The organism is Paenibacillus sp. J31P13, from assembly GCF_056269295.1.
This window is the reverse complement of the sequence record NZ_JBWDNR010000015.1, coordinates 1-57,671: the sequence shown is the minus strand read 5'-3', so window position 1 is coordinate 57,671 and position 57,671 is coordinate 1. Positions and strand designations below refer to the sequence as shown.

The 57,671-nt window shown below is 43.7% G+C and carries 49 protein-coding genes (1 of these 49 running past the window's edge); 11 read left to right on the top strand and 38 right to left on the bottom strand.

The annotated features are described in order from the left end of the window. The 15 genes from AC0YOD_RS27025 to AC0YOD_RS26955 all read right to left on the bottom strand — a co-directional run. Positions 1–3,492 carry the 5' end (the start) of a cadherin-like beta sandwich domain-containing protein gene (locus tag AC0YOD_RS27025; RefSeq protein ID WP_475802449.1) on the bottom strand. It extends 5,142 nt beyond the left edge of the window, so 3,492 of the gene's 8,634 nt are visible here — the first part of the coding sequence; the start codon lies at positions 3,490–3,492; its stop codon lies beyond the left edge, outside the window. A 160-nt stretch (positions 3,493–3,652) separates the two neighbouring features. Next, positions 3,653–4,282, bottom strand: a complete 630-nt coding sequence (locus AC0YOD_RS27020; RefSeq protein ID WP_475802448.1) for a hypothetical protein — start codon at positions 4,280–4,282, stop codon at positions 3,653–3,655. Positions 4,283–4,452: 170 nt separating this feature from the next. Then, complete coding sequence (locus tag AC0YOD_RS27015) at positions 4,453–4,983, bottom strand: type 1 glutamine amidotransferase domain-containing protein (RefSeq protein ID WP_475802447.1); 531 nt, start codon at positions 4,981–4,983, stop codon at positions 4,453–4,455. An 80-nt stretch (positions 4,984–5,063) separates the two neighbouring features. After that, on the bottom strand, positions 5,064–6,065 hold the full coding sequence (locus AC0YOD_RS27010) for a DUF4179 domain-containing protein (protein WP_475802446.1): 1,002 nt from the start codon (positions 6,063–6,065) through the stop codon (positions 5,064–5,066). Between the two features lie 11 nt (positions 6,066–6,076). Continuing rightward, on the bottom strand, positions 6,077–6,616 hold the full coding sequence (locus AC0YOD_RS27005) for a sigma-70 family RNA polymerase sigma factor (protein ID WP_475802445.1): 540 nt from the start codon (positions 6,614–6,616) through the stop codon (positions 6,077–6,079). A 136-nt stretch (positions 6,617–6,752) separates the two neighbouring features. Further along, positions 6,753–11,702, bottom strand: coding sequence for a DUF5724 domain-containing protein (locus AC0YOD_RS27000; protein ID WP_475802444.1), 4,950 nt, complete (start codon positions 11,700–11,702; stop codon positions 6,753–6,755). A gap of 23 nt (positions 11,703–11,725) precedes the next feature. Beyond that, entirely contained in the window at positions 11,726–12,148 is a 423-nt protein-coding gene (locus AC0YOD_RS26995; RefSeq protein WP_475802443.1) for a hypothetical protein, read from the bottom strand. Between the two features lie 35 nt (positions 12,149–12,183). Then, on the bottom strand, positions 12,184–13,047 hold the full coding sequence (locus tag AC0YOD_RS26990) for an STM4011 family radical SAM protein (RefSeq protein ID WP_475802442.1): 864 nt from the start codon (positions 13,045–13,047) through the stop codon (positions 12,184–12,186). Continuing rightward, the gene (locus AC0YOD_RS26985) at positions 13,044–14,402 is read right to left on the bottom strand and encodes an STM4012 family radical SAM protein (protein ID WP_475802441.1); all 1,359 of its coding nucleotides are present in this window, start codon (positions 14,400–14,402) and stop codon (positions 13,044–13,046) included. The genes AC0YOD_RS26990 and AC0YOD_RS26985 overlap by 4 nt, the downstream gene beginning before the upstream one ends. A gap of 13 nt (positions 14,403–14,415) precedes the next feature. Further along, positions 14,416–15,201, bottom strand: coding sequence for an STM4013/SEN3800 family hydrolase (locus AC0YOD_RS26980; RefSeq protein ID WP_475802440.1), 786 nt, complete (start codon positions 15,199–15,201; stop codon positions 14,416–14,418). Then, a complete protein-coding gene (locus AC0YOD_RS26975; protein ID WP_475802439.1) occupies positions 15,189–16,439 on the bottom strand; it encodes an STM4014 family protein in 1,251 nt (416 codons plus the stop codon). The genes AC0YOD_RS26980 and AC0YOD_RS26975 overlap by 13 nt, the downstream gene beginning before the upstream one ends. After that, positions 16,439–17,278, bottom strand: coding sequence for an STM4015 family protein (locus tag AC0YOD_RS26970; RefSeq protein ID WP_475802495.1), 840 nt, complete (start codon positions 17,276–17,278; stop codon positions 16,439–16,441). Before AC0YOD_RS26970 ends, AC0YOD_RS26975 begins: the two co-directional genes overlap by 1 nt. A gap of 486 nt (positions 17,279–17,764) precedes the next feature. After that, positions 17,765–19,591, bottom strand: coding sequence for an ABC transporter ATP-binding protein (locus AC0YOD_RS26965; protein ID WP_475802438.1), 1,827 nt, complete (start codon positions 19,589–19,591; stop codon positions 17,765–17,767). Then, positions 19,584–20,396 carry a MerR family transcriptional regulator gene (locus AC0YOD_RS26960; RefSeq protein WP_475802437.1) on the bottom strand — a complete coding sequence of 271 codons (813 nt, stop codon included), beginning with the start codon at positions 20,394–20,396 and terminating at the stop codon, positions 19,584–19,586. Before AC0YOD_RS26960 ends, AC0YOD_RS26965 begins: the two co-directional genes overlap by 8 nt. A gap of 190 nt (positions 20,397–20,586) precedes the next feature. Further along, a complete protein-coding gene (locus tag AC0YOD_RS26955; protein WP_475802436.1) occupies positions 20,587–20,871 on the bottom strand; it encodes a hypothetical protein in 285 nt (94 codons plus the stop codon). Positions 20,872–21,545: 674 nt separating this feature from the next. Between AC0YOD_RS26955 and AC0YOD_RS26950 the strand changes: the two genes are divergently transcribed. After that, on the top strand, positions 21,546–21,839 hold the full coding sequence (locus tag AC0YOD_RS26950) for a hypothetical protein (protein WP_475802435.1): 294 nt from the start codon (positions 21,546–21,548) through the stop codon (positions 21,837–21,839). 62 nt (positions 21,840–21,901) lie between these two features. On the opposite strand, the gene AC0YOD_RS26945 is transcribed toward AC0YOD_RS26950, so the two are convergent. Together AC0YOD_RS26945 and AC0YOD_RS26940 are read right to left on the bottom strand one after the other, a co-directional pair. Further along, positions 21,902–22,786 carry an alpha/beta fold hydrolase gene (locus AC0YOD_RS26945; protein WP_475802434.1) on the bottom strand — a complete coding sequence of 295 codons (885 nt, stop codon included), beginning with the start codon at positions 22,784–22,786 and terminating at the stop codon, positions 21,902–21,904. Between the two features lie 28 nt (positions 22,787–22,814). Further along, complete coding sequence (locus AC0YOD_RS26940; RefSeq protein WP_475802433.1) at positions 22,815–23,279, bottom strand: hypothetical protein; 465 nt, start codon at positions 23,277–23,279, stop codon at positions 22,815–22,817. A gap of 132 nt (positions 23,280–23,411) precedes the next feature. Between AC0YOD_RS26940 and AC0YOD_RS26935 the strand changes: the two genes are divergently transcribed. Continuing rightward, a complete protein-coding gene (locus tag AC0YOD_RS26935; protein ID WP_475802432.1) occupies positions 23,412–23,795 on the top strand; it encodes a hypothetical protein in 384 nt (127 codons plus the stop codon). Between the two features lie 180 nt (positions 23,796–23,975). Here AC0YOD_RS26935 and AC0YOD_RS26930 read toward each other — a convergent pair whose 3' ends face one another. The 5 genes from AC0YOD_RS26930 to AC0YOD_RS26910 form a co-directional block, all read right to left on the bottom strand. After that, the gene (locus tag AC0YOD_RS26930; RefSeq protein ID WP_475802431.1) at positions 23,976–26,168 is read right to left on the bottom strand and encodes an alpha-galactosidase; all 2,193 of its coding nucleotides are present in this window, start codon (positions 26,166–26,168) and stop codon (positions 23,976–23,978) included. Positions 26,169–26,270: 102 nt separating this feature from the next. Continuing rightward, positions 26,271–27,308, bottom strand: coding sequence for a LacI family DNA-binding transcriptional regulator (locus tag AC0YOD_RS26925; protein ID WP_475802430.1), 1,038 nt, complete (start codon positions 27,306–27,308; stop codon positions 26,271–26,273). A gap of 115 nt (positions 27,309–27,423) precedes the next feature. Beyond that, positions 27,424–29,919, bottom strand: coding sequence for an EAL domain-containing protein (locus tag AC0YOD_RS26920; protein ID WP_475802429.1), 2,496 nt, complete (start codon positions 29,917–29,919; stop codon positions 27,424–27,426). A gap of 356 nt (positions 29,920–30,275) precedes the next feature. After that, complete coding sequence (locus tag AC0YOD_RS26915) at positions 30,276–30,809, bottom strand: hypothetical protein (RefSeq protein ID WP_475802428.1); 534 nt, start codon at positions 30,807–30,809, stop codon at positions 30,276–30,278. 160 nt (positions 30,810–30,969) lie between these two features. Beyond that, positions 30,970–32,022 carry a CobW family GTP-binding protein gene (locus AC0YOD_RS26910; protein WP_475802427.1) on the bottom strand — a complete coding sequence of 351 codons (1,053 nt, stop codon included), beginning with the start codon at positions 32,020–32,022 and terminating at the stop codon, positions 30,970–30,972. Between the two features lie 211 nt (positions 32,023–32,233). On the opposite strand from AC0YOD_RS26910, the gene AC0YOD_RS26905 reads away from it, so the two are divergent. Then, positions 32,234–33,937: a methyl-accepting chemotaxis protein gene (locus AC0YOD_RS26905; RefSeq protein WP_475802426.1), complete on the top strand. Its 1,704-nt coding sequence runs from the start codon at positions 32,234–32,236 to the stop codon at positions 33,935–33,937. Between the two features lie 108 nt (positions 33,938–34,045). Here the strand turns inward: AC0YOD_RS26905 and AC0YOD_RS26900 are convergent, their stop codons facing one another. The 5 genes from AC0YOD_RS26900 to AC0YOD_RS26880 form a co-directional block, all read right to left on the bottom strand. Beyond that, positions 34,046–34,933 carry a carbohydrate ABC transporter permease gene (locus AC0YOD_RS26900; RefSeq protein ID WP_475802425.1) on the bottom strand — a complete coding sequence of 296 codons (888 nt, stop codon included), beginning with the start codon at positions 34,931–34,933 and terminating at the stop codon, positions 34,046–34,048. Between the two features lie 11 nt (positions 34,934–34,944). Continuing rightward, positions 34,945–35,817 (bottom strand): carbohydrate ABC transporter permease, encoded by an 873-nt coding sequence (locus tag AC0YOD_RS26895; protein WP_475802424.1) that lies wholly within the window; start codon positions 35,815–35,817, stop codon positions 34,945–34,947. 250 nt (positions 35,818–36,067) lie between these two features. Continuing rightward, positions 36,068–37,396 (bottom strand): extracellular solute-binding protein, encoded by a 1,329-nt coding sequence (locus tag AC0YOD_RS26890; RefSeq protein ID WP_475802423.1) that lies wholly within the window; start codon positions 37,394–37,396, stop codon positions 36,068–36,070. Between the two features lie 97 nt (positions 37,397–37,493). Beyond that, entirely contained in the window at positions 37,494–39,032 is a 1,539-nt protein-coding gene (locus AC0YOD_RS26885; RefSeq protein WP_475802422.1) for a response regulator, read from the bottom strand. After that, entirely contained in the window at positions 39,029–40,804 is a 1,776-nt protein-coding gene (locus AC0YOD_RS26880; RefSeq protein WP_475802421.1) for a cache domain-containing sensor histidine kinase, read from the bottom strand. The genes AC0YOD_RS26885 and AC0YOD_RS26880 overlap by 4 nt, the downstream gene beginning before the upstream one ends. A 160-nt stretch (positions 40,805–40,964) precedes the next feature. On the opposite strand from AC0YOD_RS26880, the gene AC0YOD_RS26875 reads away from it, so the two are divergent. Genes AC0YOD_RS26875 through AC0YOD_RS26860 form a run of 4 tightly spaced genes read left to right on the top strand, consistent with a single transcriptional unit; the run spans position 40,965 to position 44,893 of the window. Continuing rightward, complete coding sequence (locus AC0YOD_RS26875; protein WP_475802420.1) at positions 40,965–41,624, top strand: helix-turn-helix transcriptional regulator; 660 nt, start codon at positions 40,965–40,967, stop codon at positions 41,622–41,624. Further along, positions 41,621–42,754 (top strand): alanine racemase, encoded by a 1,134-nt coding sequence (locus AC0YOD_RS26870; protein WP_475802419.1) that lies wholly within the window; start codon positions 41,621–41,623, stop codon positions 42,752–42,754. The genes AC0YOD_RS26875 and AC0YOD_RS26870 overlap by 4 nt, the downstream gene beginning before the upstream one ends. A gap of 27 nt (positions 42,755–42,781) precedes the next feature. Continuing rightward, the gene (locus tag AC0YOD_RS26865) at positions 42,782–44,386 is read left to right on the top strand and encodes an N-acyl-D-amino-acid deacylase family protein (RefSeq protein WP_475802418.1); all 1,605 of its coding nucleotides are present in this window, start codon (positions 42,782–42,784) and stop codon (positions 44,384–44,386) included. 42 nt (positions 44,387–44,428) lie between these two features. Then, complete coding sequence (locus tag AC0YOD_RS26860) at positions 44,429–44,893, top strand: RidA family protein (protein ID WP_475802417.1); 465 nt, start codon at positions 44,429–44,431, stop codon at positions 44,891–44,893. Between the two features lie 105 nt (positions 44,894–44,998). Here AC0YOD_RS26860 and AC0YOD_RS26855 read toward each other — a convergent pair whose 3' ends face one another. From AC0YOD_RS26855 to AC0YOD_RS26845, 3 genes are all read right to left on the bottom strand, one after another. Beyond that, positions 44,999–45,148: a YjcZ family sporulation protein gene (locus tag AC0YOD_RS26855; RefSeq protein ID WP_475802416.1), complete on the bottom strand. Its 150-nt coding sequence runs from the start codon at positions 45,146–45,148 to the stop codon at positions 44,999–45,001. Between the two features lie 253 nt (positions 45,149–45,401). Beyond that, on the bottom strand, positions 45,402–45,533 hold the full coding sequence (locus tag AC0YOD_RS26850) for a sporulation protein YjcZ (RefSeq protein ID WP_475802415.1): 132 nt from the start codon (positions 45,531–45,533) through the stop codon (positions 45,402–45,404). A 113-nt stretch (positions 45,534–45,646) separates the two neighbouring features. Then, the gene (locus tag AC0YOD_RS26845) at positions 45,647–45,820 is read right to left on the bottom strand and encodes a hypothetical protein (protein WP_475802414.1); all 174 of its coding nucleotides are present in this window, start codon (positions 45,818–45,820) and stop codon (positions 45,647–45,649) included. Between the two features lie 471 nt (positions 45,821–46,291). On the opposite strand from AC0YOD_RS26845, the gene AC0YOD_RS26840 reads away from it, so the two are divergent. Further along, positions 46,292–46,510: a hypothetical protein gene (locus tag AC0YOD_RS26840; RefSeq protein ID WP_475802413.1), complete on the top strand. Its 219-nt coding sequence runs from the start codon at positions 46,292–46,294 to the stop codon at positions 46,508–46,510. A 125-nt stretch (positions 46,511–46,635) separates the two neighbouring features. On the opposite strand, the gene AC0YOD_RS26835 is transcribed toward AC0YOD_RS26840, so the two are convergent. Together AC0YOD_RS26835 and AC0YOD_RS26830 are read right to left on the bottom strand one after the other, a co-directional pair. Continuing rightward, positions 46,636–47,391 (bottom strand): (S)-benzoin forming benzil reductase, encoded by a 756-nt coding sequence (locus tag AC0YOD_RS26835; protein ID WP_475802412.1) that lies wholly within the window; start codon positions 47,389–47,391, stop codon positions 46,636–46,638. A 226-nt stretch (positions 47,392–47,617) separates the two neighbouring features. Next, positions 47,618–47,866, bottom strand: coding sequence for a YolD-like family protein (locus AC0YOD_RS26830; protein WP_475802411.1), 249 nt, complete (start codon positions 47,864–47,866; stop codon positions 47,618–47,620). A 133-nt stretch (positions 47,867–47,999) separates the two neighbouring features. Between AC0YOD_RS26830 and AC0YOD_RS26825 the strand changes: the two genes are divergently transcribed. The 3 genes from AC0YOD_RS26825 to AC0YOD_RS26815 all read left to right on the top strand — a co-directional run bounded on the left by AC0YOD_RS26825 (position 48,000) and on the right by AC0YOD_RS26815 (position 49,607). Beyond that, on the top strand, positions 48,000–48,299 hold the full coding sequence (locus AC0YOD_RS26825; protein WP_475802410.1) for a hypothetical protein: 300 nt from the start codon (positions 48,000–48,002) through the stop codon (positions 48,297–48,299). Between the two features lie 91 nt (positions 48,300–48,390). After that, a complete protein-coding gene (locus tag AC0YOD_RS26820) occupies positions 48,391–49,335 on the top strand; it encodes an NAD(P)-dependent alcohol dehydrogenase (RefSeq protein WP_475802409.1) in 945 nt (314 codons plus the stop codon). A 74-nt stretch (positions 49,336–49,409) separates the two neighbouring features. Then, positions 49,410–49,607 (top strand): hypothetical protein, encoded by a 198-nt coding sequence (locus tag AC0YOD_RS26815; RefSeq protein ID WP_475802408.1) that lies wholly within the window; start codon positions 49,410–49,412, stop codon positions 49,605–49,607. Between the two features lie 424 nt (positions 49,608–50,031). Here AC0YOD_RS26815 and AC0YOD_RS26810 read toward each other — a convergent pair whose 3' ends face one another. The 6 genes from AC0YOD_RS26810 to AC0YOD_RS26785 all read right to left on the bottom strand — a co-directional run. Continuing rightward, the gene (locus AC0YOD_RS26810; protein WP_475802407.1) at positions 50,032–50,352 is read right to left on the bottom strand and encodes a hypothetical protein; all 321 of its coding nucleotides are present in this window, start codon (positions 50,350–50,352) and stop codon (positions 50,032–50,034) included. Between the two features lie 215 nt (positions 50,353–50,567). Further along, entirely contained in the window at positions 50,568–51,878 is a 1,311-nt protein-coding gene (locus AC0YOD_RS26805; RefSeq protein WP_475802406.1) for a protoglobin domain-containing protein, read from the bottom strand. A gap of 322 nt (positions 51,879–52,200) precedes the next feature. Continuing rightward, on the bottom strand, positions 52,201–53,223 hold the full coding sequence (locus AC0YOD_RS26800) for a MerR family transcriptional regulator (RefSeq protein WP_475802405.1): 1,023 nt from the start codon (positions 53,221–53,223) through the stop codon (positions 52,201–52,203). Between the two features lie 176 nt (positions 53,224–53,399). Then, positions 53,400–53,786, bottom strand: a complete 387-nt coding sequence (locus AC0YOD_RS26795) for an iron chaperone (RefSeq protein WP_475802404.1) — start codon at positions 53,784–53,786, stop codon at positions 53,400–53,402. A gap of 59 nt (positions 53,787–53,845) precedes the next feature. Beyond that, positions 53,846–54,496 (bottom strand): Vat family streptogramin A O-acetyltransferase, encoded by a 651-nt coding sequence (locus tag AC0YOD_RS26790; protein ID WP_475802403.1) that lies wholly within the window; start codon positions 54,494–54,496, stop codon positions 53,846–53,848. Between the two features lie 174 nt (positions 54,497–54,670). Next, positions 54,671–57,671, bottom strand: a 3,001-nt coding sequence (locus AC0YOD_RS26785) for an InlB B-repeat-containing protein (protein ID WP_475802402.1), incomplete at its 5' end; no start/stop codon positions are given.

Here is a 57,671-nt window from a genome sequence, read left to right as displayed (position 1 = left end):
AGCATTAGGCGCCGACTCCTGCAAGACACCGCTAAATTGTCCTAGAGAGAAGCGTCCAAGCTTATTGGAATCTACACCAATCGTACGCTGATGAAGGGTATCCTTGCTGAGTGTCAAGGAATATCCCCCGTCTCCGCCAAGCAGCGGATTCGTCAAGGCTGTATACATGGAAACTGGAAATGGATTCGAAAATAAGGATGTGTAGCCCAAGCTTTGTATAGAGCGTGAGCTGCTTTTACGGATCTGACTTTTCATTTTTTCAATTTCTCTCGTCATATCCTTACTGGCGCCTAGACTAAAATTAAAGCTATTGCTTGGGAAGATATATTTCGCTGAACCGCCGAACCAGCCTGAACCAACGGAAGCAAATATTTGACGGCTGTTCACGCCAACATCAATACCGCCAAACTTTTTACCTCCAATGACTGAAATCGATTTTGGTATTTGTACTCTTGCGCTTACGTAACCGGCAAATCCTGATTTGGAAAAATATTGGGCATAAAGCTGACCGACTACGATGTCAATCAAATTAAAGTTTGCATCTAGTCGGAAGCCCGGACTCGTGTATTCCTTAAAGCCCGCCGCATTCCATAGCAGCAGAAAATCCAGCTTTGCAACAGGCACCCAGTAAACGGCTAACTCGCCTGATGCATCAAAATGATATTTGGACAGAGCAACGCGCAGATCATTCCCGTTAACCATGTTATAGCCTTTAATTTCGGGAGCGATCACATCGGAAGCGCCGCCGAATGCCTTCACTGTAAAAGGCACCTCTTGCTGGCTCGCTAGATTTTCAAAGCCACCGCCTAAACGCGTTATTTGAGCACCTGTTGAGCCAAGCTTGATTTTGCGGTGTACCCCAAAGCTAAGCGCATCAAGCTTCCCATACTTGAAGGCAATATCGGCTTCAAAGCCTACGTTTTGCTTACGCAAATCAAATGAACCGCCCGCGCCGTACATCGGAATTCGTGTATCCAACCGGAAGCGCAGCTCCGCGCCTTCCAGCGGTCCTGCTTCAAATGCACCCTCTACCTTGAAGGCACCAGAAAAATCAAATCGGTCGCGTTTGAATTCAAGCGCTTCTATTTCCGACTCACCCTTAAACTTGCCTGAGCCCGCTTTGAAATCCACCTTAATTTCGCCGCCTAAGCGCACGCCTTTATTAATGAATGTAATGGTCTTCACTTCAACTGGCAGATTGAGACTTAAATAATCGTACTGCTTCATATTACCATTCAGCTCAATGACAAAATCCGCAGAATCAAATTGGAATTCACCTAGAAAAAGAGTATACATTAGCCCAGCTTTCTCAACATAAAGCCGCCCAATTCCTGAAACTAGCGTATCTTCGCCCCGCTGATCGACTACTAGGGAAGTGCCCTGAAATTTAATATAATCATTCAGAACTACGACTTGATTCATATTATTTAACCGATAGACACCAAGCTCCGAAGGTTTTTCTGTAAAAGGACCTCGCAGTGTCATTTGGTCGATATCCGCATTATCCGGATCTGTTCCTTTGATCACGATCTCATTATAATCACGCGGCTCATAAACACCTGTTGAAGTGATCATCAACGCATTTTCAATGAAAAAGTCATTATAAAAATCATGATTAAGATCCAAATTATAAGTACCTTCCGGCAAGTCAGCCGTCCATGTCAGCTCAAGCTCCCGATCATTACGAATAGTTGCCTTTAGCGGAAATTTCTCTCCCGTTTGACTGTTTAGCGTGTAATGAATGCCTTCGATCGGCTTACGCCATAAACCAGTGATCCCTTCACCAACCACAACCATCCGTTTCTTATCTTTAACATGAAGAACAGATGGTGAGGCGCGATCATAACGGACATCGGGTACAACCATCGCTGGATCCTCATAAAACTTAAACGCTGTGATTGCGCTGTAGCCTGTCCCGACTGTGTTCGTTGCATAAATCCGAGCCTCATAATCAACCTGCCATTTCAAACCGTTAAGATCGATAGTTGCTGCACCAGCAGCTGCAGTCGTCACCGGTTTCTTCATCCACTCGGTCTGTCCCGCTACACGATACTCGATGCCAACCTCTGTCAAAGCCTTGCCAACCACATCACTAGTAAACCTTACTAAATCATTTGCGGTATTCTCTTTATCCATGAGAAGTAAAGGCGTACTCGTTATACGTACAACCGGCAATTTAGGCAATGGATTTCCGAACGTGAAGGTTTCATTGGACAATCCTCCCCACTCATGTGAGCCTCCAAAGAGTACAAAATTATTCCCATCATAAGCCATGCTCATATAGCTGCCTGAACCAGGTCCGCCTACCATACCGCCGCCCGGTCCTTTACTCGCACCAATCAATACGGACCAAGCACTTCCATCCCAAGCAAAGGCGCCTTTTCTACCGTTATTATCTGCCGGATTAGCAATCGGACGTTTCTTGCTCGGTACAATAGAGCTATTCGAGGGATTCACCCAATCGAACTCTCCTCCATAGAACACAACACGGCGTCCATCGAATGCCATAGCCTGTCCCCAGCGTCCCCAATCCTGCGGCTCAACTGTCGGATTGTTGTCACTCCATGTTGAGCCATCCCACGACCATAGCTTGTTGGAGTTGATTTGATAAGGAGAGCCATTACGCTGCTCTTCCCCAATATTACCGCCGTAAAGCACCGCATGCGTGCCATCAAAACTCATCGCACCTGAATGCGTGGCTGGCGGACTATTTTCCGGCGCTTTCTCCGTCCACTCCGTGCCATTAAACGTCCATGTATCGGCTAGTCGTGTCTTCATGGAACCCGACAATGTGTAGCCGCCAAACAGCACTAAATTTTCACCATCAAATGCCATTTGAGCTCCAGCCCTTGCCGGAGGTGAAGTGATAGAAATTTTCTGCCACTGCTGTTCTTCCCCATGCCAAGCCCAGGTATCGTTCAGAACGCCAGACGCGTCTTCACCGCCAAACAAAATAACCCGATCTGTACCTGGATAATAGGCGATTGCCGCTCCTTTACGGCTTGTCAGCTGACTTGGAACACTTGAGTCCTGAAGCTTCTGCCACTGCTTGGCTTCTCCATCCCACAGCCAGTTGTCACGCAGCAAGCTAGAAGCTCCTTGACCGCCAAACATGATTATCTTGCCGTTTTTCTCATCGTACGCCATAGCTGCTCCGAGTCGAGCGGAAGGCGTAATGAGCGTTTCGACTTTACCCCACTCATAATCCTCAAGCTTATCTGTTGCCGTTCGGTTAGCAGCCGCTGCTTGTTCAACCGCGGTTTCCGATTCAACAATTGGAGCACTTACCGTACTATCTAATTCTTGCGATTCATTGTTATGGTTATTATTCGAGGAAACCGACTCATCGGATTGACCTGCAGAGTGATTATCGGAAATATCAATTTCCTCAGCAAACACCTTAAGTCTTCCTGACTCAATCGGATAGATCTGTACGAGCAGTGCAGCAGTAAGGATTAAGCTGATTACTCTAATGAAGCCTTTGTGTCTCATAAACTTCCCCCTGGATTCGTTGTTCTTTTCCATAATTACACTGTTCATTAGTATAATGGATGGCTCTGTACACGTTCTGTACAAAAAAAAGAACCCTTAGGAAAAGTTCCTAAGCGCTCATTGGAGAAATCATATAAGAGAATACATTTATTTTGTTCCTTTAGTCCTGCTTTCGCTCACGATATTCTTGTAAAGCGCTTTGAAAGCGATAGAGCGGGGTAGAAAGGACTTTAATTTTTCTTCGAATAATCGCCTTCTTCTTATTGTCATAATCAGCATTAATAAGCTGATCTATATTATTATCCAGCTTCTCACGCAGCATAAGAATAAAGCCTTTTGTCTGATGGGTATGAGCTAACTCCTGCAAATCATACGCCAGCTCTTCACCAAGATGCTCAATGCTCAGTGTATCCATCTCCAAAGGATGTTGAATTTCCATAGTCACAGGTGTAAAATCCTCGCGATATTCCTGTCCCGGAATCTGCTCCCAAAAATCATTCCACTGATTTAATTGACCGATCTCATATAGAAAATATTTTTGAAACCCGCATAGCCACGCTGTGCAGCCGGTGTTCCGTTTTTGACAACCCACTCCATCCTTTAAAAAAGAACAATCATGGCAGCATGAACCGCTGTTTGCAATACAAACCTTACAGATATGCATCATACCAAGCTCATTAAAGGCTTGAACGCCTTGCGCTATAACGGCTAGCCTGCTGATTGTGATTGGACTTTGTGCAGTAGAGTTCAAGTCTTTGGAGATATTTTCTTTATTTATAAATGGGGGCATCGCTATCCGCCCTCCTCTTTCATCCACAATTATTTAAAAGTTATTCGTACCAGTATAGCACAGAACAAAAGCAGTAACCTATGAAACCAAACAGGCGCAAAAAAGGAAGTCTCTATGGTCGATTAGAACCTAAGAGACTTCCTCTTCACTCTTCCTATAAGTGAAATACCCTACCAGGCATTTACGCCGAGCTTATCTATGGTTTCCCGAATAAAGGCTGGCTCGTCCTCAGGTGTTCGCGATGTCACCAAATTACGATCGACGACAACCTCTCTATCTACAAATTTCCCGCCTGCCGCTTCTATCTCCCCAGAGATTCCAGGATAAGACGTTAGCGTACGTCCTTTAAGCAATCCTGCAGCAGCTAATATTTGAGGACCATGGCAAATTGCAGCGATTGTTGTGCCAGCTCCATCAGCCTCTTGAACAAAACGCTGAACATCAGCATTATCCATAAGGTGAGACGGTGATTTGCCTCCGGGAATAATAATAGCGGCATAATCCTTCGCATTCGCTTCTTTAATGCCCAAATGAGATTTATATGTGATTGTACCTTGCTTACCCTTTAGTTCTTCATTGCTATTCAAACTAATAATAACGGCCTCATGTCCGTTTTTCACCATTTCATCGTAGGGATTTTTCATCTCTGAATCTTCAAAGTCGTTTGCCAGCAGAAAAGCTACCTTCTTTGCTTCTGTCATATCATCCACTCCCTTCGCATTTCAAGCCTATGCTATATTACCCTAATTTGCCGTTTTCAAACCAAAGCAAAACCGCTCTATCACTGAACTGGATTAATCAGAATGGATAGCTCAGGTACAGTTCCCGGATCAATGGCATGCGGGTTAGCTGATGTCTCAAATGGGACTAAGTAGTATTTTTCTAATTGTAAATCAAGGGGCGGATATCGGTTATAGGATTGTTCCGGATCTATCGTTGCAGAGCCTGGTAGGATTTCAACGCCGGATTCATTTACAATTTTAAAAGCAATATGGTTTGCTTGTTCGGGCCAGTCATAATATAGAATGGTTGAAAGTGGCGTCACAATCATTTTCTCTAAATGAATAGATTGTCCATTTCCAAGCTGTACCTCTTTATTGAAAGGGATCGTTTCACTTGTTGCCGCAAGTTGTTCCGTTGGTACCTTAATATCAAAAACCCAAGGATTATCCATCGGTATTTCGAAGTCTAAGTGATCATATGCAATGTGAAATGCAACGATTTCACCGTAAGGCAATTCTTTGATTTCAGAATCATTGTAGATCGTATACATCGAATCATTTATTTTAATCGATTGCCCGCCTGTACTTGAGATTATATGCTGACCATTCATCGATACTTTAGGTAACGGATGCATTTTATAATTAAAATCAATCCCCTTCGCCGGCTCAAAAGTGGAGCTGATCAGCAATCGACCGCCATCAATCATGACTTCATTCAACGTTAATTTACCGTACTCATTTTCAGCAGTAGCGCCAATTACCGTTTTATATGCTGCAAAATCCACTTGTTTATTATTTCCGATACCCATATAGTCTTCGACTAAGCTTCCAACAAAAGGAATATTCGCTAAAGATACTGCCCCCGAGCTAAATGAAATGCCTATTGCAAGAATAATGGCTGCCGCTAATCCTGCAATCTTCCTCTTATCCTTTTTCTTATTTCCCCCTAACTTCTTTAGCATGCGACTTTCCCATTTCTTTTTTTGCAAGCTTGTAAGCTGTTGATCTTCATACTGATTTAAATCAAGATTGATATCATTTAGTTCTTTATAAATCGTCATCTCTTCACTCCTTATCCTTCATTATTCTTTACTAAATAATTTCTTAGCTTCTTGCGGCCTCTGGAAAGCTTGTTATGTACCCAAGACTCTTTTGCATTAAACTTTTGTGCAATTTCACTTGAAGGCGTTCCCTCTAAGTAGTATTTTTCGAAAATTTCCCGTTCACTCGCTGATAGCTGCCCAAGCAGTTCATCCACATCGCTTGTTTCTGATGGCTGATAGGCCTTTAACGATAAATCATCGATTTCTGATACTGAAAATTGGTTATTTTGCATGAGAATTTGTCTTCTTTTATAATCAATCGCTTTATACTTGGCTATGGCTGCAAGCCATTGTTTAAATGAGTTTTTAACCGGATTGAAGGAATGAATATGATTCCATATCGATAACAGCACATCATCGAGGCATTCCTCATAATCCTGCTTTTGGTCATTTAAGTGACGTTTAATAATAGCCGTAAGCAAGCCCCCATACTGATTAATAATGAAAGAAATAGCTTTTTCGTTTCTGTTCTGTATGTGATGTACAACATTGTCCTCTGTTATTTTCAATTGCTCACCCTCCTTCCTTTGATTATGTGTACCTGCTATGTAATACGAAATGAATGCCGCATATCTATCACATTAGAAAAAAAAGAAGGAGCTCATCCGAGCCCCTTCTTGAAAAATGATCACGCTGCAAAGCGTATCAACCTCTCAGCTGCGCTAAAATTTGCGGATCTTTCAGCTTGGAATCCTGCGCCAGCATGATGATTTTGGATAAAATCTCCGCTGTTCTCGGATCCTCATCCATAAATGGAAGGAATAATCTGCCGCGATGCTGTGAATGAACAGCAATGATGGCAAGCGCACCCTGTGCTTGCTTATGCACGATGCCGCTTCCAAGGTGAACGCTGTACTCGCCAAGCTTGCCTGCGATCAGCGCATGCTTGCCTTCAAGGCGCACATTATCGATTTTCAACAAACGAAGTGATTCGCGTACGATAGCGGTTCGCGTATCAATTGTCGTCAAGCTTGCTTCTGGATCAACGCCTCCGACATGAGCGATGCTGACAACCAGATCGACATCCCGCATGACCTCGGAGAAAATGAGTCTTGGAACCTCCCCAATATCGAGTCCCTTATATGTTTTGCGATCATAGAATCGAACGGTTTCAAGCGTTGGGCTCTCTATCTCGGCTGGCGAGAACCAATCTGCAAGCGCATATATGCTCGCGATGATATTTTCCTTATAAAATACTTTCTGCAGCCCTTCTTCATAGCTAACTGTCCATTTACGTCCTTTGAGCAAGCTGACAGTTTTACGCGGCTGCACCTGATGACCCGCATAACGATGTGTGTATGTTCCATTAGCAAGCTCATCTGCATTCGGCAAATACAGCTCTCGGAATATTTGCTTGAACGGCTGTTTAATCCCTCTATCAAATAAATCCTTCTGAAAGCTGCTCCACTTTCCGCTCTCGTAGAGATGGAACGGATGCGCAATGAGAAGCATATCACTTTCTTTCACCTGATAACGCTCACCGTTCGCGTCTACGAGAAAACCATTTTCGAAATAACCGAACTCGTCATTTACCTTAAATACCAGCTTACCAGCTAACGGAGCGAGAACGGGACTGCTCATTAACTTGCTTACCTCATCAAGTGTGAAGCCGCTGCCTGCCTCCATGGAGCGTTCCAGCTCTGCCCGCGCTCTTCGATATTGATCCGTTAGCTGTGATTTCGTATTTTTCAGCATTGCCATATATTCATGCTTCTTAAAGGCAGCGGGGACGGACTTTAATTCCTTACCTTGCTTCTCCAGTCGAATATCCGTTTTCCCCTCGTCATCGATAACAAGCTGCGCTGTCAGCTTCCCATCCAGTTCAAAGGGCTCGAAGTAATGGAGAAGCTCGCTCAGCTTCTTCCCTTCCATATCCCACGTTAGCCGAATGACATCCGCATAACCTCCGTTGCGAGCCAAATTATCTAACGCGATCGCAGCTGCTGTCGCTTCGCTTGCCCGCCGCTGTGCGCCAAATGTCTTGCTCTCCTTCAGAAACTGCTGAATGAACGTGTAGCGCTCCAGCAGATCATGACTCTGTTCATCGCTGGTACGAAGAGGCAGTAGGCTATACGCCAGTAAATGGTCTTTATTTCTCTTTAATGCTGCGGAGGTTTGGAGCTCCTGAGCATCCAGCCGCCCTATAACCGCATCTGCAAATAATTGAGATCGTCTATGATTGGCACCCGCTGAAATATATTTTGCACACTGATAAAGCTTCTGAAATCTCTCTTCGCCAAGCTCAGCGTACGCTTGCCTAAACCACTCAATATCAAATGCACCGTCATTAAAGTCTTGTGGCGTAATCGGTGAGTAGTGGGCAACAATCGTCTCCTTCTCCGCTGAGAAAGATTCATTAATATGAGCGTGAAAATACCAAGCTGCGCTACGTAGTCCGCTCCAGCCCAAATACTGAGATACAAGGTCAACCCACTGCGGCGCATACATAGCAGCCTCCAGCAATCTTAGATCCGTTATTTCCCTTGCTTGCAGCGCTTCGCGAAGCTTAGCCTCATTCTCGTCTTTACCAGGATGACAGATCTTCAGCAGATGACTAAATGTCTCCTTCTTCGTAGAATCTCTGCCGTATCCATAAATATATCCTCTAACAAAAGATTCTTTATCCAGTCCAGCCAATATGGCAAGAAAATGGTCAATGCCCTCTATATGCTGGATGCTGGTCGCTAGACCTGTAACCTCCGTTGCCAATTCGCCGCGATTAAGCTCGATATCCAAAATACGCAGTACGACCTTCTCTCTCAGCGGGAGTAAAAACGGAAATTGCTCGATCAGCTTTTCTTGAGAATTTGTTAGGCTTCTTATATGAAAGTCGCTTCTCTGCCTGACAAAGAGCTCCTCAAGCAGTACATTATCGTCTATTATATTTAAACTGCGAGCCCTCGCAAATTCTGATAATGGGGGCATATGATTCTTGTACTTATGCATGTCATAAAGTTTATAACTGATTCGGAAATACGAACCAAAGGAAACGTCATCATAGACGTTGGATTCTAATTCATTTTGCCAATAGCCTGTAAACAAATCTAATAGCTTGCTCTCCTCTTGGACGCGATCTCCTGGAAAGCACTCTATCAGCAAGGCTAATATATGTTCTGCTATTTGGAATTTATCTTCTTTGGGGCATTGTTTCACAAATGCATGTACAAGCGTATTGATTTGCGAGCTGTAAGGAACATTCTCATCCTTTTCACAAACCTCCCGTAAGGTTTCCATCGGATATAGTTGATCCAGAAGCTCCTTTCGCCAGCCCTCTGCCGGCTCATAGGAAGAACTCTCCCAGCTTGAAAGCAAACCGTAATAATAGCGATAAATCCTATCGGCATTCATATAGAAGCTAAGCTGCACAAGCTCGGCCGACCCAAAACCGCTCTTCTCCAAATAGGCGGACCAAACTTCTGCGAGCGGATATCGCTCAATCGGAGATAGTCCATCCTCCTCATCATATTCCCATTTCAAATGGGAAAGTCTTGCTCCAATGAGCAGGGATTGCTTCGCACCTGAGTAATCCGTGATCTCATATTCATGCTCACGATGAAGATGAATGAAATCGGTCAGTCCATTAAGAAAAGCATGAATCTCATCGACGGTAAGTGAAAACCGGTTTCGAGCTCCTTGCAGCGCAAATAAGGGTAACTGCTCCCGCTCCGTCAGCTCTGAGCTGCGCAAAGCCGGATCAAATAATCCAAAACCGTTGGCTTTGCTATAAGAACTCTCTTGCCTAAGCTTAGCAATAAGCAATCTTTCTTTGTCGGTCGGCTCCGCAAGGGAATCTACCACGTCCATCATTGATTGAGACAGCTGAGCATGGGCGGACTCTTCCTTCATTTCCGTTAATAGCTCTAAAGCAGCGAGGCGCTGCAGTTCATTGCGGCTGCGCAGAAGCAGTCCAAGTACAGTCTCAAGCCCCATCGACGGCTGCTTAAGGAGCAGCCCAATTGCACCTTGCCGGAGTGACCCCGTTTTCAGTTTCAGCAAAGCGGCTACCGCTTCTATTTCACTTTTGTTCAGCTCTAAGCCCGCCGCTTTCTCTAAGGCCCGCTCCCGATTGCTCATGCTTTTATCCGATAAACCGGCAATTAGAAAAGCTCTCTGCTCCTTATTTGAGAGATCGTTTATGAAATAGTTCAGCAACTCTCCTCTAATATCCGGACTGAAAGACTCGCTGCTTACAATAAGCTCTGCAATCCAATCTTTATCCATATCGTAAGCAGTTAAATAGAGCAGCTTCCTGACGATCATCTCCGAGGAATAAACAACCGATATCCAGTCATATACACTGGATTTGATGGTTAGTTCCTTCTGCGGCATCGCATTGAGCATATGCTTGAATTGCTCAAAGTGCTGTCTTCTTATCTTTTTATCTTCAAGGAACGGACTTCGATCCAATTGAATGTGGTACTTATCATCCCCATGTATGCTTCGCCAAGTATGAGTGTAATGATACGTATAGTTCGTAATCAGCCAATACTGCAGCTCTTTATTTGGCTCATTGAGCCAGCCTTGAGCAATTTGGAAACGAATCTCATCATTTTGGCTTTGAGCCAGCATGAACTGTGCAACCAATTTGCGATAATCCACACCTGTACCCATTAGCTTGTTAATTTCGGTATAAAGCTGACCCTCTTCATGCACAGCGGTCGCCCATAAGCCTATATAAAGCTCATTCACATTCTCACTCTTTAGCGCTTGTAGACGATCATCCTCATTAGCGAGATAACGTTCAACTAATCGAATACATTGCTTGGCTACACGAGTATGAGCAGCTTCCAGACCCAAACCCGTCCATACATCAAGCGCTCTTACAACGGAGCTGTAGCGAATTAAATCATGCTCATTAATGACCCGCAGCATATATTGCATAGCACCAATCGTGCCCTCATCCATGGCCTCAACAATGCTCTGCCTTAACCCTTCTTGCAAGCGTGCAGCAACTAACAGCTCTCCCATCATCCGATAAGCCTCTTCACTATGACTCATGAAAATGCCTAAGATCATCTCGCGAGAAAGAAAGGCTGTATTGTTGTCGCCATAAATGATCTCTCTTAACGCATTCATGACTGCTTCATTGGAATCGTCAATGGCATACGCAATCAAAACAGGAATAGCTGGCGTTTGGTGATAGTACTCATACTGAGACAAGTAATTGGGATTGGTCAAATAAGCCAACAAGGAGAACCCATTAGCCTCCAAATGGAATAGGGAGATCATTTTTTTATATACTCGTTCCAAATGAAGATTTAGCTCCTTCGTTCGGAATGGACGCCGGACATAACCATAACTGTATGGATACTCCGTTTCATGCTGCGCAATATATTGAAACAAATGGGAATAGGAATCATCAAGGGCTTCAATAATGAATGCAAGAGGCTCCAAGAGTGATTGTTCTCTCTCCGATGCTTCTGATTGAAGCAGACTATTCATTTCCTCCGTATGCTCGCTGTCGTTGTAGCCCTTTTCCACCATTTCAACAAACAGAACAGCTAAGCGATGCTGCGGCTCATTAACCTTAAGCTTAAGCTCCTCCACGGTTTCCTTCATCTTCTGAAAATAAAGCTTTTGCTCTGCTTTATTCATCCTCATCGCCTCCTATGCCCTTTCTACCACAAACGCCCTGCCAGCAGCGTAAAACGAATGAAAGCAATGCCATCGCCTTCTTGAATGGAAAGCTTATCATCCAGCTTCTCTGCTTCTTGATCATTGATAAACACCTTATAAAGTCCGTCCTCGAATGCAAGCACAGCTGCATCAATCGCTTCCTCTACATTCGCCTTTTTCTCATTGTAGAGCGTGCCAAAGCTGACTTTCCCGTTCTCTCCTTGCTGCTCCAGCTCACTTTGTGTTAAGAACGGCACGAGAGGATAATCGGTCTGCCGATCATTAAATCTACGGACATTCTCATTAACCATATTTGCGATTAATGCTCTGAGCGTCGGCGGCGCTTCCGAAAACGTCCACTCCAATTTGTCTAAGTGGCTTTTCTTCTTCCCTATGCTTTTTACCGTTATGTACACTTTGATCACAGACGTGCCTCCCGCTTCCTGCTTATTAGAGAAGATTACGAGCGGTAGCCCGCAGGTACGCGCTCCAAAAGCCCATTCCCGTATATGTTATTCATCGACAGCTTTGGCATATGAATATAGCCAATATAACAGCCGCACTTCTTCATTTTGCATGGGCGTTCGGCTGATAGCCCCTCCAAGCCGTCTCGATAGAGATGACCGATGATTCTCCGATCGCTATAGCAGCGCTTGACGACTCCCGACCCTTGCACATAAAAGACATTTGAGCCTGCGTCGCAAGGCAATCCAAAGCTATCATAATCAGGGACATTGAGCTGAAAATAGGGATCAATCGCCGTTAAACGTTCAATTTCTTCAGAGGTATAATAATTTTTCTGATCCTTAAAAGCATTAATCCATACATAAACCTCATCCGGCAGCTTGCTCCGTATTTGCTCAATGGCAACAAACGCGCTTCTAATGCCCACTGTTCCTACACTAAATGGAATGCGCCGCTCATACAGCTTCATGCACTGGCTGACAAACTGCTCCTGAGTCGTTTGTCCAGGATGATAAGTAGCCCAGAAAGCCGCCTTATCACGGTTAAGCTCCTTCGTCCAATCCAGCTTAACCGATAAATTCGTTTGGACTGCTACCTTCTGGACATGAGGAAGCTGTGACAGCTCGATCATCGCATCCCGGTACCATCGATGTATAAGCGCTTCACCGTAGGGATTAAAAAAGATCGAAAGCTGATGCCCTGCCGCCTCCCCTTCTCGAACCCAATTCATGAACACGCCAAGCTGTTCCTTATCCCTTTCCAGCGTTTCTCGGCTATCCTTATTTTTGCTGAACGGACAATAAGGACAATCATAATTGCAGGAGGATAAAAGACCGCGATAATAGAGAACCGCCCTCATGTAAGCCTATAGCCTTCCATTAACGCCCTTACGTCGCCTGAGATAAACTCATCGCCTATCGCATCCGAATAAGCCATACCACGCACCGTTAGTCGAATTACACCAGCTTCAAGCTGGGCTAATTGGAGCTCAATAAGCTCCTTTAGTTCTGGATGCTCAGCCATTGCTTCCGTTCCAAAGCGCTCCATGTAGGCGGATAAGGCAAGCCCTTCACTGTGCAGAATAGCTTTCAATACAAATCTGCGCTTCTGCTCGAACGCATTCAATAGGAATCCATAATCCGCCTTATCATAGTGCGCAGCTGATACATAGTCCTCAATTATGCTTTTGGTGGCTGCAATGCTTACCCCATATCGCGAAGCATAGTGTGCATCACGCGTATAGGAGCGCGCGCCGCAGCCGAGACCCGCCATCCCTTCCTCTTGGCAGCTGAAGGGCAGCACACTTTTGTGGGAGAAGGAGACATCCTTCGCAAAACGTCTCATAGAGAACTGCTTATAGCCCGCCTCTGCTAAGCGCTGGCGTGCCATATGGTAAAGCTCAAGTCGGATATCCTCCCCAGCATTACGCATCTGCTCTGGCTTCAAAATCGTATTTTCCCTTGTATACAGCGGATAAATGAATATTTCACCGGTATTGTAGCTTATTGCCTTCTCAAGCGAATAGAGCCACGTTGCAGCCGTTTGACCCGGGAGCCCATATATTAAATCTATATTCACAAGCGGAAAGGAATAGCTCATGAGCTTATGTAGAGCGTCCTCTGCCATATGCGGTCTTTGAGGCCGATAAATGGCAGCCGCCTCGTCATCAATGAAGCTTTGAACGCCCATGCTCACACGGTCTACCAGTCGATCCTTAAGCACACGCATACGATCCTCGGTCACTGTTTCAGGAGAGGTTTCAACCGAAATGGAGGCTTGCAGCGGATCTAACCCCATAATCTCTTCAGCAATATGGAATAGACGATTCAGTTGATCGCTTTGGAGAAGCGTTGGCGTTCCCCCGCCAATTGCAAACCTTGAAAAGGTTCGGCCTTCAAACCATGGAGCCCATTGCTCCGCTTGACGCTGAAGCGCATCGACATACTGCTCATGAACGTCCACCCGCCGATCAGGCAGCGTAAATAAATTGCAGAAGCCGCAGCGCGCTCCGCAAAAAGGGATATGCATATAGAGAAAATGATAGTCCGTTTTATCTCGTTCCCAAAGCTCCTTCAGCGAAAGAGGCGGATGAAGCTCACGGTAAGCGGTCTTATGCGGATAGGAATATAGATAGGAACGGTATGGTGCCCCAGTCCAGCGTATTTCCTGTTCCCGCAGCTCGGGCTGCGATTGAAATGATGATGTATTAAACATGCTGCTCCCCTCCTTATTCCAAAATAAATTCACGATACGGCACATTCCAAACAACCTCATGAGCCAAGCGATGACCCTCATAGCCATCCTCGCCATAAGCGGTGCCATGATCCGAAAATGCAAGGCATAATGTCTTTCCTCTACTGCGCATCGCTTCAAATAGAACACCTAGCTGACTATCCACATAACGAAGCGCTGCACGTTGTGTTTCTACGGAATCCTTCCTTGCTCCGGGAATGAAATAATGATTAGGTCCATGCATAGCGGATATATTCATGAATAAAAAAAGCCTCTCGTTTGGATCAGCTTTCTCCAAAAGCTTAAGCGCATGCGCCACTTGATGCTCCGTTGAGCGCGGATTGGTCACGCCAAAGGTCATACGCCAATAGCTTTCTTGAAAATAGGCGGGAAGCACCTTAGCCAGCTTATTCTTTTTTGTAAAAAAAATAACGCCTCCGATGCAGATCGTCCGGTAACCCGCCTCCTGCAACCCGGATACGAGATCCGGAGCGTCAAATAACCATGTATGAGGATGTGTTTTTAGCCCCGTATCTTTCGTATGAAACAGCCTTACATGAGATGCCTTGTCGGTATCGGCAGGCGTGGGTAGAAATCCGCCAAAGAAGGCATGATGTGCCGCATAAGTAAAGCTGCCGGGCGTATGCCGCTTCTCCCAGCCGCCGGTGCCGCATAGGTTCGGACAGTTCTCTTCCTCCAGCTTGGCAACATCGTATCGAAGCGTATCCAGTGTAATCATTAAAATATCATGGGTGCCCACGATTTTGTTCATGTCGAACATATGTCAATTCCCCCCTCTATCAGACCGCGCATCTGCCACTCATAGGTGCTGTGTCCTTTATACAGGGCTCCATATAGCAGATCTCCAAAGGGATTCATATCGATGGCATAGGTTTTGCCGCTTCCCTTCTGAACGAGTACATCTACACCCGCAACGGAGCAGCCAGGAAACGCCCGAAGCGCAGCTTCAGCAGTTTCTTTCACAGCCCGTTCTACCTCTTCCGTTAGAATCTCCTTCACGTCCATCCTGCGCTCATTGCGCAGATGAAGATTCGTAATCGGTGAGCTGCTTAGCCGAATAACAGTGTGAGCTGCCTCTCCATTCACAACAAGCTGACGGACATCAAAGGACTTGGTCCCACAGCTTTCCTTCTCAATCCAACGTTCGATATGCGCGCCTTCTCGGCAAATAAAATCAACCAGCATGCGTATGATGTTATGCTCTCGATACCTTCGCATGCGTCCAGCATTATAGAAAATAATTTCTCCATTTCGTTCTTCGTATCCAATCGTTGTGATGCCAAGCTCTTCGCCAGTGCGAGGATTATACTGGTAAGCCATAACGCCCGCAGCTCCAGAGCCGCAGGCTAGCTTAATAAATAATCGATTCATTCCGCTTGCTATCATCGCAGCCTTCAAGGATTCGTAATTATAAATGGAGCCGGCTGTTGCCGGCAAGCCAGGCACTGAAACACCCTGCTTCTCTAGCAGCGACCAGCATTTTCTCTTATCGAACATGCTGGCAATATGCTGAGGCGGGTTGACCCATCGCACAGGTACTCCCGAAGTTATCACTTCATTATGTATGCTTGCAAGAAATCTGCAATACCCTAGGTACCACTGTCTCGGATATAAGATTCGTCCATGCTCTAGCGGCAGCAGCCTTGCTTCCTCTGCCGAGATCGAGCAGCTTTCAGGCAATCCATGTCCAGACCAGAAGCTATTATCGCCGTCCCTGTCGGATGCACCCCAAGCTATTAATTCCCGTTCCACTGCAGCATCTTCACCAGGCGCATCAAGGCGAATGACAAGAGGCTGGTGGCCACCATAGAGCTCCAACTGATCTTGTATTCGCCATGTATGCTTTAGCAGCCCTTCATAAGTGAGCAGCGTTGCCGGCGCAAGTCCTAGCTCCCTTCTTGCAGCCTGCAATCCAGCCGATCTTTTATTACCCGGATTGCCGATTAAAAGGAAAGGCGTACACGCCTCAGTACGGCCCTCCTCTGAGAAATAGCGCATTACTCCGTAAGGAACGGATAGCGCCAGTCATCCTCATCCGCTTCCTGCTGATCCGTGACATCAACGGAAATACCCGACTGTGTCCACCGTTTCACCATTTCGTCAGACATATAATGATAGCTTAGATTAAGATGCTTAAGCCGTTTAATTCCATCGCTGGCAAGAAGCGCTTCTGCTCCATTATCGGAAAGAGTACCATAAGACAAATCTAATATTTCCAATTGATCTAGGATAGGTGCACCCGCAACAGCTTCAGCAATTTCATCCTGAATTTCGCTATCCTTTAACCCCAAATATTTGAGCTTAGGGAAAAGTCCCGTTTGCAGCAGTGGTTTAATATCCTCCAAGCCACCATCAAATCCGTAATCCTCAACGCCAAGATAAAGCTCCAGCTTCTGAAGCTCAGGCAGCTTAGCGCTCGCAATTTCCTGAAGCACAGAAGTGGGAAGCCCTCCGCAAATGATGACAAGCTCTTGAAGCTTCTCATGCTCGAGCGGCTGCAGGCTTAAGTCTTGACTGCCTTTAATCGATAGGGATTGAAGGTTTGGAAAAGCAGCCAATAGAGGCGAGAGATTCGTCTGATTAATCCAGGAAACCTCACATTCCTCAAAGCTCATATCACCAATAAAAAGTTTAGTCAGGTTTGGAAAAGCATCTTTATGCTGAATTAGTGTGTCTAGGAAGCTATCCGGGGAATTTTCATAAGCCTGACCCCATTCGCCAATCGTTAAGATTGTCAATCGCTTAGCATCCTCGCTTGCCGCTAATTTTTCAATTAAATTTGAAAGTCTTACGCCTTCTTCATATTCGTCATAGCCTACAGATAAGCGAATCTCAATCACGCATATCCCTCCAATTGTTTCCACATGAATTTAGGGTAACATGTCATTTTTAAGTGCGTCAATGGTCCCATAGTCACAGACCTTCAACATAAAGAATAAGACATACTTCTTTACCCTATACCCACGGTCCCTTCATTTTGAAGCAATCATCATGGATCGTTAAATCGAGTTCATCATTTAGAAGTTTCATATTCCGAAATTGGGATTGACTTATTAATCTCGTTCCCGGATTAGCGATTCTGCTGCTTGTTCATGTGGGATGCTGGTCTATTACTGGCGCAATCTATTCGATTACAACAGTAACCCCTGTCTCTTTCCATCAGCCCAAGTTAAAGTTCATGTTAATCATAGGAACATGCTTACTGATTTTATTCATCATTATTTCTGCAACCACCGGTAACTGAAAATTTTTATTATTTTCCATCCCGCCTATAGCCATGTCGTCAATGACTACACTACTGGCTGGAAATACGAATACCAAATCTAATTAAACTGCTGCTGAACGAGCTTACCGTATAACGAATGACTCTCCAGCAGCTCCGCGTGCGTGCCCTCGCCGGATATTTCACCTTTCTCAAGCACAATAATCTTGTCTGCACCGCGTATTGTGGAAAGCCGATGAGCGATAACGAGCGTCGTTCTCGCCTTCATCAACCCTTGCAATGCCTCCTGCACAAGATGCTCCGAATCACTATCGAGATGGGCAGTCGCTTCATCTAAGAGCAGAATGTCCGGGTCTCGCAAAATAGCCCGAGCAATCGCCAGCCGCTGCCTCTGCCCGCCCGATAGCTTAACGCCTCTTTCCCCAACCTCTGTCTCATAGCCGCTTGGCAATGAATCAATAAATGCGGTCATATTCGCTTGCTCTACCGCTTCTTTCATTTTGTCCTCGTCGACAAACGCTAGGCCATAAGCCAAGTTATGACGAATCGTACCCGCCATCATCGGACTATCCTGCGACACATAGGCTATTCTTCTGCGCCAGTCCTCAAGCCGCATGTCCGAGATGGATTGTTCACCATACGTAATCGAACCGGCAGTAGGATTATAGAAGCGTTCTAGCATGGAAAATAACGTTGTTTTACCCGTTCCGCTCGGTCCTACAAATGCAGTCACTTGACCCGGCTCCACGCAGAAACTGAGATTATGCAGCAGCACTCTGTCCTCTGAATAACCGAAGCTCACCTCATTAAAAGCAATGTTGGGACGAATTTCAGTTTTCAAAGGAACGAGCGAAACGTTAGAATCTATCGACGCTTGCTCCTCTTCTTCACTCAACAGCTCCAGAATCCGTTCTGAAGCCCCCATAGCCTTCTGGAATTGCGTGAAGAAGGATGCCATTTGCGTAAAAGGCATAACGATTTGAAACATATACAATATGATAGCAACTAAATCTCCACCGCTTAGCGAGCCTTGCGAAACTCTTACACCGCCATACCCAATCAATAAGACGAGAATGAGCAGCATAATACTCATCATTAACGGCGTTACGATGGATACAATTTTCGCTTCTTGAAGCCCATATTTAAACAACCGAGAGATGCGCAGACCTCCCTGACGCTGCTCTACCGGCTCAGCAAGCGAAGCTTTAACGAGTCTTATATCCGATAATACGCGTCCGAGATCACCTTGAAAAAATGCCGTTTCATCCTGCATGGATTTAGATACCTTAAACATTTTCGACCCTAAGGGCCATAAGATAAGCAACGCTACCGGTACCGCTACCAGCATGAGAAGCGTCATTTTCCAATCGATAAAAAGTAATAATGAAACCCCGCCGATAATGGAAATGATCCCGCCAATAAATGAAATAACATGACCGATAATAAATTCCTTGATCACATTCGTATCATTGGTGACGCGGCTCATCGTTTCACCCGAATGATTGCGATCAAAGAACGGAACCGGCAGCTTCAGCACACGCTCCCACACCTCACGGCGCAGCCCGGCAATGACGTATTGACCAACATAAGACATCGTATATACGGTAAACCCCGACATAACCGTCTGAACCAAAAACACAGCACCAAGCATGATAATCGTCATAGTCTGCAGGCTCGCCATAGAGAGCTCATCAACAAGATTTCGAGTTAATAATGGAATAAGGAGCGAAAATATGGTTTCTCCTATTCCCAGAATCATAGCGGCTGCTATCAAATAGGTTGATGGCTTATGCTTTGCAATAAGCTTGAAAAATTGCGATACGCCAATGGATGATTCTACTTTTGCGGACACTGCTTCCGGTTCCTTTTGTGTTGTAACATGATCTGGTTCTATCAGCTGCTCGGGTTCATCAATCCCCTTACTCATCATATATTCCCTCCTTTAATGTTTTCAAAGCTTCTAAATGATCAAATACCTGAACCATAAAGGCATCCTCACCCTTCGTAAACGCAGTTGGGAATAGTACAGGATCCATGGCAGCCTCGGGATCATTAAGCGATTCTATTTGCGCAAGCTCATCCTCGCTTAGCGCGCTGATTGTTGGACCAATTAATGCTTCCAGAAAGACTACCAGCTCGCGTCCACATGCTAACACATCCTCATCAAGAGGCTGTTTTCCTTGCTTGTAATGATCCTTTAATTGAATAATCATCACCGTCATTTGACGCTCCATCTGCAGTCTGTTCTCTGCAGGCAGCCCTTCCATAAACATGGCATCAATGATCGAGGAAGGTATTTTATCTAAAAGCCATTGCTTCTGTTTTTCCTCATGCTGAATGTTATGAATAAATAGGAGTAGCAGGTCGCTGTCCACCTTGCCTGCACCCTCCACAATATTTTGCATACGTCCGATTGTTTCCAGCACATGCTCCAAATGCTGCTGCTTCTGGCGCAGCATTTCATATTGCTTAGCGAGTGACTGCTGAAAATCATCCTCAGGCTGCTGCAAATAATCTGAAATCTGATCAAGCGAGAAATCTAAATATTTAAGCGTTAATATTTTTTGAAGTCCAATCAAATCCTTTTCCGTATAAAAGCGATGCCCATGACTGTTTCGACTGGAGGGTTTCAGCAAGCCTTTGCGATCATAGTAGCGCAAGGCTCGCTCCGTAACGGCAGTTAGCTTAGCGAATGCCCCTATGCTGTACAATGGTTCATTGTTATTTTCCATCCCACTCACTCTCCTTGATGCAAAGTATACGGCTTGACGTAACGTCAAGCGCAAGAACTATTTTGTGAAAATATATTAAATGAACATCGCCCATCAATAGCTGGTATCTAGCTCTATCTCAGATGGCGGCTAGTTCTATAGAAGAAAATAGCTAGTTCAGTCGAAGATGCTAGCTGGTTACAGTAGCTGTTCACTTGTTGGGTCGCAGACATTTACTTGCTTCTTCATTTACTAGCTTCGTTTCATTAGCTGTACGATCGCAGTCATTTACTAGCTTCTTTTCAATTGCTGAACGTTTGCAGTCATTTACTAGCTTCTTTTCAATTGCTGTACGTTTGCGGTCATTTACTTGCTTCATTTCAATAGCTGAACGTTTGCAGTCATTTACTAGCTTCATTTCAATAGCTGAACGTTTGCAGTCATTTACTTGCTTCATTTCAATAGCTGTACGTTTGCAGTCATTTACTTGCTTCATTTCAATAGCTAATACGCTCGCAGTCATTTACTTGCTTCATTTCAATAGCTGTACGTTTGCAGTCATTTACTTGCTTCATTTCAATAGCTAATACGCTCGCAGTCATTTACTTGCTTCATTTCAATTGCTAGTTCGATCACAGTTATCTACTAGCTTCATATTCTGAAACTAATTCAAAAAGACAACTGGAATTTGGTTTGTTAACTTTATTTTTTGAAATTAATGGACTGATTAGCTTATCCATCTGCCCACAGCTGCATGTTTAGTTTTAAGTAATGACACTAATCCCCCTGCTAATCATTAATATTGGGTTTTAAATTCAATATATGAAACTAAATAGTTCAAACCGTATAAAACCACCATTTGATGAAGTTCAGCATTTCATACAGCACTTCATACAACATTTCATCCAGCACTTCATCCAGCACTCCATACAGCATTCCATGCATTTATATGAATCTAACTAAAACGGTAGTCTCACCTGTTTAAGGATTAAGGCGATCCTGAAAATCGCTTATTCGTCCCACACTTCGTCAAACACCGACAAAAATCACCGTTTCATTTAAAAAAAGCGCATTTTTTATCATATTACAGTTGTAAATATTGGGTTAATCTGTATAATGAATTTGTGAACAAATGGTTACATAGATGCGCAAACTGAGGAGAGAATGTAAATGAATAACTATCAACAACCGCCAGTAAATCCTGGAGTTCCGGGTTATGGCTACAATTCACAGCAAGAGGTTTCCCCTGTTATTACAATAAAAGAGTGGATGTTGACCATGCTCATCATGTGCATTCCACTAGTAAATATTATTATGATGTTTGTTTGGGCTTTTGGTGAGGGTAATCCTTCTAAGAAAAACTATTTTAAAGCTTCGCTCATTTGGGCTGCAATCATTACCGTTATTTATATCATTGTTTTCGTTATTATCATTGCAGCAGCCGCTGTTTCATCGGACTACTAATATTTTCCAAAAAAAGGATAGAGACTCAGAAATATTCTGAGTCTCTATCCTTTTCTTTATATCTAATCGAATTGAACCTCTTCCTCTTTCCGAAGAAATTGAACGGTTAACTCATTCACAATCTCAGCATTCTCTAGCGTAAGCGAATGGCTTGCTCCGGCGATTAGATGATTCTCTACATTCTGTATCCAGCTCTCTGCCTTCGTCATAACTTTTTTTGAAGGGTAAATAACCTCCTTGTCACCAACAAGAAGCAGAGTAGAAATCTGAAAGCCTTTGAACTCCTTTTCGGAAAATACAGAGGGCATTATCCTCAGCTGAGGCTTCGCATTTTGATAACCCGAAATAACTTGCTCTCGAAAAACAGGCGGCAATCGCTCACCTTTTCCAGAAAACCATCGAAAAGCTTTGTCGATCCACTTCTCTGTGCGAAACAATAATGCAGGATAGATCTTAAAGAAAAATATACAGCTTATTTTGTGGAAGCTTCCGGCAGGCGCATATAACAGGAGTTTGGATACCCGATCCGGATGTGCAAGTGCAAAATTCAAGGAAAGAAATCCGCCCATAGAGTGACCAGCCATATCAACCTTATCCAGCTTTAACCCGTTCAAAATCTCAACTATCCACTGTTCTGCTTCACGTCTATTTTTTATTGCAAAATCTGGCTTGCTTCTCCCAAAATCCCCTATAACATCAATAGCATACACGCAGCGTTCCATCGTCATCGCCTTCATATTGGGATACCACATCGTACTGCTCATCGTCATCCCATGAAAGAGCAATAAAGGCTTTTTATTCGTATCACCAAAACGGAGCACATACGTTTCGCCAAATGTTGTCGGGACATGGAAGGAAGAAAAGTCCATATCAAAAAGAGCTAAGCTTCTTTCGTACCCCTGATCATACTCTTTTTCTGCTGCTTCGTTCTTAAATATCGATCGCACAAAATAACCACCCATTCAAACGGATTTTCTACCCTTCGTTATTCAATCGTCTTTCATGTGCATCAGCATCAGAGAACGCAGGTTTAATTAATTTATTTTTCAACATGTATCTATCAATAGAAGCTAATAACAGACCAATTACAATAAAGGTGAGAATGGAGGTTTCTATTTGAAGCCCATATCCCTCTATAAATCGATCCTCATAATCAAAAGTAAAGGTTCCACAAAACCAGCCAACAGCAGCGTAACCGATCCCCTTTGCATAAAAATGATTGTTTAATAATTTCTCCACAAGGATGGCTAGCAGGAAAAAGGAAATATAATAAAACGGGAATGCGAGAAAGCTGCCGAATGCTATAAAAAAATAACTAACATCTATATATTCTGAGGTTGTAATTTTACTGCCTTCCAAACGCTCTACAATCCATAATCCAAAGCCTGTGAAAATCGAAAAAAATAGAGCAAGAAAGAAGTGTCTGCTTGTTGTATTCAAAGGTTGATCTCCTCGTCTATCCATAATGATTCCAAATCTATAATCATTTTTAAGGTTACTGATAAACGAAATTCGCTTGCAACATTAAATGGATTATTTCCGTTATATTTACAGCATGGAGGTGCATAATCAATGAAGCGAAAATATATCATTCTATTAAGTATTTTAGCATTCTGCAGCATTTATATTTTGTTTTCCTTTTGGATCGCTCGTGATGTACCAATCATTCTCCAAACCGGGATGCAAAACAATGCAGAATATCAAGCTCTTATGACTTCAAACGTTTATGAACGAATCAATCCAATTGGCAGGCATATGACATCCTCCTCCTATTCATACAACCCTCAATTTCATACCGTTAAAAAGCCTCTTCTGATACACTTTTTTGGCATAGCGAAGGTATGGGTAACTCAAAAATACGATTCAGAGGACATTGGGTTCGTGGAGCCTGTTAGGATGACATTAAAATTAAAAAATGGAAAATGGTATGCCTCTTCCGTATACATAAGACCTTAAGGCGATTCCGCTTACGGGATCCATTTTTCTATTTTAGGACATATTACCATTTAATACAATTAATTAAAAATAATCATTTCAATATGCCATACGCTGATTTACGCGAAAATTATGGTCATAAAAAAAGAGCAGCACTAAGTGTAATTTCACTTTGTACTGCTCCTTTATTGATCAATATCCCTATTCTACTGCACGGAAACGATAGACCTTGCTGGCAAAGTCACTATTGAATTGCGGAGTCGCAAGACCTGCATAAAGAAGCTCATCACCGCCGAAAACAGTCCCATCTTCATCCAGCTTATAATCACGGTTCGGATCAAGCCCTTTCAAGCGGAATCGGTTAAGCCTTGGATTCGGCTCCTGCAGAACGGATACAAATACGGCAAAAGCTTCGCTTTGGTCTTTGGAAACGAACATCCAAGCTGTCTCATTTCCTTCAAATGGACTAAGCAGACGATAGAAATCACCAAATTGCACAAGATGCCGCACATCTTTGTAGAGTGCTATTTGCAATTTAACCTCATCCTTCTCCTCATCCGTAAACCTGGTAAGATCCAGCTCATAGCCAAAGTTGCCTGACAATGCGACATTTCCTCTCGTAGCTAGGGAAGTCACACGTCCAACCTGATGGTTAGGAACAGCCGATACGTGAGCCCCCATAGAGCTGACCGGATACACAATGCTGGTTCCATATTGAATTTTGAGACGGGATATAGCATCACTGTTATCGCTCGTCCAGGTTTGCGGCATATAGTGAAGCATACCGGCATCGAAGCGACCGCCGCCACCCGAGCAGCTTTCAAACAAAATGTGCGGGAAGGACGAAGTGATCTCTTCCAAAACCGCATATAATCCTAGCATATAGCGATGAGCTGTTTCTCTCTGACGATCTGGCGGCAGCAGCGCTGAACCAATCTCCGTCATATTCCGGTTCATATCCCATTTCACATACGTAATTGGCGCACTCGACAAAATATCAGAAATCGTCTTTACGATATATTGCTGTACATCCTTGCGTGACAAATCGAGAATAAGCTGTTGCCTTGCTTGCGTTCTTCTGCGTCCATCGACATGCAAGCACCAATCCGGATGCGCACGATATAGATCGCTGTCTGGCGAGATCATTTCCGGCTCAAACCATAAGCCGAACTGCATATCCAATCGCTTAACCCGGCTTACTAAATCCTCTAAGCCGTTAGGCAGCTTATTGCGGTCAACAAACCAATCGCCAAGCGAGCAGTTATCACTGTCACGCTTGCCGAACCAGCCGTCATCGAGCACAAATAGCTCGATACCAAGCTCTTGTCCGGTACGCGCAATCGCTTCTATTTTATCTGCATTGAAATTGAAATAAGTGGCTTCCCAGTTATTGACTAGAATAGGCCGAACTTGAACTCGGAACGTTCCGCGCGTCAAGCGGGAACGGTATAGATCATGGAAGCTGCGCGACATGCCGCCGAGCCCGTGCTCGGAATGCACCATTACCGCTTCCGGTGTCTGAAATTGCTCTCCCGGCTCAAGCTTCCAATTAAAGTCAAATGGATTAATCCCCATAAATAATCGCGCTGAGTGGTATTGGTCTACCTCCACCCCCGCAGTAAAGTTTCCGCTATACACGAGATTAACCCCATATACGTCCCCATGATCCTCAGTTGCGCCCTCAGAAAGCAAAGCTACAAATGGATTTTGCATATGGCTGCTGGAGCCTCTGCGGCTCTCTATAGCTTGCATTCCCGGCTCTAGCTTACGCTTATGCACCTGACGCTCACGTCCCCATGTACCTGAGAGCTGAAGCATTTCAAAACGATCATGGGCAAAATCAAGACTAAGGCTGAGCGCGCGTTGCAATTGAAGCGTTTCGCTGCCGTTATTTACTATTCGTACAGAACGTGTCATGGCATTAAATGCTTTAAATACTGTATAGGTCAAAACAACCTGAAGACCTGTCAGCTCATCCTTAAGCGTCAATTCCAGCGTCTGCGCTTCCTCGTCACTCTCTACATAAGTAGACGGTAACCCGGCAAGCGCTGGTTTTCCGTTAATGATCGTATGGGATTCGTAACGTAAATCTGAAATCCTTGTGCCATTCGGCAGCATTACCCCATAAGCAGGCGTACGAAAATCTGAGTTCCCATAGGCAGGATACTCCTGCGGAAGCGTGTCGAGGGATAGGTTGAGCTGATCCATCTCTGTACTTGGCGAGAAAGACACTCGCCCCGCTAGCTCAAGCAACCTTGTAAGCTGTACGCCGCGGACTTTTTTGCCCCAGTATAAGTGCGCAACATAACCTGTCGGGGTAATATGGATAACATAGCTCGTATCACGAGATTGAAGGTGAAAGATAGAACGCTGCTGATCATATTGAATTGTCATTTGAATACCTCCTAAAAGTTTTGTGAAGCAAAACTAGCTTCGTAAGCGCAATCCCATAGTTTAGCGGAGAGGCATTGCTCGCTTCGTCCTATTTTCTAACTGCTAGAACAGCAGTGCATTGCCGCAGCTTTCTCGTACAACCAATGTTGTATTAATTGTCATGTGCACAGCCGCTTCTCTGCCCTCGATCCTCTCAAGCAGCAGTTGAACCGCTGTTCTGCCCATAAGCTCGGTATGAACCCGTACCGTTGTAAGCGGCGGATTCAGGAAGGCAGATATCTCAATATCATTAAAGCCTACAATAGCCATATCCTGCGGAACTCTAATCCCTTGCTCATGAAGTGCCCTTAGAGCGCCAACAGCCATGGAATCACTTGCTATAAAGCATGCGGTAGGCCTTTTCTCCAGCTTTAGCAGTTCCTTCATTGATTCATAACCGCCATTGGATGACCAGTCTGTCTCAAAGACAAGCTTCTCATCGAATTGACCATACTGACTTAATATTTGCTCAAAATAAGCACGACGAAGCTCTACGATTCCAACTTCCTCATGCAGCCTGTTAAGACGATGTATATGATCGCCGCCGCCTATAAAGGCAATAGCATCATGGCCAAGTGATTTCAAATGTTTAATAACAGCTTCTGTCGCCTGTTCAAAATGAAGCTTGACCGTATCATATTCATTCAGCTCATTGGTGTGGTTGACGAATACAAGCCGATTCCCTTGTCCATACAATTCTTTAACATCTTGCTCATCGATGGAGCCAACCACAATGATCCCATCCAGCTCATTCATAGGCTGAAATTCTGCATCGGATCTTCCTCTAAGCACCTTTGTAATCGTAATGCCAAGCTCTTCGCATCTTGTTTCAATCCCTCGCCTAATAGAGGAGAAATAGGGATCATGATGCTCATCCTCTAACGATGACCATAGAAGCAAACCAATTTGCTGTCTAGAAAGCTCCTCTTCTTTTTTCAATCTTCTCACTCTTGAGGGTTTGTATTGCAGTTGCTCGGCTATGCTGAAAATACGTCTTCGCGTTTCCTCGCTAACGGCTAAAGTACCATCATTATTTAATACTCTCGATACGGTAGCAGCCGAAACGCCCGCTTCTTTCGCAATATCTTTTATAGTCGCCATGACACACTCCGTATTTAGTTAATAAATTTACTGAATTATATATACATTCTATCAGACCTAAATAAACAGTTCAACTCAAAAAAAAACGCCTTCCCACTATGAGGAAGACGAATGATCATTTGATTTCATTTTTATTATGCTCCAAAAAAATCTGTACGAATTTAGGCGCTGGCACTGGCGGACTATAAATGTAGCCCTGCACGGCGTCACAGTTGTGCTCGTTAATAATACGAAGCTCATCTTCTGTCTCGACGCCTTCCGTTACTACATTTAAATTCAAATTATGCGCAATAACAATAACGGACTTAAAGATCATTTGCTTCTTAAAATCATGAACAATATCATTGATAAAGGACTTATCCAGTTTCAGTGTATGGAGTGGAATATTTTGCAGATAGCTCAGTGAAGAGAAGCCTGTTCCAAAATCATCAAGCGAAAGCTTGACGCCAAGCTGCTTCAACTCATGCAATATTTTGAGTGTATGGCCTGGGTTGTCCATAAAGATCGATTCTGTTATTTCAAGTTCAATTTGTTCTGGCCGAATACCAGCATCCGAGATGATCCTTTCAATCGTATGTACAATTTGCTTTTGCTGGAATTGAATCATCGACATATTAACACTCACAGAGAGATTTTTTAACCCGATGCGCTCCCATTCGCCAATTTGTTGACATGCCTTTTGCAGCACCCACTCACCTAGCGGAATAATAAAGCCTGTCTTCTCTGCGATAGGAATGAAATCGAGTGGAGACACCATCCCGAACTCTGGGTGCTTCCAGCGAATTAAAGCTTCTGCTCCATAAACGCGACCAGTCGATAAATCAATTTTCGGTTGATAATATAACAGGAATTGATCCAAGTCCAGTGCCTTGAACATACTATTCTCAAGGATGAGTTCCCTCTTTGGCACATCATTCATGGATGAAGAGTAGATTTTACACGTATTGCGCTCTTTCTTCGCTACATACATCGCAATGTCCGCTTCTTTCACCAGCTGATCGCCGGTGTTTCGCGTTATTTCATAATGAATGCTCATTCCCATGCTTGCTGTAATATAAAAAGTTCGCTCCTTCAGCATGATGGGATCTGAAATAACGGTTAATATATCCTCCGCAAGAGCCATCGCTTGATGAATATTCGTAACCTCTTCCAGCAGCGCAATAAATTCATCACCGCCGAAACGAAATACTTTGCCCTGATTGCCAGTTACTCCTTCAATTCGCTCTGCCACTTGCTGCAGCAACTGATCGCCTACTGCATAATCCATCGTATCATTAATCGTTTTAAATCTGTCCAAATCAATAAAGAGCAACGCATAATGCCCTTCAGGACGTACTGTATCCTTAGCTTTTCCTTCTATATAGCGGTGGTAGGCATAGCGGTTTGGCAATCCGGTCAAAATGTCATGAGTTGCCTGATGCTCGATTACCCGCTCCGCTTCTTGGCGCTGATGAATCATATTATTAAAATGATTCGCCATAAATTCAAATTCATCATTGGTTCGAATGCTAAGCTTATAATTGCTATTGCCAAGTGCGATTGCCGAGATGGCATGTACCATCTTTTGAATATTAATCAGTATAATTTTACGAATAAGAAGTATCATTGTAATGGTCATAAACATAAGCGCAATGAGTGTAATAATAATGGATTCTCGCAAGCTGTCAAAATAATTAGACAGCATATTTTTCTTAGGAATAACCGTTTCAACATGCCAAATAACGTCCTTGATCACGATCGGATGGAACATGCGGAGTACGGTCCCTTTACCATCTAGATCAGGTGTGTATATAAATTTCGGCTTATTGCCTTTCACGAAGCCAAGTCCTTCGACATCTGACCATGCTCGGTAAGGCTGCATCAAAAGCGTCGAATCCTTGCCATTGGCTAAGTAAATGTTTTGGGATGTAATGATATTGGAGTAGCCGCCTAATGGACGGACAGCCTCGATTTCTTTTTGCACACTTTCGAGAGAAATATCTACGCCAATTACACCTAGAAAGCCATTTGTTTTATCGACAATAGGCATCACTAATGATGTCATCATTATCGGATTGTCATCTACTAGGTAAGTATAAGGCTCTAAAACAGTAAAAGCCTTCGATCGTTTCGGAATGCTATAAAAGCTTCCACGCTCCGCATTATCGTAATCTTCCAAGGGCAACACTCTAATTGTATCTTCTTCACGAAGCACATATGGAATAAATCTTCCCGTAGCATCGTCGTATATATGGTGATTTTGATAAAGGGCATCTTGCCCATCAAAAGCATTAGGCTCCCAAATCGTAAAAATACCAAGAAGCTCAGCGTGTTCACTTAACGCCTCTTGCAGCAGTTCAACAATCACTTCTCGATCCTCATTATGATCTCTACGCATCTGTTGAATGGTTGCTTCAAGCGTGTCCACTACTGATATGGCTTTATTCATTTTTTGGGTTAACGAATAGGTATAGTCTCTCGCTTGCTTTCCTGCAAGCATCTCACTTTCCCGCAGGTTTGCATGATAGAGTTTTATTAGATGTGTGGAAACCAAAATACTAAACGAGAGAATAACAAGCATCCCTAAGGAAAGTATTAATTTTTGAGCAATGCTTAATCTTATCCTACTCATCTCATCCATCCGCCCCTTGTTGTCGGAGAAAGCATAAAAACGACGTAAATTGTCAAAATATGATATCAATCTAGTATACTTGACATTTTACTACTAACACAATGCAAAAATAGGGCAAAAACACTATATAATTCGACAAATAACTACTTTTATTTTCTCAGTTCCTACCATTCAAGAGTCTCTTGTCCCTGTTCCTTTCGCTCTCTCGCCAAGTATCAAAAATAACCGAAATTCTTCTGGGTAAAATGTCGTATAACTATCGCTTAAATAAGATGTAAACGTAAAAGAAGAAAACAAAAAAGACCGCCATGGTCGCTTAACCTTGAATGGCGGTCTACCTGCTAGTCCTATACTTTCTATACCTGATTTTGCTTTTCCTTTTGTTTATCCTCATTGTCTTCAATGGCACGGTCATGATCATCTAACCGATGCGGACGTCTTCCCTTGCCTCCGTGCAGCTTATGCAATTCATCACGCAGTTGCTGTGCCGTTTTACCTTCTGTTTTAAGACCATGCTCTGCTGCAATCTTGCGAAGCTGCTCTAGCCGTTTCGCTTGATGCTCGGCTTTGAAGGCTTCCCATTTATCTTTATTGGCAACCTTCGCAGCCTCTAATTCCGTCTTCAGCTGCGCAGCGGATTTACCATCGGTTTTAATTCCGAAGTAAGCTGCCATTTCCTTCAGCCTCTCCAAGCGATAAGCTTCAAACTCTTTGCGGGTCATTTTCCCCTTGTGGTGCATATGCGGGCTATCCATATCAGAAGGGTTAGCGTACAGATTGGCAACTTGTTCTGATCCTGATAAGGATGCGACCGATTCCGCCGCCCAGACTGGAGCAACCGAGAACAATACGGCTAGCGCTAAAGCTGGAACAAACCATTTTCTAATCATTTGCTGTCACACCTTTCTATTCCATCGTGATGCCGAGGCTGCAGCAAGCCTCATCTGGATTATTTTACCCAAGCATCCCGGTGAATAGACATCTCTCAGCGAAATTCGACAATTTGCAGACAGACTTTATAGGGGCTGTCTTCGAAATGTCTATTGTAGATTAATTCCCTTGTTCTAGTAGCTCTAGCTCCTGAAGCAGCCAATCTTTCGAGAAATGCTCACCAATAAAAACAGCTACGTCATGAACCTGACCCTGCGGCTCTATTCTCATAAAATCTGATTCTTTAAACGCATATTGAAAGAGAAACCGGCTTGGTGTATCCGTAAAGGTCACAATTCCTTTTGCACGGTAAATGTTAGCTGGCAGCCTTTGCAGCAATGTTTCAAATGCTTCGCTGCTTACTGGATTACGCCAATAATGCGTCACAACCATCACATGATCATGAGAATGATGATGGCCCCCATGCTCGTGATGCCCCTCTCCCTCATCGGTATGGCTGCAGCCAGCAACGGAGCATGTCTCACCCTCCTCATGAGTATGAGAGGCGATGTCTTCTCCAGATTTCTCTGCGATTTTGGACTGGGAGAGAGACTCCGAATTTGCATCGAGCCAGCTCCAGTCGTCAATTGCACAGCGGACAGTTGCAATAATATCTGCATGAGCATTAAGATCTCTCAACTGCTGCTGCGCCTCCACAAGCTGTTCCGGCTCAAGCTTGTCTACCTTATTCAATAGCAAAATCGTTGCACAACGAATTTGCTCGCCCATCAGCTTAAATGTACGACCTTTTCCGTCGCGGCTGCGAGCGAGAAGCTCAGGTCCATCGACTACAGTAATGACGCTGCTCAGATCAATCTCCTTATACATAGCAGCCTCTGTTACACCGTCCAGCGTTTCCATTGGATTCGCAGCTCCTGTTGATTCAATAAAGATCACATCAGGCTGATGGTCGTTAATCAGCATGCTTATTTCCATACCCAAATCTCCACGCATCGTGCAGCAAATACAACCGCTGAGCATTTCCGCCATCGGTACTTCCTCGCCAACCAGCTGACCATCCAAGTTGATATCCCCCAGCTCGTTCATAATAACCGCCGGCTTCTTTCCCTGTGCCTTGTAATAGTCAAGCATTCTGCTTAGCAATGTCGTCTTGCCGCTTCCGAGAAAACCGGACAGCAGGTGTACTGGTATATTTTTTCTCTCATTCGTCATCATGATATCTCCCATATGCCATATTTTGAGCGGATCAGGTTCTTAATTAATAGCTATTATTATATCGTAATTATTACGTTTATTCATCCCTTTATAGAGTCTTCAAAATTAAAAATTTAATAATAGTTTATAATCCCTTAAGCTTTAGTTCATTTTCCTGTAGGAAATATTTGCTACGATCAGTATATACAAAAATAGGGAGGCTTACTTAATGAAGCATTTGAAAATTTCTCAAAAGATAAACGTAATCGTAGCCGCCGCTCTATTATTCATTATTGCCGTAGGAGCAGGAGGCAACCTCTCCGTACGACAAATGGCTAGCATATCCAGCGACATGTACGATGATAGTCTGCTGCCGCTCTCTTGGATTAAACAAGTCTCTGCTAATGACTACAAACATAACGCTTTATTCCTAGAGCTCATGTTCAATGAAGACTCTGCTCGAACAGAAGGTCTTATCGAGCAAATACATACGAATTCAGACTCATCCAGTGCGCTGCTTGAGCAATACCGATCAACTCCACACACAGATAGTGAGATTAATCTATTGAAGGAATACGATAAGCTGGTACAACAATACGAAGAGCAAGAGCAGCAAATCGTAGATTTAATGATGAACGGTCACGTAACAGAAGCCTACTCCCTCTATACAGAGCAGACAGCTGTGCTGCGTACCAGCATGACTGAAATCCTCACCAAGCTGGCCACGTCTGCGGAGGAAACCGCCTCTGCCATGAATAAAGAAAGTGAGACTCGCGCTGAAAGCAGTGACAACATCACATTAATGAGCACGATCGCTGCTCTTCTGCTGCTCATTCCCATTGCTATTATCATTACCAAGTGGATTACGAAGCCCGTTAAATCACTTCAACAATTGATGAAGCAGGCAGAGGATGGGGACGTTACAGTTAAGGGCACGTATTCCTCCAGAGATGAAATTGGGCAATTAACGAACTCCTTCAACACGATGATAAGCGGCATCCACGCCCTTCTTCAACAGGTTAATGACAGCGCCCAGATATTAACCGCCTCATCGGAAGAACTCACTGCAAGCGTTCATCAAACATCCGGTGCCGCAGAGCAGATATCCGGCGAGGCACAAGCATTAGCCGCAGGCTTCGAGCAGCAGAGTGACACGATTACCGACTTAAGCACGGCTACTGATCATATGGTAAGCCATCTCACTCATGTGGAATTAATCGGAAAAGAAATGAAGCAGCTCGCTGACGATACGGAGCTTGCCAACCATAATGGCGCAAAGGCAGTTGAGCATATTCATGATCAAATGATAGAGATCAAGTCTACGGTGGAGGAGACGGAGGCTGACATAACAGCGCTGCACGAAGCTTCAACAACGATAGGTTCCATCATAACGGCCATTAATGAAATAGCCAGACAAACGAACTTGCTCTCCCTAAATGCTTCTATTGAAGCTGCGAGAGCTGGTGAAGCAGGTCGCGGCTTCACCGTAGTAGCTGGAGAAATTCGCAAACTGGCGGATGATTCAGCCGTATCTTCGCGCCAAATCGCAGACCTTGTCACACATATGCAAGCCAAAACCGAGGAAGCCGTTCAATCCATGCGTAAGGGCGCTGAGCGAGTAGCCATTGGAATGGAGCGAAGCCTCAATGCCTCTGCTTCCTTCATCCAAATGGAAGCTTCCATTTCCAAAACCGTACATAAAGTAAATGAAACAGAAGCAGCCATCACGCAGGCAGCAGGTGAATCCCGCTCTATTTCTTCTTCTATGCAGTTGGTTAACCGCATTACGAGTGAGGGCGGAGGGCGTATTCAGGAAATGTCAGCGGCTTCACAGGAGCAAGCTGCTGTAATGGAAGATGTACTCCATTCCGCGAGCAGCTTATCTGATTTGGCCGATGATCTTCATAAAGCGATGTCTCGTTTCACACTGTAAAATATTTATTTTAGTGAGACCTGCTTGAGGTTCAATTGACATGCGTTTAAATATACAAAAAAAACGGTATCGCACCTCTAAAGAGGCCGATACCGTTTTTTTTATTTCCTAACCCTTTACAGCCCCTGCTGTCATCCCTTTCATGATCTGCTCTTGGAATATCAGATACACGATAATGGTGGGTACAACAGCGAGCGCCATAGCCGCCATCGTAAGCTTATAATCTGTCGAATACCCGGTAGCAAATACCGATAAACTAAGCGGTAAGGTCTTCAGATGGGGATCACTTATAAAGACAAGCGCAAAGGAGAAATCATTCCAATATCTCAAGAAGGCGAGGATACCGACTGTCGCCAGCGCCGGAAGGGATAACGGTAGCATCATGCGAAGGAATATCCCCCAGTAGCCTGAGCCGTCTATCATCGCTGCCTCTTCAATTTCTTTTGGAAAGTTGCTCATATAAGCCACACACACGAATATGGCGATCGGCAGTTCAAATGCCGTATATGGCAGGATTAAAGCTGCGTAGGTGTTCAAAATATCAATTTTGTTCATTAAGATGAACAAAGGAACAAGTGTACTATGGATAGGAATAAGCATGCCCAGCATAAAAGTTCCCATCACGAGCAGCTTTCCTCTGAACTTAAAACGAGCGATGACATAAGCGCATAATGCGCCCATAATAAGTGTGATAACAAGTGCAGTTAGCGTAACGATAGCCGAGTTCATAAAGGCAACACCCATATCCGCTACTTCCCAGGCACGGGAGTAGTTGCCCCAATTCCAAATGGCCGGCAGCCCGAACGGACGTGAGAAAAATTCATCATTGGTTTTAAATGCGCTAATAAACAACCAAATGAGCGGATAGAGAGTTACTAGTGCATATACAGTCAGACCTACGGAAAGTAAGCTGCCTTTCATCTTGCGCAGCCCTGCTCCAAAACCTTTGGAGGAGGCTGAGTGAGCAGCGCTAATAGATGGCGTAGTCATAAACATGATCCCCTCCGTTATTTTTTGGATCTCATCAGGTACTGGCTTCCCGCTACGAGAATCAAGCTAATGATAATAATCATAGTAGATACTGCGCTTCCGTAACCAAAACGATAGATCGAGAACGTATTGTTGTACATATAAGAGGCAAGCAGCTCTGTTGAGTTCGCTGGTCCCCCGCCTGTCATAACATAAATGAGATCAAACGCTTTAAGACTTCCAGATATGCAAAGCACTACCGCGACCTTGATCGTATCCCAAATCATCGGAATTTTGATAGAAAACAGCTTGCGTGAAGCAGTTGCCCCGTCAATCTGAGCCGCGTCATCGATTTCACTAGGGATATTTTGCAAAGCGGCAATAAACATAATGAGATAAGGTCCCACGTTCAGCCAAATGATCGGTACCATGATTGCATACATCGAGATAGAGGGATCAGAAAGCCACTGCTGCTTCCAGCTGCTTAAACCAAGACTGTCCAGCAGAAAGTTCAGCACCCCGATTTGCGGATGATAAATGTAGCCCCAGATAATACCGACTACGACGGATGAAAGAACCATCGGCATAAAGATCGATGCACGGATAAACTTTTGGAACAAGCCGTTCTTAAGCAAAACTAAGGATAGCAACAGCGCAATCGGCACCTGACCGAAAACGGAAGCGGCAACGATGAGCAGATTGTTTTTAAATGAATGCCAAAACAGTCTGTCTTGCAAAACTTCCTTATAATTGTCTAAACCGATGAAACGCATCTCTCCGATGCCCTTCCAATCAAAAAAGCCATAATAGGCTGACCAAATAATCGGTACGATAACAAAAAAGACGAATAACGCGAGTGCCGGAAGAAGTCCGATAGCGATAAAGCCTCTGATGCGTAAAGATGATGACATGTTCGTCTCCTCCTAAAAGGTTTGCGTAGCAAACCTACTTCGTAAGCAACAGCTAAGGTTTGCGTAGCAAACCTACTTCGTAAGCAACAGCTAAGGTTTGCGTAGCAAATCTACTTCGTAAGCAACAGCTAAGGTTTGCAAGTAAGCATAAGCTAAGGGATTGGTTATTTCCTTTATGGCTCGGTTTGAGAACCGTTGGTGCTTTAAGGAAATAACCATTACCCTTTCATATCATTGATAGAGAAGCTTATTATTTACCTAGTGCTTTGGATTGTGCATCTTGGATTTTCTTCGCTACATCCTCTGGTTTGCCGCCCATCAATAGCTCTTGAAGTCCATTATTCACAGCATCAGCGCCTGCAGATGTAAGTTTGCCATCGTATACGGGAGTCATCTTCACTTTGTTCACCAGATCATATACTTCGCTAAAGATTGGAGATACTTTGCTCTTGTCCAGCTCTGCTTTGTAGCTTACAAGCTGATTGCTCTCTAGCGTGCGCTTCTGAGCTTCTGGTCCGGACATTGCATAAATAAGTTCGAATGCTGCATCTTTCTTAGCACCAGTAGCATCCTTGCCAAGACCCATACCTACACCAACTACACCTGATAGAGAGTTTGGATCGCCTTTACCGCCAGGGATCGAAGGAAGAACCGTAGCACCCATAGCTTTCAAAGCTTCTTCAGAAGCATTCGATGCAAGATTGGACAATGCCCAGCCGCCATCGATCATCATCGCTGCTTTACCTTGTGCAAACATTTGCTCCATTTGTGTGTTGTCAATTGCATTGAAGCCTTCTTGGAAAGCACCTGATTCGCCAAGCTGCTGCATGTAAGTAAGAGCCTGTACAAATTCTGGATCTGTGAAGGATGCGCCATCTTGGCTTGCTGCCTTCAGGAACCATTCTGTACCCGTTACACGATCAGCCAGTGAGCTGAAAATACTGGATTGAGCCAGCCAAGCCGCTTTGTTGCCTAGTGCGATTGGTGTAATTTTATTAGCTTTCAGTACGCTGATTGCATTCAAAAGCTCATCCCATGTTTTTGGAACAGTTAGATTATTTTGCTCAAGAATCGTTTTGTTATAGTACAGAATCGATGTCGGAGACAAGCCCATCGGTGCGCTGTATATTTTGCCGTCTACAGTGAAAGCATCGAAGGAGTTTGGCATGAAGCCTTCTTTCCATTCTGGGTGGCTGTCAATCAGCTCGTTAACAGGTTGGATGAGTCCGCCTGCAGAGAACTCCTGCGTCATCGAACCATTTGAAAGGATGAATACATCCGGCATTTCATTCGCAGCTGCAACCGTTTTCAAACGAGTTTTGTAACCGTCTGGCGGAATCGCTTGAATGTCTAGTGTGATATTCGGGTGATCCGTTCCAAATTGCTCAATGATCGAACGCATCGTTTGTGCTCGCAGATCATCGCCGGTAAAGTTATGCCACAGGCTTAGCTTCACTTTTTCTGTTCCTGCATTTTTACCGCCCTCGTTTGTTTTTTCATTGTTTTTGTTTCCGCCACATGCTGCCAAAATCGTGATCATAAGAGTAACCATAATTGCTATTGATAGAGTCTTCTTCATGTCATGTTTCCTCCTTGATATTTGTCTTATCTCCGAGTATAGGGAAACAACGTCTACATGTGCAGGGGACAGAACTCAGGAGTAGGGTAGATAAACTTCAGCTTCTCGATCGGTACTCTGAGGGGGTAAATCCTGTACTGCGCTTGAATAATTGACTAAAATATTTCATATCCGCATACCCTACGCGCCCTGCTACCTCGCTTACTTTAATCGGTGATTCATCCAGCAGCCGCTTGGCGCGATCCATTCTAGTTCGGGTCACGAACTCGATATACGTTTGCCCTGTTTCTCTTTTAAATACCTCGCTGAAATGATTCGGATTCAAGTGTACATGCTTCGCAACCTGCTGCAATGTCAGCTCCTTATCCAAGTGATCATGAATATAGGCAATTGACCGTTTGATGTAAGGTATGCCTTCTTGTTCAACCGATTCACGGTACATTTGCATAAGCTCATTAAGCTGTTTAAAAAGAGATTCTACTCCGATAGCAGTATTCGACGAGGAAGACATACTGCTCGCGAGCTTCGCTCCCGATAGCAATGAAGCATCCCCATAAGCTGTAATGACTCGCTCGACCCAGCGATAAGCCGAGATTTGTACAGAGTGAAGAAACCGCCTCAGCGACTCTGGCGTCGTGTTGGAATCCATGAGCTGAAGTCCAATCATTTTATCAACCCATTGATAGAGTCCCGCCTCCACACCACTTTGAAATAAAGCAGTAAGCTGGGCTTCTTCCTCTCCTGAGCAAACCGTACGACCTCCCTGCCTGTCTTTAATTTGATCATAAGTAAGCAGTCCTTCGTCTGCTGTCATCCCCTTGAACAAGAATGTGTAGGATGCTTCCGTGTAGGATGCTTTTAGCTTGCTCCAATCGGGGACGACCGAGCCTGCTGCCCCAAACAGCTTGCACTTTAGCTTACGTCCAATTCGGTCAAGCACTCTTCCGAGCTCTGAAATATCACCGTTCATTGGCTCATGTCTGAGCAGGACGACTAGACTATCATTTCGAAGCAGCGCTTCCCCTTCAATCATCTCGCTTATCATATTGTGAACCGCAAACAATAATAAATAGCCTTGGTTACCTGTGTCTCCCCAGCCGTCAGCCGAGATGATAACAGCTTGAAGTGCAGATGCTTCATTCATTCGCAATAACGGCAGCAGCTTCGCAGCCTTATCTACCGATCGGCTGTCAAGCTCCGTTCCTTCTAAGAGTCTCTCAAAAAGTCTATCGCGCAGCTGATCTCTTTTTAATGACTCCCATTTTTGCACAATTCGCTGCTTTGCGCTGTTAACCGCTCGTATAATCTCATCCGGACGACTTGTTTTGAGCAAATAATCACCTGCTCCTTCGCGAATCGCTCGCTGTGCATAGGAGAAGTCATCATAGCCTGTTAATATAATAACCTCACTATCCGGTAGAAGCCTCCTGACCTCACCTGCAAGCTCAAGACCGCTGCGCCCTGTCATTTGAATGTCTGTAAGAATAATATCCGGTTGCTCTAATTCCAAACGTGACAGTGCTTCCTCTGCTGATTCTGCGGGCTTCAAAAGCTCATAACCGAGCTCCGACCACTTAATAACGGTACTAAGCCCTGTTCGAATAATGACCTCATCATCTACGATTAGCAGCTTCATTCGGCTTTTCCTCCCTCGTTGAGCATCGGGATCAGGAAGGACACACGTGTGCCGATCCTTTCCGTGCTTTCTATGCGTAATCCCGCTTCTGCACCGTAATGCAGCTGCAATCGTTTATGAACATTGCGCAGCCCGTAGCTGCCGCGTTCCAACCGTTCACGCTCTTTTCTTCGATCATCCGGACCATGCAGTTCCTTATAAATCGAAGCCAGTCTGCCGCTATCCATGCCCGCTCCAGTATCCTCGACAGCAAAGGCCATGAAGGAGCCCTGTTTGTGAGCGGTAACCCTAATCTCACCAGCCTCCGTTTGCTTTTGAATACCATGAATAAGAGCGTTTTCAATTAAAGGCTGCAGCAGCAGCTTTAACATCGTTTCTTCCGTTATTTCCGGATCAATATCAACCATAAACTGAAATTTATTTGGAAAACGAATCGACTGAATGTTAGCATAATGACCCGCATGTGCGACCTCCTGCTCAACGGAGCAAAATTCCTCTCCCTTATTCAAGCTGAATCGCATAAAATCGCTTAAGCTGCCCACCATATCAGCCGTCTTCTCGTCTTGATTCATTAAAGCCATCCAGTGGATGGACGACAGCGTATTGTACAAGAAATGAGGGTTGATCTGCGCCTGAAGCGCATGCATATCTGCCTCTTTTTTATTGGACTCCTCCAGCTTCACCTGCTCCGTTAGACCTTCAATTCGCTCACTAAGCTTATTATAGCTGCGTACAAGCTGACCGACCTCATCCATTGTTTCCACCGGATAGGTCTGCATAGGCTCCTCTGGATTGGAATGCTTCAGAAACTGCGTCAGCATGATAAGCGGATTCGTCACCCTCTGAACAAAATAGAGAACGAGCGCAACTACAAGCAGCACGGAGAAAATAATAACAATCGCCATCAGCTGGAGCATATAACTGTTTTGCGCTTTGTATTCTGCGAAAGGCATAACACCAGTTAACCGCCAACCGACTGCAGCTACTGTATCATAGAGAATCGTTTGTTTATTTTCCCCTTTCCCATAATTCAGCGTGCCTGAATCTCCTTTTATCTTAAGTCCAGGAAGCAGCTCCCCCATGGTTGATACAGAGTCGCTCCCATCACTACCAGACAATAATAGCCCATCCTGATTGGATAATACGACATACCCATCATGAGAAATACCCGCTTGCTCCAGAATCTTCGCTACTGCCTCTTCGTTGAGGCTGATAACCAGCGTTCCGATTTCCTTAAAGCTGTTCAAGCTGCGGATTGGCCTAACCAACGAGATAACCTGCTTGGTTCCCCCAGCTGTAATGGTCTCGTAACGACTTGTCCACCATTTGACATGGGACTGAATATTATGAGCCTCCTGCCCTGTCAGATCAGTTAGCCCCGTCGAGAAAATAGTTGTATTAGATACGGGATGCGATTGACTTAAAGGATATATCGTAATATCCGAAATGTATGCTTTGGAGAAAACGAGATTTGACAGAAATTCAATCATCTGCGTCTGCTTGACCGCATTTTCAGATGAGCTGCTTAAGTATTGCTGCACATCCTTTTGTCCAATCAGGAATAGCGACATATTCTCGATATCCTGCACGATGAACTCCAGATTCGTACCCGTCTGACGCAAAATGCTCATACCTGACTGCTTAGCCTTCTCTTCTGTTGCCGTCGCTGCCATGTTGTAGGCGAATAAACCCAGCGCAAGCAAAGGAATCAAAACCGAAAGCAGCAGCAAAAAGGAAAGCTTTCGCTTTAATGAACTACTGATCCAGCGCATCTCACATCACCTCTCCTGTTGTCGTATCGCGAAGCATAAAAGTTTAAAAATATCCTATCACACTTTTTTTTAGGTTAACAGATTTTTTGTTTGATTTTTTTGACAGCACGTAGTACCATGTGGGCAATGAGATTGCAAGGAATGGAGGAAGGCGAGCAAAATGGAATCGATATCGCAGGAACTCGTTTTTTTAACCGAGATGGCTAAAGGCATAACAGCGCAGTTCGGCGACAATTGCGAGGTCGTCGTACATGATTGGTCGAAACCCGTTGACAGCACGATTGTTGTCATCGAGAACGGACATGTTACTGGACGAAATGTCGGAGATCCGGGCACGAATCTGGGGCTGGAAATAATGCGCGGTACGTCGGAGGGCGATAATCGACATAACTATGTCACGCAAACTAAGGACGGACGCATCCTTCGGTCCACCTCCATGTATGTCAAAAATAACGCCGGTACTATTATCGGGGCACTCTGTATTAATTTCGACATCACCGATCTAATGGTAGCTGAGAAAACATTGCAATCGCTGACAGCAAGCGGTCTGCAGCCTATCCGTGAATCCTTCGTCAGCAACGTGAATGACCTGTTGGACACACTTATTCAAGAAGCACAGGAAATGATCGGCAAGCCGCCGGCAACGATGACTAAGGAAGACAAAATTAAAATCATTCAATTGCTCGATCAAAAGGGTGCTTTCCTTATTAAAAAGTCGGGCGAGAAGGTTTGCAGCTATTTGAGCATTTCAAAATTTACACTATACAGCTATTTGGAGGAATCCAAAGCCGCCGATAGCGAAGGAGGAACGGTAGAATGAATCAAAATAAGTACATACCGTTATTCGAAGGCCGCGAGCTGGAGACGCCCTGTCTCGTCATTGACAGTAGCGTTGTCGCCGCCAATATTTCCGCAATGGCAAAATCGTTGGAGCAATGCGGCGTAATGCTTCGTCCGCATGCAAAAACACATAAGCTGCCGGAGATGGCAGCTACACAAATGGCAGCTGGTGCCGTCGGCATTACGGTAGCAAAAATTTCAGAGGCTGAAGTGATGGCAGCCAGCGGTATCCGTGACATATTTGTCGCTTACCCGCTTATTGCTGAATCCAAGCTTGAACGAGCAGCTCGTTTAAGCTTAAGCGGCATTCGATTAATCATCGGAGTAGATAGCCTAGAAGGTGCGAAGCGAATTTCTGAGATTGGCTTGCGAGAAGACACTGAGCTAGAAGTTCGCCTTGAGCTAGATACCGGACTACACCGCACAGGTGTTACGATCGACAAAGCTGTCGAGCTAGCCAAACAAATCAACGCGCTTAAAGGAATAAAGCTTAGCGGCATTTTCACCTATCGCGGCGCAATGCTCGGCGGAGCATCGACGCTGGACTTGAGAGCCGCTGGTCATGAAGAAGGCCGCTTGATGGTTGAAGCTGCCTCTGTTTTAAGAGAGGCAGGCATCGCAATTAGCGATGTTAGCGTCGGCTCTTCACCGACAGCGTTGTTTGCTGCAGAGGTAGAGGGTGTGACCGAGGTGCGTCCCGGCACTTACATCTATCAGGACCGGATGCAGGCTGCTTTCGGCACCTGTACCCTTGAAGATTGCGCAGGAGCTGTCCACGCTACAATCGTTAGTCGCCCTTCGGATGATTTAATTATTATTGATGGCGGCAGCAAAACGTTTGCGACAGACGTGCAACCGGGCAATTCCCCTCTGTTTCTCAAGGGCTTCGGTCATATCATCGGGGACTCCGATGCGATTCTGGAGAGAATGAATGAAGAGCATGGCATGATACGTGTGGAGCCGAATTCGACTTACGCGGTCGGCGATGTTATACAAATCATCCCTAATCATATTTGCAGCACAGTCAATCTTCATAACTTTGTTTACATCAAGGATTCGTCCGAGGCTCTGCGCAAAACAAACGTAGCTGCACGAGGAATGCTCGAATAACGAGAAGGAGAAGGGGAGGAGCAAAGCATGCTCGATCTTATTTTGAAAAATGGTAGAATCGTCGATGGCAGCGGAAATCCTTGGTATAAAGGCGACGTTGGCGTAAAGGACGGCATCATCGTTGCGATTGGACAAATTGATCAGGAGGCTGACCGGATCATCGACGTGGGACGAAAGGTCATCTCACCCGGCTTTATTGATGGACACTGTCACTCTGATCTTATGATTATTGATCATCCCTACAGTGAAATTAAGCTGCAGCAAGGCGTAACGACAGAGGTTGTCGGCAACTGCGGGCTCGCTCCTGCACCTTTCGTTCGTGATAAAGCCAGTATGCTGCAAACTTACGTTCAGCCGGTGCTAGGCAGCACAAGCTGGGAATGGCCGTGGGAAACAGTCGGTCAATATATGGACTTTGTTAGCCGCTCCAATCCTTCTGAGCATATCGCTACCTATGTCGCACACGGCGCTCTGCGCATTGCGGTAATGGGCTTCGAGAACAGACCCGCTACAAAAATCGAGATCGAACGTATGAAAGCGCTTCTTGAAGAAGGGCTTCGTGCTGGTGCAATCGGCTTGTCTATCGGCTTATTGTATGCACCGGGCAGCTATACCTCCCGTGAAGAGCTCGCAGAGCTTTGCAGCGTGCTGCCAAAGTATAATGGACTGCTCTCCACTCATATTCGCGGTGAAGGCAATAACTTGCTGCCATCTGTTGCAGAGGTTATCTGGATTGCTGAGAAAACCGGCATCTCCTTGCATATCAGCCATCTGAAGGCAGCAGGACGCGCCAACTGGGGCAAAGCACTTGATGCACTGGAGCTAGTTGAAGCAGCAAGAGGACGCGGTATGGACGTTACGGTCGATGTATACCCATACGCTGCCGGCTCCACAACCTTGACGACTGTCCTTCCTCCTTGGGTACTAGAGGGCGGTATCGAAGCCACGCTCGAAGCATTCCGAGATAAATCGCTTCGTGCACGTATTAAGGAGGAGCTAAGTCATGAGCAGGATACATGGGATAATCTCGTATGCTCCACCGGCTGGTCCAGCATCATCATTTCGTCTGTGGGAACGGAAGCCAACAAAGGCTTTGAGGGCAGATCCATTGCGGAGGTTGCCGAGGTTCTCGGACAGCATCCTGTTGACTGTATGATGGATCTTCTGCTCGAGGAAAATGGAACTATAGCAATCGTCTACTTCCATATGTCCGATGATGATGTGAAGCAGGTAATCGGCTATGAGAAGTCTCTTATCGCATCCGACAGCTTGAACTGTGAGATAGGCAAGCCTCATCCTCGCACATACGGCACCTTCCCTCGTGTCTTTGCTAAATATGTACGTGAAGACAAAATTCTGTCGCTAGAGCAAGCGGTTCGCAAGCTCACTTCATTCCCTGTTCAGCGCTTCAAGCTTGGCAAAAGAGGACTTCTCGTGCCCGGCTATGCTGCTGACATTACTGTTTTTGATCCAGATGCGATACAAGATACAGCTACATTCGAGGATCCTCGTCAGTATCCAACTGGCATATCACATGTGATCGTCGCTGGCCACCTTACACTTCAGCACGGCACTCATACTCATAAGCGTGACGGTCAACTCATTCGCGCGCATCAATGCTGCACGCACTAGCTGACCATTATTATAAAAAAGAAAAATAGGGAGCTGTTAAACATGTCTATTATTGAAAAACGTCTTGCTGAGCTTGGCATTATTTTGCCTGAAACCACGAAACCGAAATTTTCCTACATCCCGGTTAACCAAACTGGAAATCTTATCTATACCTCGGGCTTCGACTGCCGTATCGACGGTGTTCTCATGTATGAAGGTAAAATCGGCTCTGATCTAACGATCGAGCAAGGACAGGAAGCCGCTCGTCAGGTGGTCATTAACCTGCTTGCAGCTATGAAGGCTCACCTCGGCGATCTTGACCGTGTCGTGAAAATTGTTAAAATACTTGGCTTTATCAATAGTGCTCCTGGCTTCGGCGATCAGCCGTATGTGCTTAACGGCGCATCTGACCTGCTGATCGAGGTATTCGGTGAAAACGGTCGTCACGCTCGCTCCGCCATCGGAACAAGCGACCTTCCATTCCACACACCAGTTGAAATCGAGCTAATTGCAGAAGTGCGAGAATAGTATTGGCGTGCAAAATCCCCAAGGCTCAGGCACTTGGGGATTTGAAACTATTTTAGTTTAGTGGATACCTAGATTAACCGATTTACAAGTAAGCTTCGCTGATTACTACCAGCATGCACGAGAAATAATTACAAGTAGAATGAAAAGTACTAAAATTATTCCTAGGTTCGAAAATCCTCCGCCGCAGCTTGCACCTGCAACCGGGTAAGAAGGACCACAGTTTCCTGTACCGACACCTGCTACTCCATAGCTCATTTGTTCATCTCCTTTTTATTAAGGTACAGTATCCTATGAGTCAGGATGAAAATGGTATAGGCAATTGATTAAAATGTGCGCTTTACTCATCTTTTACACATAGTGAACGGTTGCAATCTATTCTTATCCAAGTGCTAGGCACGTCCATGTTGCGTTCATTTAAAATCCCCAAGGCTCAGGCACTTGGGGATTTTAGTATGCTTATATTTAGTGAAAACCGATTATACGGCAATCAAGTAAGTCTGCGTTTAGACTAACAACAAATAGAACGCGTGATAATGACTAGTAGAATGAATAGTACAAGAATAAACCCAATATTCGAGCATCCTCCGCCTAATACGGGTCCACAGTTGCCTGCACCTACGCCTGCTACTCCATAGCCCATTTTGTTCATCTCCTTTTTGTTAAGGTACAATATCCTATGAATTAGGACAGCAATTGTATGGGCTTTTGGGTAAATTCAGCAGATGCCTAAAGAGAGATCGAAGTCCCCCTATTCTATTTATCTTCATGCTCAATCGCTTTTATTTCCTTAGCCAGTTGATCCAGTGAATGATCGATCTTTTCCATCTTCTCCCCCATCGTTTGCAACACATACCGAATTAGAATAAAGCATAGTGTTACCGGAAAACCAACGTTAGTCACTAAAGATATAATGTCTGTTACTTGCATGAATGATCACCCCCTTCTTCTAACTCTTACTGTATAGGGCAATCTAAATCCAAATTTTACAACACCATCTTACAAATAAATGATACAATAAAAATAAGAACAAGTGTTCTCATTTTGGTTGTGATTCTCTGCTATGAGTTTCCCTATATATATAGAGGCACTATTAAGGGGGGAGAGATTTTTGGAGATACAGCAGAGCATTTATGAACGATATAAGAGAGAGATTTATCGCATTGGATGGCGATTACAATACCATGCCAAAACAATTAAGCAACGAGAATGTCGATTCTATGATAATGAAATAGCTGAAACTGGCTTCACAACCTCTTCTGAAAATAAAATTATGGTTCAGCAGCTCATAGATACATTACCGCCATGCGGAAAGTCCATTCTTTATAAACTATATATCCTAGATCAGACAGAGTCTGAAGTCGCTCGTCAACTAAACATAAGCCAACAGGCGGTGAACAAATGGAAACAAAAGATGATAAAAGAACTATCTCAGACAGTGAATTCCTAGCATTACTGCATGCTGCAAAAGAAAATGATACGGCGTCCATGCTGCAACTTATTGAGCTGTTTAAAGGTGATATTCATAGACTTAGCCATTCGATCCATATGCCGAAAGAAGATGCAGTGTCCCAAATCGTATTAGAGTTTCTAGAATTCATTAAGAGCAGTGAGGATTAAGCCTTCTATTTGATTGAAAATAGCATAAGAAAAAACGCTCCTAAATTCGGGAACGTTTAATTCTTAAGTGTTTTTTTCACCAAGCAAGAAAGAATGAAATCAGAGAAAGATATTATAAAAAATGATTAGAAAGCTTTTGAATAGTCATAAATATCAACAATAGTTCCGTGCTCAAAATTATCCTTAAATAGATATTCTATAATTTGTGCAGCTGTTTCCCCCGTGGTTGTGAGCATCCCTTTCTCTTTGGCTATGTTGAATAATTCAGCAGCAGGGAATGAGTTCTTGTTCTGGTTCCTTGCTTCTTCCTGTAAACCGGTATCAATCATTCCTGGCCAAATAGAAACAATTTTCACCGGCGATGTTATGTTAGTATTCTGCTCTAGTCCTACGCACTGTGTAAATACATCTAGTCCAGCTTTAGCTGCAGAATATAAGCTCATTCCTGGTTGAAGATTTTTTGCTGATGCAGAGGAAATGTTTAATATTCTCTTTTCAGCATTCATTTCGCTTGTATGTCGAATAAAAAGCGATGTTAAAATAATCGGAGCCAGTAAATTAAGAGTAATATTGTTAGTTATTTCGTTTGCATTACCTATCTCAATAAATGACAGGGGAGAAACAACAGCTGCATTATTGATAAGATAAATTCCCTCAATAGAAGACTTATCAATGGAATTAAAAATATCCTCCATCAACTTTTCAATACGATCTACATGGTTTAAGTCGAATTCAAAATATTTAATATTATTGCTTTTATTTAATAAACTATTGTTTCTTTCTCGCGAGATACAAAACAAATAATGATCATTTGAAATCAACTGCTCTGAAATAGCTTCGCCCAGACCTCTAGACGTTCCTGTTATAATGAAATACTTCATAATCGTTCTACCTCCAAAATTATTTTTGGTATCAGATACTAGTATCTGATACCAACATAACTATATTGCTAGATAATGTCAAATTGCACTCGTAATTTCCTACATCATCCCATTAATTTATCAAAGCTAATACGAACAAAAAAAAGGCCGCTTCCCTCTCATTAAACTGAAAGGTGAAACGGCCTAATTTTTATCACAATAAATCTATGCTGCAATTGCTGCTTATTTAACGAGGATTGTCTACTTTCATAATATCCAGAAAAGGAATCTTCGTGATGTTCCCCATATATTCAACATGCACTTTTTTGGTTCGCGAGTCCAGCTCTGTGATTACACCTCGAACCTGCTCTTCTGCTGCCCATATGGTTAACAAAAGCTCGGCTCCTTCTTGCTTGGCTTCCACCAGCCTCTCGCCCAGCTCTTCAAGCTCAAATTCATCTCTTGTTGGACGTTTTGGTCCCTTTGCCTTAGCCATGTCCTTCCCCTCCTACCGTAAAGCTCTATTATAGCATGTCAGTATGAGCGTATGTGAAGTCCTGCCTCGCATAAAGAAGTTATTTATAGTAGAATGAACACAAAGCTACACTAAATCATTATGAGGTGTTCGAATGGCCATTAGTTTTACTTCTTCTATTATCACTCGGTTAAACAAAGAAATTGCCGAGCTTCAAACACAGAGCAGCAACGAGAAAAGAAAGAAAGAAAAAGCGCTAGCTAAAATCAAACAGCTGCAAAAAGACAGTAAAATAAGTAAATCGCATACTGATTTAAGCAGTAAAATGACGCAAATCAAAAAGCTAACGGACGATGTAGCTAGAATCACTAAACTTCAAACTGATTTGGCCAAGCAGCTGGATCAAAAAAGTGCTCAACTGAAGCAGCAAAGCGCAGCTCAAAAAAATATATAACATCAAGAGACCACTCACAAGCTAAACGTGAATGGTCTTTTTTTCGCATCAGCATCGTATTCATTATTGACCAATAAGGAGTTGAACGGATATGAAAGCTGCAGTTATCGAAAAATTTGGCAGACCCGATGTGTTCCAAATTCAAAACGTCTCAGAACCAACACCACAAGCTAATGAAATCAAAGTTCAGGTATCGGCTTCCTCCGTCAATCCGATTGACTGTAAAACCCGTTCGGGAAGTATCGCCTTCCTATCAGGATGGAAATTCCCACGTATTCTCGGTTCTGACTTCTCAGGTCTGGTGATTGCATGTGGATCAGAGGTCAAGCATCTAAAACCTGGAGATGAAGTATTTGGTTTCTCGCCAGGCGCTTCAAAAGCAGGGGCTTATGGAGAATTCATTTGCTGCGATGCCTCAAGGGCGGCAGTTAAACCAGCGAATTTGCAGGCTCAGCAAGCAGCTGCTATTCCATTAGCAGGACTCACTGCTTACCAGTCTCTTTACCGAGAAGGAAGAATGCAAGCTGGAATGCGTATTCTAATCACAGGAGCAACAGGAGGAGTCGGCCATTTTGCCGTACAAATAGCGAAATCAGCTGGCTGCCATGTTACCGGCGTTTGCCATTCTAGAAACAAAGAGCTCGCCATACAGCTAGGCTGCGATGAGGTCATACCATACGATGAAATAGATTTTAGAAGAAATGATCAGAAGTATGATCTTATCTTCGACTCCGTTGCCAAGTATGGATACAGGAGCTGCAAAGCCATCTTACATGCAAAGGGGACTTATGTTTCCACGATTCCTTATCCCGCCGTAATGGTCATGCACCTCCTCTCATCCTTTTCCAAGGGGCGAAGGGGACGCTTTATATCCGTTAACGCAAACACAGCCGATTTAGAAAGATTAGCCCAATTGGTAGATGCGGGAACACTCACTCCATATATTGAACAAGTATTTCAGCTTGCTGATATTTCCAAAGCCCATACCCTTAGCGAAACTGAAAAGACACGGGGCAAGATCATTATTGAAATATAAGTGAACTCATTCCTCTATTCTCTGAATGCCCAATAAAGCTTGAGAAATAATCTACTAAATGAGGTGTTTACAAAATGAAGCTAATTAAAAGTTTTTTTCTAGTCGTGATGAGTTTGGTTGCAGAACTGTGGACGGGTTATTTAAGCGTAAGTCCCCAGTTTTATGATAAGCACTCTTCTACAAAAACAAAAACCGGTTATGTTTTCTTTGTAGCACTTGCCGCATTGGCAACGATCGGAGTCGCCACTTGGTTATATGTAAAGCGTTATTGAGTTTTCGCGGGAAATACTTAGATTTATTCTCCGCTTTGACGAAGAAATTCTGCAACGCTTTGATTACCTTGCTTCATTGCGATTGAATATGCTGTATTCCCCCCCCATCCTTAGCGTCTGTATCAGCTCCGTGTAGTATTAAATCTCTACATGATCTGTATGAAATGCAGCCGTTTGCAGAGGAGTCTGACCGTCACTGTCCAATATATTTGTACCGGTATTATATGTAAAAAGCGTTTATATGACTTCCACATTACGCTTCCCCACAATCGCAGCATGTAATGCCGTATTAGATGGAATAAAGGAAATTTTAGAATGAGACACCGCATCAATGTCAGTCCTTTATTCATATGTATAATCCCTTGAGAAAACCTCCATCGTAAAATGGAGGAGCTTCATCTATCCGTATAAGATTTGCGTTTCCTTAAAAGAATAAAAGCTGGAGTACTCCAAGCACTACCGAAGCAGTCACCAATATTTTCGCTGCATTCACCCTTTGCATGTATTTCAAAACCACTCCAATGACGGATAATAGACCGAAAAAAGCCGCCACGATTTGCGGAATAATCAAGTTGCTCGGAAGGGAAGTCATATTCAAATAACTGATAAGAATACCCAACGCTACTGTGACTGCAAATATAAAATGATTTGCTTTTGTTTCTTTTACTACATACAGCAATACTATACAAATAATACTAGCAATAGCGATTATAATAAAAAATATCAATAATAAGCCTAATGCCATTGTGTATCCCTCCCTCAATCCTATTTATATCATTCCTTATACTTACCTAATTTAAAAGGTTATGAATCTTTTACTACCACATCCACATTCGTATTAGCGAACTGACTTCTTATTGATTTTCAAATATTCAAGCACACTTAGCTAAAAAAAAGAACAACTGGACGCATGTAGCGAACCGCTGTTCTTTCTTTTGTTAGCGTGCATCATTCCCAAATTTAGAAATTGTGAGTGACCGTATTTAAATCTTCGGCAGAACTGGCAACCTTAATAGTCGCCGAGCCGACCTCTTCGATTACTTTTATTAAAGCGCCTAGTTCTGTTTCTACCGTGCTAATTTCACCCAGACTGCTTTCAAGAGACAGTAGTATTTGGTTAAACGTTGCTCGTGTTTGCTCCGATTCTTTCTGCCCTAATAGCACTTGTAGCTTGACCTCTTCAATGGATTGCACAACCTCTTGCGTGTGCGAGCTGGAAAACTTCATGAATTCATTGATCTGCTTTACAGCCTTGCCAATATCCTCCGACAGCTTCTTCATTTCTCCTGCCACAACAGCAAAGCCAGCACCATGCTGACCAGATCTGGCGGCCTCGATGCCGGCATTTAGCGATAGCAGCTTCGTCTGACCCGAAATATGAAGCACATTTTGAACGATTGTAGTAATTTGTTCAGATGACTGTATTAACTTTTCTACAGAATTGCCCATATGTAAGGAACGGTCATGAATAGCTGTAATTCTTCTTTCGAGCTCTTCCATCTTCTCTGTTCCCATAACAGCCAATATTCGAGAGCTCTGTGCTAAATCCATACTGTGAAGAAATGATTGATTGACGTGACTGCTGCTGACAATCAGCTGTTCTGTTGAAGCACTAGTCTGTTCTGTAAGCGCAGCAAGTTCCTGACTAACCAGTCCTATGCTTTGCTTCACTTCTTCACGAACCTGCTTATTGTAACGCTCCTTCTGCTCTTGATTTTTCTTGTCATAGGCTTCAATTACAAGCTGCTGCTCGAAATTAAGCAATTTGGTAATGATTCTTCCGTAAAATAAGCTCTGCTGCGTGTCCTTTGAATTCCGATATAGGATGTCCAAAAAAATATCCTGTAAATTCTGAAAACTTCCGATATACCATTTCGGCTCCAGACCGATCCGCTGATGCACATCAGCTATTTGCAAGCGTTTCTGAATATACTCGCTGTCAATACGGCCGCTGAACAGTTCAATGATATGACCTTTTAATGTATTTTTGAGACGATCAAGTGTGCTATGCTCCGTTATCATCTGTTTAAGGTGTGTTACTTCAATGATCTTAGCGTAAAAAGCATCGATAATCTCGTCGATATTTGCCATAATCAACGGTTGTATAGAGTGAATAAGCTGCAAATCCTCTACGGATAGATTTATCATCTTAAGCTGTTCATTCAATTGATGATTGTTCACTTCAATAGAAGCATCCTTAATCTGGACATCAATCATCCCGCTTGATGGTATCGGTGGATGAGGGTTTGATTTTCCGAACCATCTCGTCATGTACATACACTCCTTTTTAAGTAACGTGTTTCGATCCCCTCCGCAATGACCCGAAGGATAGATGCCGATTCATCAATGAACCTCTTTATAACACATAAACAAACCTACTGTGGAATTCCAACCGCTATTATTAGGTATGACTTTCTCACTAAGTCTAAATAGGGCATTTATACCTGACTATACCTCAGATAGAAATATAAAAATATGACATTTATCACTTTTACTGATAGATATATACATGGGGATGAATTCCAGAAATCGATATATCAACAAAAAAAGAGTCCTCTACGAGACACAGAGAACTCCTTTTTCGCTGCCTATTTTATTCCCATACAATATCATGATTTAACTGTTTAGATATTCCAATGGCTTCCGATCGTGATTTCGCTGGTGCTGATATAACTAAATCAGTTGTAGATTTTTGATCACTATTAAGCGGTTCATAAACCCAGATCGTTAGCTTCTCAAAATTATCAGACATCCATATTGAACCTAATGATTCATGAATAGGCATACCATCTTTAACGGTAATATAGGTTAATCCTCCCCAACCATTTCGTATCGATTTATAAAACATAATATTAGCCAGCTCATATGTTTTCGTATATTCAAAGTTATCAACCACAAATGATCCAACGAATTTAGGTTCAGAAAATAATCTTTTGAAGAGCTTGCCCTTAATCGCAATAGTCGTATTCTCGGAATAGGTTTCATCATCTATTCGATATTGAACAGCAGGGTATTCTTTATTTATGGTCCGCGGTATTCCAGATATGGCTACTACAATACCAAATAATACAGCCAAACAAATCAATACGATCAAACCTTTTAGCAACGGACTAGTATAACGACTTACCTTATTTCTAATTCTTTGAGCAACCAAGAAATCAAGATAAGCTGATTCCTTCTCCTCTTTGGTTTCACTGTCGAACTTCGAGAAATTAGGTTGAATATCGAAACTTGGCAAAGGATAATGAATGGAGACATTGGATAGCTTCTCAACAAGCTGAGCAGCACTTGAAATTTCATCGGATTGAATATTCTCAATTGCTTTTATAATATCATTTTTCTTTGTTACTCTTTGAGAGAGATCATGATGATGTCTAAGCAAGACATTTCTAATTTCATGGGGGAAATCCTGTATCTCAATAATGTCATCAATACCGAATTCCAATTTCCTTAACTCAGCAATAATTAACAATTGTGTGATATTCTCTTCAGAGTAATATTGATAATTTCTTCCATTTATCACTTCGGACTTTGGAACAACGAGCTGCCTTTCAACATAGTAGCGGATCGTTCTCTCCGTAAGATTCGTTCGTTTGCATACTTCCTTAATTTTCATCCCACCATCTCCTTATGCCAAAACCGTAGCATCATACGTAGGGTAAGTGTCAATCCTATTTTTATTATAAACCAAAATCTTGCATATATTTGAAAAACAACGTAGCGTAAGACAACAAAAAAACGGCATCTCTGCCGTTCGTCTGAGTCGTATACAACATACAATATAGTTAGCAATCATTTTTTCTTCGATTTAGCTTCTGCTTTTTTGATATTTTCAGCTATTCTAAATGTAACGATTCTGTTTATTAATTCATAAGGGAGTGGCTTTTCAATTGGAAACTGTACCGATCCTTTTGCGCCCTTATATTCCGATAATTCAGCTTTAAAAGCTTCAACTCCGCTAGCTCCTGGATAGAAACCGATATGCTTTTTATAAGCAGCGAAATACACCAAATTTCCATGCAATACAAATGCAGGCATTTGATAGCTTATCTTTTCTTTGGCATCCGGTGCCGCTTCCCTGATGACTCGTCTTAATGTTCTAAGTATTTCTTGAACTTCAGCAGGAAATGTTGCAATATAATCATCTACTGATTCAAACGTGGCTTTGTTCCCTTCCATGACTTTCTCCTTCCATATTCATCTGAAAAAGATAATTTCATTTATTACTTATTTATTACTTATTTATCATTCAAAAGCTTCTTTAACGAATCCGTGTCATTAATCGAAACTAATTGTTCAAGGTTCTTACCTATTTTCTCCTCATCCCAGTTCCACCATTGAAGCTCCAGCAGTAATGAAATCATTTCATCACTGAAACGCTTCTTAATAACATGTGCAGGATTACCGCCAACTATTGTATAGGGCTCAACGTTTTTTACTACCGTTGAATTTGAAGCAACAATTGCACCATCCCCTATTTTCACACCGGGCATTATGGTAACATGCTGTCCTAGCCATACATCATTGCCAATCAAAGTATCCCCTTTGAAAGGCAACTGTTCTAGCGTTGGAGTGACCTTTTCCCAGCCTCCAGCAAAAATATTGAAAGGATATGTTGTTAAACCATCCATACGATGATTTGCGCCATTCATTATAAAAGTAACCCCTTCAGCCAAGGCGCAGAACTTACCGATAATCAGCTTGTCACCTAAAAAATCATAATGATGCTGAATACTCGCATAGAAATTTTCTGGTGAAGTTGAATTATCGCTGTAATATGTATAATCGCCAATTTCAACGTTCGATCTACTTGGCAGGTTTTTAATGTAACAAACTGTTTTTATATTTTCATTTGGGTAAAGCTTATTTTTATCAGGAGCTTTCGTCATACTTACACTTCCTCTCTAATACGGAGCATATCCTTACCCTATCGTAATTCACTACTCCTATCTCTGTAAAGATACACAAATATAACACTCAACGATCTCAATATAAAAGAGGCTATTCCTCCAAGCAATTAATAAATTGCTTAAAGGATAGCCCCTTTGCAGATAAGAATAAGCTTAAATTAAATCAGATTTTTGCAGAAGTCTCTGAATAATGGTCGCAACTTCTGCTCTTGTAATATTTGCTTTAGGAGCAAGCTGCGTTTTATTTCTTCCAGAAACGATCCCTGCTTGCAAGCAATCAGCGATGTTTTTCTTCGCCCATTCTGAAGCGTTTTTCGCATCTGCGTATGGACTTAAAAATTCATCTGCTTCTTTGACAGGTAGTTTTGCTTTTAGAGCCGTAATTTTCATTGCTTTTGCAATAATCGTCATTGCCTGTTCTCTCGTAATCTTATCCGTTGGCCGGAAGGTACCGTCAGCATATCCGTCGATGAGATTATACGAGTATGCAGTTTGAATAGCTGTGCTGTACCAAGCCGTATTCTTCACATCTGTGAATTGCGAATCAGCCTTTTCAAGCTTAAGTCCGAGTCCTCGAACAATAATGGCTGCAAATTCGGCACGCGTAATATCTTGATCAGGATTGAACATGTCATTACCTGTACCGCTTATAACCAGCCTTGATCCCATTTCGTTGACCGTATCCTTCGCCCAGTGCCCAGCTAGATCCTTGAATACAACCGGGTGGTACATGATAGCGTAAGTACTGTTCGTCAAGCTATTTACGACTGCAAAGTACTTGCCGTCAATCATCACTATTTTAGTAGGTACATGACGTACCGTTCCATCCGGTTCAACAACAATACCCGTAGTGATTTTTTTAGGATCGACACCATCTGGGATAGCTATTTTACGTTCAACATACTCATTAAAACTCGATATGATAATCGTTTTATCTCCATACGTAGCTCTTATTGTAAATTCAATTGGCGGAGCCATAAGAGTGAATTCACCTTTAGCTGCTGCGTTTTCGACAATCTTAACAGACTCTGTTGATGGTGCTATTTCAATTTGAATTTTAACATCTTGGAGATTTACATCCTTGCCGAATTGATTCCATAATGCTTGGATATCTATCTGATCTGCTGGAATGGTATAGATCGCATTCACAGTCTTGATTTGGATTATTGCTTCCTTCTGCTCCATATTTTTGACCATTTCACCATTCATTTGTCCGACTACTACATCTGATTTCGTATTAACCGGAATAATAATTAGTGCATTCTGGCCTGCAGCCGAAAGGCGATCATCGAGCTTCTTCGGATCCAGTACAACAGTTGTAACTAGCTGATTATTCACTTCCGTTGTTGTTGCTGTACCCGCATTTTCCACTTTTCCATTGACGATGACTTCAACCTCTGTCGTTGGAGGAGTGGAAGGAATACTGCTAATTATCGTCCATTTTGCAAACAATGTTGTGGCTCCCAGAACTTTGTCTGCAGCAAAGCTCCACTCATTCATCAGACCGGATTCTTTATACCAGCCGCCGAAGTTGTAACCAGCCTTGGTTGGTGCGATTGGTGCTGGAATTATAGTATTGTAGATGGCATTCACATTCGCTACTGCACTGCCTCCATCTACATCAAAGCTTACAGCGTAGTTAATTGGTGTCCACTTCGCATAAAGAATCGTTGCACCTTGAACTTTATCTGTTGCAAAGTCCCATACATTCGTTAGAGCAGATTCCTTATACCAGCCGCCAAAGGTGTAATGGGCTTTCGTTGGCTCTGTTGGCGCTATGATTGCCGTGTTGTAATCAGCATTCACATTCGCTGCCGCACTGCCTCCATCTGTGTCAAAGCTTACTGCGTAGTTAATGGGTGTCCACTTCGCATATAGGATCGTTGCTTCCTGAACTTTGTCTGTGGCAAAGTTCCATGTATTCAACAGCCCTGATTCTTTATACCACCCACCAAAGGTGTAATGGGCTTTTGTTGGCGCGATCGGTGCAGCAATCACTGTATTATAGTCTGCTCCTACATTCGCTACCGCACTGCCTCCATCTGTGTCAAAGCTGACAGCATAGTTATTGATCGTCCACTTCGCATATAACGTTGCATCGCTTAAAACCTTATCCGTTGCAAAATTCCATGCATTCGATAGAGTCGATTCCTTATACCAGCCGCCGAAGGTGTAATGCGATTTCGTTGGCGCTGTTGGCACAGCAATCACGGTGTCGTAGTCTGCGTTCACATTCGCAACTGCACTTCCTCCGTCTACATCAAAGCTTACTGCATAGTTAATGGGTGTCCACTTCGCATAAAGAATCATTGCATCTTGAATCTTATCCGTTGCAAAATTCCATTCATTCGTTTGGGCTGATTCCTTGTACCAGCCGCCAAAGGTGTAATGGGCTTTCGTTGGCTCTGTTGGTGCTATGATTGCTGTGTTGTAATCAGCATTCACATTCGCTACCGCACTGCCTCCGTCTACGTCAAAGGTGACGCTATAGTTATTAATCGTCCACTTCGCATATAATTGCGTATCGCCTAGCACCTTGTCTGTCGTAAAGTTCCATGCATTCGTCAGACTTGATTCCTTGTACCAACCACTAAACGTATAATGCGCTTTCGTTGGTACAGTAGGTACAGCAATCATCATATTGTAGTCTGCATTCACTTTTGCGACTGTGCTGCCTCCATTTACGTCAAAGCTGACCTCATAGGTAATTGGAGTCCACTTCGCATAAAGAATCGTATCTTTCTGAACTTTGTCAGTGGCAAAATTCCATGCATTTGCCAAACCGGATTCCTTGTACCAGCCACCAAACGTATAATGGACTTTGATTGGCGCTGTTGGTGCTGTAATCAACGTATCGTAGTCTGCATTTACATTCGCTACCGCACTGCCTCCATCTGTATCAAAGCTTACTGCGTAGTTAATTGGTGTCCACTTCGCATAAAGGATCGTTGCTCCCTGAACTTTATCTGTTGCAAAGTCCCATACATTCGTTAGGCCAGATTCCTTATACCAGCCACCAAAGGTGTAATGGGCTTTTGTTGGTGCGATCGGTGCAGCAATCACTGTATTATAGTCTGCGCCCACATTCGCTACCGCACTGCCTCCATCTGTGTCAAAGCTTACTGCGTAGTTAATTGGTGTCCACTTCGCATAA

Excerpts from the sequence above, each read along its gene's own strand:
- AC0YOD_RS26895 (WP_475802424.1), bottom strand. The coding sequence starts at position 35,817 with ATGTCATCATCTTTACGCATCAGAGGCTTTATCGCTATCGGACTTCTT.
- AC0YOD_RS26925 (WP_475802430.1), bottom strand. The coding sequence starts at position 27,308 with ATGGCGACTATAAAAGATATTGCGAAAGAAGCGGGCGTTTCGGCTGCT.
- AC0YOD_RS26930 (WP_475802431.1), bottom strand. The coding sequence starts at position 26,168 with ATGACAATTCAATATGATCAGCAGCGTTCTATCTTTCACCTTCAATCT.
- AC0YOD_RS27010 (WP_475802446.1), bottom strand. The coding sequence starts at position 6,065 with ATGACGATTTATAAAGAACTAAATGATATCAATCTTGATTTAAATCAG.
- AC0YOD_RS26810 (WP_475802407.1), bottom strand. The coding sequence starts at position 50,352 with ATGGCATTAGGCTTATTATTGATATTTTTTATTATAATCGCTATTGCT.
- AC0YOD_RS26830 (WP_475802411.1), bottom strand. The coding sequence starts at position 47,866 with ATGGCTAAGGCAAAGGGACCAAAACGTCCAACAAGAGATGAATTTGAG.
- AC0YOD_RS27000 (WP_475802444.1), bottom strand. The coding sequence starts at position 11,702 with ATGAATAAAGCAGAGCAAAAGCTTTATTTTCAGAAGATGAAGGAAACC.
- AC0YOD_RS26905 (WP_475802426.1), top strand. The coding sequence starts at position 32,234 with ATGAAGCATTTGAAAATTTCTCAAAAGATAAACGTAATCGTAGCCGCC.
- AC0YOD_RS26875 (WP_475802420.1), top strand. The coding sequence starts at position 40,965 with ATGGAATCGATATCGCAGGAACTCGTTTTTTTAACCGAGATGGCTAAA.
- AC0YOD_RS26820 (WP_475802409.1), top strand. The coding sequence starts at position 48,391 with ATGAAAGCTGCAGTTATCGAAAAATTTGGCAGACCCGATGTGTTCCAA.
- AC0YOD_RS27020 (WP_475802448.1), bottom strand. The coding sequence starts at position 4,282 with ATGCCCCCATTTATAAATAAAGAAAATATCTCCAAAGACTTGAACTCT.
- AC0YOD_RS26910 (WP_475802427.1), bottom strand. The coding sequence starts at position 32,022 with ATGACGAATGAGAGAAAAAATATACCAGTACACCTGCTGTCCGGTTTT.
- AC0YOD_RS26845 (WP_475802414.1), bottom strand. The coding sequence starts at position 45,820 with ATGCAAGTAACAGACATTATATCTTTAGTGACTAACGTTGGTTTTCCG.
- AC0YOD_RS26855 (WP_475802416.1), bottom strand. The coding sequence starts at position 45,148 with ATGAGCTATGGAGTAGCAGGTGTCGGTACAGGAAACTGTGGTCCTTCT.
- AC0YOD_RS26920 (WP_475802429.1), bottom strand. The coding sequence starts at position 29,919 with ATGAGTAGGATAAGATTAAGCATTGCTCAAAAATTAATACTTTCCTTA.
- AC0YOD_RS26835 (WP_475802412.1), bottom strand. The coding sequence starts at position 47,391 with ATGAAGTATTTCATTATAACAGGAACGTCTAGAGGTCTGGGCGAAGCT.
- AC0YOD_RS26955 (WP_475802436.1), bottom strand. The coding sequence starts at position 20,871 with ATGAAGCAAGTAAATGACTGCAAACGTACAGCTATTGAAATGAAGCAA.
- AC0YOD_RS26840 (WP_475802413.1), top strand. The coding sequence starts at position 46,292 with ATGGAAACAAAAGATGATAAAAGAACTATCTCAGACAGTGAATTCCTA.
- AC0YOD_RS26960 (WP_475802437.1), bottom strand. The coding sequence starts at position 20,396 with ATGGAAAATAACAATGAACCATTGTACAGCATAGGGGCATTCGCTAAG.
- AC0YOD_RS26915 (WP_475802428.1), bottom strand. The coding sequence starts at position 30,809 with ATGATTAGAAAATGGTTTGTTCCAGCTTTAGCGCTAGCCGTATTGTTC.
- AC0YOD_RS26815 (WP_475802408.1), top strand. The coding sequence starts at position 49,410 with ATGAAGCTAATTAAAAGTTTTTTTCTAGTCGTGATGAGTTTGGTTGCA.
- AC0YOD_RS26980 (WP_475802440.1), bottom strand. The coding sequence starts at position 15,201 with ATGTTCGACATGAACAAAATCGTGGGCACCCATGATATTTTAATGATT.
- AC0YOD_RS26935 (WP_475802432.1), top strand. The coding sequence starts at position 23,412 with ATGAAGCGAAAATATATCATTCTATTAAGTATTTTAGCATTCTGCAGC.
- AC0YOD_RS26975 (WP_475802439.1), bottom strand. The coding sequence starts at position 16,439 with ATGCGCTATTTCTCAGAGGAGGGCCGTACTGAGGCGTGTACGCCTTTC.
- AC0YOD_RS26900 (WP_475802425.1), bottom strand. The coding sequence starts at position 34,933 with ATGTTTATGACTACGCCATCTATTAGCGCTGCTCACTCAGCCTCCTCC.
- AC0YOD_RS26885 (WP_475802422.1), bottom strand. The coding sequence starts at position 39,032 with ATGAAGCTGCTAATCGTAGATGATGAGGTCATTATTCGAACAGGGCTT.
- AC0YOD_RS26825 (WP_475802410.1), top strand. The coding sequence starts at position 48,000 with ATGGCCATTAGTTTTACTTCTTCTATTATCACTCGGTTAAACAAAGAA.
- AC0YOD_RS26965 (WP_475802438.1), bottom strand. The coding sequence starts at position 19,591 with ATGAGTAAGGGGATTGATGAACCCGAGCAGCTGATAGAACCAGATCAT.
- AC0YOD_RS26880 (WP_475802421.1), bottom strand. The coding sequence starts at position 40,804 with ATGCGCTGGATCAGTAGTTCATTAAAGCGAAAGCTTTCCTTTTTGCTG.
- AC0YOD_RS26860 (WP_475802417.1), top strand. The coding sequence starts at position 44,429 with ATGTCTATTATTGAAAAACGTCTTGCTGAGCTTGGCATTATTTTGCCT.
- AC0YOD_RS26985 (WP_475802441.1), bottom strand. The coding sequence starts at position 14,402 with ATGTTTAATACATCATCATTTCAATCGCAGCCCGAGCTGCGGGAACAG.
- AC0YOD_RS27015 (WP_475802447.1), bottom strand. The coding sequence starts at position 4,983 with ATGACAGAAGCAAAGAAGGTAGCTTTTCTGCTGGCAAACGACTTTGAA.
- AC0YOD_RS26950 (WP_475802435.1), top strand. The coding sequence starts at position 21,546 with ATGAATAACTATCAACAACCGCCAGTAAATCCTGGAGTTCCGGGTTAT.
- AC0YOD_RS26795 (WP_475802404.1), bottom strand. The coding sequence starts at position 53,786 with ATGGAAGGGAACAAAGCCACGTTTGAATCAGTAGATGATTATATTGCA.
- AC0YOD_RS26890 (WP_475802423.1), bottom strand. The coding sequence starts at position 37,396 with ATGAAGAAGACTCTATCAATAGCAATTATGGTTACTCTTATGATCACG.
- AC0YOD_RS26800 (WP_475802405.1), bottom strand. The coding sequence starts at position 53,223 with ATGAAAATTAAGGAAGTATGCAAACGAACGAATCTTACGGAGAGAACG.
- AC0YOD_RS26790 (WP_475802403.1), bottom strand. The coding sequence starts at position 54,496 with ATGACGAAAGCTCCTGATAAAAATAAGCTTTACCCAAATGAAAATATA.
- AC0YOD_RS26850 (WP_475802415.1), bottom strand. The coding sequence starts at position 45,533 with ATGGGCTATGGAGTAGCAGGCGTAGGTGCAGGCAACTGTGGACCCGTA.
- AC0YOD_RS26805 (WP_475802406.1), bottom strand. The coding sequence starts at position 51,878 with ATGACGAGATGGTTCGGAAAATCAAACCCTCATCCACCGATACCATCA.
- AC0YOD_RS26870 (WP_475802419.1), top strand. The coding sequence starts at position 41,621 with ATGAATCAAAATAAGTACATACCGTTATTCGAAGGCCGCGAGCTGGAG.
- AC0YOD_RS26990 (WP_475802442.1), bottom strand. The coding sequence starts at position 13,047 with ATGAGGGCGGTTCTCTATTATCGCGGTCTTTTATCCTCCTGCAATTAT.
- AC0YOD_RS26865 (WP_475802418.1), top strand. The coding sequence starts at position 42,782 with ATGCTCGATCTTATTTTGAAAAATGGTAGAATCGTCGATGGCAGCGGA.